Source organism: Pseudoalteromonas sp. SR45-6 (assembly GCF_014163545.1).
GTDB classification, from domain to species: domain Bacteria; phylum Pseudomonadota; class Gammaproteobacteria; order Enterobacterales; family Alteromonadaceae; genus Pseudoalteromonas; species Pseudoalteromonas rhizosphaerae.
Map to the genome: position 1 here is coordinate 1 of NZ_JACJDM010000027.1, position 57,671 is coordinate 57,671.

Annotated in this window: 50 protein-coding genes and 1 pseudogene (1 of these 51 running past the window's edge); 20 read left to right on the forward strand and 31 right to left on the reverse strand. The window is 39.5% G+C overall.

Features of this window, described 5'->3' with window-relative positions:
- Positions 1-37 precede the first annotated feature (37 nt).
- The 5 genes from lysS to xerD all read right to left on the reverse strand — a co-directional run bounded on the left by lysS (position 38) and on the right by xerD (position 6,396).
- Entirely contained in the window at positions 38-1,573 is a 1,536-nt protein-coding gene (lysS, locus tag H5158_RS12520) for a lysine--tRNA ligase (RefSeq protein ID WP_145240841.1), read from the reverse strand.
- Positions 1,574-1,599: 26 nt separating this feature from the next.
- Positions 1,600-2,698, reverse strand: a protein-coding gene (gene prfB, locus H5158_RS12525) for a peptide chain release factor 2 (protein WP_145240838.1) whose coding sequence is annotated in 2 segments (ribosomal slippage) — positions 1,600-2,622 and positions 2,624-2,698 — 1,098 coding nt in all. Because the reading frame shifts where the segments join, the coding sequence is not laid out codon by codon here.
- Positions 2,699-2,852: 154 nt separating this feature from the next.
- On the reverse strand, positions 2,853-4,574 hold the full coding sequence (gene recJ / locus H5158_RS12530) for a single-stranded-DNA-specific exonuclease RecJ (RefSeq protein ID WP_182740130.1): 1,722 nt from the start codon (positions 4,572-4,574) through the stop codon (positions 2,853-2,855).
- A gap of 75 nt (positions 4,575-4,649) precedes the next feature.
- Positions 4,650-5,378 (reverse strand): bifunctional protein-disulfide isomerase/oxidoreductase DsbC, encoded by a 729-nt coding sequence (gene dsbC / locus H5158_RS12535; RefSeq protein WP_145240834.1) that lies wholly within the window; start codon positions 5,376-5,378, stop codon positions 4,650-4,652.
- Positions 5,379-5,442: 64 nt separating this feature from the next.
- Entirely contained in the window at positions 5,443-6,396 is a 954-nt protein-coding gene (gene xerD / locus H5158_RS12540) for a site-specific tyrosine recombinase XerD (RefSeq protein ID WP_220491296.1), read from the reverse strand.
- 80 nt (positions 6,397-6,476) lie between these two features.
- Between xerD and fldB the strand changes: the two genes are divergently transcribed.
- Positions 6,477-6,998 (forward strand): flavodoxin FldB, encoded by a 522-nt coding sequence (fldB, locus tag H5158_RS12545; protein WP_149981789.1) that lies wholly within the window; start codon positions 6,477-6,479, stop codon positions 6,996-6,998.
- A gap of 196 nt (positions 6,999-7,194) precedes the next feature.
- Here the strand turns inward: fldB and H5158_RS12550 are convergent, their stop codons facing one another.
- The 5 genes from H5158_RS12550 to betI form a co-directional block, all read right to left on the reverse strand.
- Positions 7,195-7,902 carry a TorF family putative porin gene (locus H5158_RS12550; protein WP_145240814.1) on the reverse strand — a complete coding sequence of 236 codons (708 nt, stop codon included), beginning with the start codon at positions 7,900-7,902 and terminating at the stop codon, positions 7,195-7,197.
- A gap of 32 nt (positions 7,903-7,934) precedes the next feature.
- Positions 7,935-9,152: a BCCT family transporter gene (locus tag H5158_RS12555; protein ID WP_149981751.1), complete on the reverse strand. Its 1,218-nt coding sequence runs from the start codon at positions 9,150-9,152 to the stop codon at positions 7,935-7,937.
- Positions 9,153-9,287: 135 nt separating this feature from the next.
- Positions 9,288-10,958 carry a choline dehydrogenase gene (gene betA, locus H5158_RS12560; RefSeq protein WP_182740131.1) on the reverse strand — a complete coding sequence of 557 codons (1,671 nt, stop codon included), beginning with the start codon at positions 10,956-10,958 and terminating at the stop codon, positions 9,288-9,290.
- Positions 10,958-12,421: a betaine-aldehyde dehydrogenase gene (betB, locus tag H5158_RS12565; protein WP_145240808.1), complete on the reverse strand. Its 1,464-nt coding sequence runs from the start codon at positions 12,419-12,421 to the stop codon at positions 10,958-10,960. Before betB ends, betA begins: the two co-directional genes overlap by 1 nt.
- A gap of 1 nt (position 12,422) precedes the next feature.
- Positions 12,423-13,013, reverse strand: coding sequence for a transcriptional regulator BetI (gene betI, locus H5158_RS12570; protein WP_145240806.1), 591 nt, complete (start codon positions 13,011-13,013; stop codon positions 12,423-12,425).
- A 299-nt stretch (positions 13,014-13,312) separates the two neighbouring features.
- Between betI and H5158_RS12575 the strand changes: the two genes are divergently transcribed.
- From H5158_RS12575 to H5158_RS12595, 5 genes are all read left to right on the forward strand, one after another.
- Entirely contained in the window at positions 13,313-13,537 is a 225-nt protein-coding gene (locus H5158_RS12575; RefSeq protein WP_145240804.1) for a DUF4177 domain-containing protein, read from the forward strand.
- Between the two features lie 4 nt (positions 13,538-13,541).
- Complete coding sequence (yidD, locus tag H5158_RS12580; protein WP_220491300.1) at positions 13,542-13,754, forward strand: membrane protein insertion efficiency factor YidD; 213 nt, start codon at positions 13,542-13,544, stop codon at positions 13,752-13,754.
- A gap of 14 nt (positions 13,755-13,768) precedes the next feature.
- Positions 13,769-14,137: a TM2 domain-containing protein gene (locus H5158_RS12585; RefSeq protein ID WP_182718001.1), complete on the forward strand. Its 369-nt coding sequence runs from the start codon at positions 13,769-13,771 to the stop codon at positions 14,135-14,137.
- A gap of 53 nt (positions 14,138-14,190) precedes the next feature.
- Positions 14,191-16,344 (forward strand): exonuclease domain-containing protein, encoded by a 2,154-nt coding sequence (locus tag H5158_RS12590; protein ID WP_182740132.1) that lies wholly within the window; start codon positions 14,191-14,193, stop codon positions 16,342-16,344.
- Positions 16,345-16,461: 117 nt separating this feature from the next.
- Positions 16,462-17,241 (forward strand): DUF2189 domain-containing protein, encoded by a 780-nt coding sequence (locus tag H5158_RS12595; protein WP_182717999.1) that lies wholly within the window; start codon positions 16,462-16,464, stop codon positions 17,239-17,241.
- Between the two features lie 71 nt (positions 17,242-17,312).
- On the opposite strand, the gene H5158_RS12600 is transcribed toward H5158_RS12595, so the two are convergent.
- From H5158_RS12600 to H5158_RS12615, 4 genes are all read right to left on the reverse strand, one after another.
- On the reverse strand, positions 17,313-17,849 hold the full coding sequence (locus H5158_RS12600) for a cytochrome b (protein ID WP_182740133.1): 537 nt from the start codon (positions 17,847-17,849) through the stop codon (positions 17,313-17,315).
- Complete coding sequence (locus H5158_RS12605) at positions 17,849-18,895, reverse strand: catalase family peroxidase (protein ID WP_182717997.1); 1,047 nt, start codon at positions 18,893-18,895, stop codon at positions 17,849-17,851. Before H5158_RS12605 ends, H5158_RS12600 begins: the two co-directional genes overlap by 1 nt.
- Before the next feature lie 375 nt (positions 18,896-19,270).
- On the reverse strand, positions 19,271-21,289 hold the full coding sequence (locus tag H5158_RS12610) for a TonB-dependent siderophore receptor (RefSeq protein ID WP_182740134.1): 2,019 nt from the start codon (positions 21,287-21,289) through the stop codon (positions 19,271-19,273).
- 121 nt (positions 21,290-21,410) lie between these two features.
- Positions 21,411-22,385 (reverse strand): hypothetical protein, encoded by a 975-nt coding sequence (locus tag H5158_RS12615; protein WP_182717995.1) that lies wholly within the window; start codon positions 22,383-22,385, stop codon positions 21,411-21,413.
- 232 nt (positions 22,386-22,617) lie between these two features.
- On the opposite strand from H5158_RS12615, the gene gss reads away from it, so the two are divergent.
- Both gss and H5158_RS12625 read left to right on the forward strand, forming a co-directional pair.
- On the forward strand, positions 22,618-24,507 hold the full coding sequence (gene gss, locus H5158_RS12620; RefSeq protein ID WP_182718040.1) for a bifunctional glutathionylspermidine amidase/synthase: 1,890 nt from the start codon (positions 22,618-22,620) through the stop codon (positions 24,505-24,507).
- A gap of 330 nt (positions 24,508-24,837) precedes the next feature.
- Positions 24,838-25,050 carry a hypothetical protein gene (locus H5158_RS12625; RefSeq protein ID WP_149981763.1) on the forward strand — a complete coding sequence of 71 codons (213 nt, stop codon included), beginning with the start codon at positions 24,838-24,840 and terminating at the stop codon, positions 25,048-25,050.
- Between the two features lie 86 nt (positions 25,051-25,136).
- Here H5158_RS12625 and H5158_RS12630 read toward each other — a convergent pair whose 3' ends face one another.
- Positions 25,137-25,586: an Lrp/AsnC family transcriptional regulator gene (locus H5158_RS12630; RefSeq protein ID WP_149981764.1), complete on the reverse strand. Its 450-nt coding sequence runs from the start codon at positions 25,584-25,586 to the stop codon at positions 25,137-25,139.
- A gap of 100 nt (positions 25,587-25,686) precedes the next feature.
- Here H5158_RS12630 and H5158_RS12635 point away from each other — a divergent pair, with 100 nt between their 5' ends.
- The 3 genes from H5158_RS12635 to H5158_RS12645 all read left to right on the forward strand — a co-directional run bounded on the left by H5158_RS12635 (position 25,687) and on the right by H5158_RS12645 (position 29,133).
- Positions 25,687-26,280 (forward strand): LysE family translocator, encoded by a 594-nt coding sequence (locus H5158_RS12635; protein WP_182717994.1) that lies wholly within the window; start codon positions 25,687-25,689, stop codon positions 26,278-26,280.
- A 221-nt stretch (positions 26,281-26,501) separates the two neighbouring features.
- Positions 26,502-28,490 carry an oleate hydratase gene (locus H5158_RS12640; RefSeq protein WP_182717993.1) on the forward strand — a complete coding sequence of 663 codons (1,989 nt, stop codon included), beginning with the start codon at positions 26,502-26,504 and terminating at the stop codon, positions 28,488-28,490.
- Positions 28,491-28,713: 223 nt separating this feature from the next.
- Positions 28,714-29,133, forward strand: a complete 420-nt coding sequence (locus H5158_RS12645) for an HPP family protein (protein ID WP_149981766.1) — start codon at positions 28,714-28,716, stop codon at positions 29,131-29,133.
- Positions 29,134-29,217: 84 nt separating this feature from the next.
- Here H5158_RS12645 and corA read toward each other — a convergent pair whose 3' ends face one another.
- Entirely contained in the window at positions 29,218-30,174 is a 957-nt protein-coding gene (corA, locus tag H5158_RS12650; RefSeq protein WP_182717992.1) for a magnesium/cobalt transporter CorA, read from the reverse strand.
- 338 nt (positions 30,175-30,512) lie between these two features.
- On the opposite strand from corA, the gene dps reads away from it, so the two are divergent.
- Positions 30,513-31,037, forward strand: coding sequence for a DNA starvation/stationary phase protection protein Dps (gene dps, locus H5158_RS12655; RefSeq protein ID WP_149981768.1), 525 nt, complete (start codon positions 30,513-30,515; stop codon positions 31,035-31,037).
- A 122-nt stretch (positions 31,038-31,159) separates the two neighbouring features.
- On the opposite strand, the gene H5158_RS12660 is transcribed toward dps, so the two are convergent.
- Positions 31,160-32,827, reverse strand: coding sequence for a methyl-accepting chemotaxis protein (locus tag H5158_RS12660; RefSeq protein WP_149981769.1), 1,668 nt, complete (start codon positions 32,825-32,827; stop codon positions 31,160-31,162).
- Positions 32,828-33,284: 457 nt separating this feature from the next.
- Here H5158_RS12660 and H5158_RS12665 point away from each other — a divergent pair, with 457 nt between their 5' ends.
- Positions 33,285-33,650, forward strand: a complete 366-nt coding sequence (locus H5158_RS12665; RefSeq protein WP_149981770.1) for a DUF2237 family protein — start codon at positions 33,285-33,287, stop codon at positions 33,648-33,650.
- Positions 33,651-33,926: 276 nt separating this feature from the next.
- Complete coding sequence (locus H5158_RS12670; RefSeq protein ID WP_182740135.1) at positions 33,927-35,669, forward strand: SulP family inorganic anion transporter; 1,743 nt, start codon at positions 33,927-33,929, stop codon at positions 35,667-35,669.
- 7 nt (positions 35,670-35,676) lie between these two features.
- Here the strand turns inward: H5158_RS12670 and H5158_RS12675 are convergent, their stop codons facing one another.
- The 5 genes from H5158_RS12675 to H5158_RS12695 form a co-directional block, all read right to left on the reverse strand.
- A complete protein-coding gene (locus tag H5158_RS12675; protein ID WP_220491299.1) occupies positions 35,677-38,358 on the reverse strand; it encodes a DEAD/DEAH box helicase in 2,682 nt (893 codons plus the stop codon).
- Between the two features lie 173 nt (positions 38,359-38,531).
- Positions 38,532-38,828 (reverse strand): hypothetical protein, encoded by a 297-nt coding sequence (locus H5158_RS12680; RefSeq protein WP_182717990.1) that lies wholly within the window; start codon positions 38,826-38,828, stop codon positions 38,532-38,534.
- Between the two features lie 28 nt (positions 38,829-38,856).
- On the reverse strand, positions 38,857-39,318 hold the full coding sequence (locus tag H5158_RS12685) for a GNAT family N-acetyltransferase (protein WP_182717989.1): 462 nt from the start codon (positions 39,316-39,318) through the stop codon (positions 38,857-38,859).
- A gap of 378 nt (positions 39,319-39,696) precedes the next feature.
- Positions 39,697-42,111 (reverse strand): hypothetical protein, encoded by a 2,415-nt coding sequence (locus H5158_RS12690; RefSeq protein ID WP_182740136.1) that lies wholly within the window; start codon positions 42,109-42,111, stop codon positions 39,697-39,699.
- A 286-nt stretch (positions 42,112-42,397) separates the two neighbouring features.
- Positions 42,398-43,096 (reverse strand): NrtR DNA-binding winged helix domain-containing protein, encoded by a 699-nt coding sequence (locus tag H5158_RS12695; protein ID WP_149981773.1) that lies wholly within the window; start codon positions 43,094-43,096, stop codon positions 42,398-42,400.
- A gap of 187 nt (positions 43,097-43,283) precedes the next feature.
- On the opposite strand from H5158_RS12695, the gene prs reads away from it, so the two are divergent.
- Both prs and H5158_RS12705 read left to right on the forward strand, forming a co-directional pair.
- Positions 43,284-44,138: a ribose-phosphate diphosphokinase gene (prs, locus tag H5158_RS12700; RefSeq protein WP_182740137.1), complete on the forward strand. Its 855-nt coding sequence runs from the start codon at positions 43,284-43,286 to the stop codon at positions 44,136-44,138.
- Positions 44,139-44,148: 10 nt separating this feature from the next.
- A complete protein-coding gene (locus H5158_RS12705; protein ID WP_182740138.1) occupies positions 44,149-45,744 on the forward strand; it encodes a nicotinate phosphoribosyltransferase in 1,596 nt (531 codons plus the stop codon).
- Between the two features lie 186 nt (positions 45,745-45,930).
- Here the strand turns inward: H5158_RS12705 and H5158_RS12710 are convergent, their stop codons facing one another.
- The 7 genes from H5158_RS12710 to H5158_RS12740 all read right to left on the reverse strand — a co-directional run bounded on the left by H5158_RS12710 (position 45,931) and on the right by H5158_RS12740 (position 52,781).
- Positions 45,931-46,404 (reverse strand): hypothetical protein, encoded by a 474-nt coding sequence (locus H5158_RS12710; RefSeq protein ID WP_182717986.1) that lies wholly within the window; start codon positions 46,402-46,404, stop codon positions 45,931-45,933.
- A gap of 59 nt (positions 46,405-46,463) precedes the next feature.
- Positions 46,464-46,778 (reverse strand): hypothetical protein, encoded by a 315-nt coding sequence (locus H5158_RS12715; RefSeq protein ID WP_182717985.1) that lies wholly within the window; start codon positions 46,776-46,778, stop codon positions 46,464-46,466.
- A gap of 639 nt (positions 46,779-47,417) precedes the next feature.
- Positions 47,418-47,987 (reverse strand): DUF6985 domain-containing protein, encoded by a 570-nt coding sequence (locus H5158_RS12720; protein WP_182717984.1) that lies wholly within the window; start codon positions 47,985-47,987, stop codon positions 47,418-47,420.
- A 544-nt stretch (positions 47,988-48,531) separates the two neighbouring features.
- Positions 48,532-48,873: a DUF6559 family protein gene (locus H5158_RS12725; protein ID WP_182719565.1), complete on the reverse strand. Its 342-nt coding sequence runs from the start codon at positions 48,871-48,873 to the stop codon at positions 48,532-48,534.
- Positions 48,874-49,277: 404 nt separating this feature from the next.
- Positions 49,278-51,161 (reverse strand): CocE/NonD family hydrolase, encoded by a 1,884-nt coding sequence (locus H5158_RS12730; protein ID WP_259398791.1) that lies wholly within the window; start codon positions 51,159-51,161, stop codon positions 49,278-49,280.
- A 178-nt stretch (positions 51,162-51,339) separates the two neighbouring features.
- Entirely contained in the window at positions 51,340-52,401 is a 1,062-nt protein-coding gene (locus H5158_RS12735; RefSeq protein ID WP_182740139.1) for a YCF48-related protein, read from the reverse strand.
- A 59-nt stretch (positions 52,402-52,460) separates the two neighbouring features.
- Positions 52,461-52,781 carry a membrane lipoprotein lipid attachment site-containing protein gene (locus tag H5158_RS12740; RefSeq protein WP_182719567.1) on the reverse strand — a complete coding sequence of 107 codons (321 nt, stop codon included), beginning with the start codon at positions 52,779-52,781 and terminating at the stop codon, positions 52,461-52,463.
- A 333-nt stretch (positions 52,782-53,114) separates the two neighbouring features.
- Between H5158_RS12740 and H5158_RS12745 the strand changes: the two genes are divergently transcribed.
- On the forward strand, positions 53,115-54,476 hold the full coding sequence (locus H5158_RS12745) for an MFS transporter (protein ID WP_182740140.1): 1,362 nt from the start codon (positions 53,115-53,117) through the stop codon (positions 54,474-54,476).
- A 37-nt stretch (positions 54,477-54,513) separates the two neighbouring features.
- Here H5158_RS12745 and H5158_RS12750 read toward each other — a convergent pair.
- Both H5158_RS12750 and H5158_RS12755 read right to left on the reverse strand, forming a co-directional pair.
- Positions 54,514-54,654: pseudogene (locus H5158_RS12750) on the reverse strand (delta-class carbonic anhydrase); the annotation flags it as partial.
- Between the two features lie 70 nt (positions 54,655-54,724).
- Positions 54,725-54,973 carry a hypothetical protein gene (locus H5158_RS12755; protein WP_182740141.1) on the reverse strand — a complete coding sequence of 83 codons (249 nt, stop codon included), beginning with the start codon at positions 54,971-54,973 and terminating at the stop codon, positions 54,725-54,727.
- Between the two features lie 188 nt (positions 54,974-55,161).
- On the opposite strand from H5158_RS12755, the gene H5158_RS12760 reads away from it, so the two are divergent.
- From H5158_RS12760 to H5158_RS12770, 3 genes are all read left to right on the forward strand, one after another.
- A complete protein-coding gene (locus tag H5158_RS12760) occupies positions 55,162-56,310 on the forward strand; it encodes a hypothetical protein (protein ID WP_182740142.1) in 1,149 nt (382 codons plus the stop codon).
- Positions 56,311-56,667: 357 nt separating this feature from the next.
- Complete coding sequence (locus H5158_RS12765) at positions 56,668-57,348, forward strand: CsgG/HfaB family protein (protein WP_182740143.1); 681 nt, start codon at positions 56,668-56,670, stop codon at positions 57,346-57,348.
- Positions 57,348-57,671: the 5' portion of a DUF4810 domain-containing protein gene (locus H5158_RS12770; RefSeq protein WP_182719560.1), read on the forward strand. The gene runs 24 nt beyond the window's last position; the window shows 324 of its 348 coding nt (coding positions 1-324); the start codon lies at positions 57,348-57,350; its stop codon lies beyond the right edge, outside the window. Before H5158_RS12765 ends, H5158_RS12770 begins: the two co-directional genes overlap by 1 nt.

The following is a 57,671-nucleotide window of genomic DNA, read 5'->3' on the forward strand; positions in this document are numbered from 1 at the left end:
AGCGGCGTTTATAATATCAACTTAATCTAACATAGCATTAGTCAGCTTGTGGGCGCATATGCGGGAACAAGATAACATCTTTAATTGTTGATGAGTCAGTAAATAGCATCACTAAACGGTCGATACCAATCCCCTCACCTGCCGTAGGCGGAAGGCCATACTCTAGCGCGCGAATGTAATCTTCGTCGTAGTGCATTGCTTCATCATCGCCGGCGTCTTTTTCTTCCACTTGGCGAGTAAAGCGCTCAGCTTGATCTTGTGCATCATTAAGCTCAGAGAAACCATTTGCAAGCTCACGGCCACCAACAAAGAATTCAAAACGGTCAGTAACAAATGGGTTTTCATCGTTACGACGAGCAAGTGGTGATACTTCCCACGGGTAACCGGTGATGAAAGTAGGTTGAATAAGCATGTGCTCTGCTGTTTCTTCAAATATTTCACATAAGAACTTACCTGGGCCCCACACACAATTTTCAGGAATTTTAACGTGCACTTGCTTTGCGTACGCTTTTAATTCGTCAAAGTGATTTTCTGGATCATTGAATACTGCAGCATTAAACTCAGGATTATATTTTAAAATCGCATCCGCCATACTTAAACGGGTAAACGGTTGGCCAAAGTCATACTCTACTGAGTCAACCACTTCGCCGTTCTCGTTTTTAGTCGTATTAACCACAATTGGGCTACCCAATACGTTAGTCGCAACAGTACGCAACATGTCTTCGGTGATGTTCATCAGGTCAATGTAATCAGCGTAGGCTTGGTAGAATTCGATCATAGTGAATTCTGGGTTGTGACGCGTTGATAACCCTTCGTTACGGAAGTTACGGTTAATTTCAAATACACGGTCAAAACCACCTACTACTAAACGTTTTAAGTAAAGCTCTGGTGCAATACGTAAGTACATATCGATATCAAGTGCATTGTGATGAGTCACGAATGGACGCGCAGATGCACCACCAGGGATAACCTGTAGCATTGGCGTTTCAACTTCCATAAAGTCACGATCTGCTAAGAAGCGACGAATACCTTCAACTACTTGTGAACGAATACGGAACGTTTCACGGGTTGCTTCATTAGTGATCAAATCAACATAACGTTGGCGGTATTTAGTTTCTTGATCAGATAAGCCATGGAATTTTTCAGGAAGTGGACGTAGTGACTTAGTCAGTAATTGATACTCTGTCATTTCTACGTATAAATCGCCTTTACCTGATTTATTAAGCGCGCCTTTAACACCAATGATATCGCCAGTGTCTAATTGACCGTATTTTTCTTTCAGATCTTTTTGGACATCTTTTGATGCATACGCTTGCACACGACCTTTCATGTCTTGAATTACAAAGAATGGTCCGCGTTTAGCTAGGATACGACCCGCGATAGACACAACGTGGTTAAGCTCTACTAATTCTTCTTTACTCTTATCACCAAACTCGGCCTGTAAGTCTGCCGTGTAATGCTCACGACGGAATTGATTTGGATGACCGTTAGCAGGGCAATTGGCGCGAATAGCGTCTAATTTGCCACGACGCTCAGCGATTAACTTATTTTCGTCTTGGATTTGATCAGTCATTTTTTAGCTCTTTTTTAGCTTGGTGGTTATAGGCCAGATTTTAAGCTGGCTTCAATAAATTTATCTAAATTGCCGTCAAGTACCGATTGGGTATTACGGTTTTCAACGCCGGTACGTAAATCTTTAATGCGCGCATCATCAAGTACGTATGAACGTATTTGACTGCCCCAGCCGATGTCAGATTTGGCATCTTCTTGGGTTTGCTTTTCAGCATTTTGCTGCTGTAGCTCAAGCTCAAATAACTTCGCTTTTAACTGCTTCATCGCTTGTGCTTTATTTTTATGTTGAGAGCGTTCGTTCTGACACTGCACTACCGTATTTGTCGGTACGTGGGTAATACGTACCGCAGATTCTGTGGTATTTACGTGCTGACCACCCGCGCCTGATGCACGGTATACGTCGATACGTAAATCAGCCGGATTAATATCAATCTCAATATTATCGTCAACTTCTGGATAAACAAATGCAGAAGCAAACGAGGTATGACGACGGCCACTTGAATCAAATGGGCTTTTACGTACTAAACGATGAACCCCAGTTTCTGTACGTAACCAGCCATACGCGTATTCACCAACAAAGCGCACGGTTGCGCCTTTAATACCGGCAACATCACCGTCAGTGGCCTCTACCAGTTCAACTTTAAAGCCTTTGGCTTCACCCCAGCGTAAATACATGCGTAATAACATGTTACACCAGTCTTGAGCTTCTGTACCGCCTGAGCCTGATTGTAAATCAAGGTAAGCATCATTTGCGTCATGTGCGCCAGAGAACATGCGACGAAATTCTAAACCTTCAAGCTGTTCGTTTAAGTCTGTCAGTTCGCTTTGTGCTTCATTGAAGGTCTCTTCATCTTCTGCTTCAACTGCAAGTTCAAGCAACCCTTCAACATCGTCAGTACCAGTTACTAGATTATCGATAGTTTCAACAACCGCTTCTAATGCTGACTTTTCACGACCTAGTGCTTGTGCTCGCTCGGGCTCATTCCATACGGCTGAATCTTCAAGTTCGGCGTTAACTTCTTCTAAACGTTCTTGTTTAAGAGCGTAGTCAAAGGTACCCCCGAAGCAGTTCAGTACGTTCGCGAATTTCCTTGATTTGATTAATCACAGGATTCACTTCAAACATGTACATTACTCCAAAATGGCTGGTTTACGCGGCTAATCGCCAGGTAAAATTATGCTAATAATTATTTAAATTTTGCTTTAAATAATAAAACGCCCGATTTTAACAAAAAACCGTGCGTTTTATTAGTACTTTATGCATCGATAATAGATATTTTTTAAGCTACTTTTTGCAGCTCACGGACAATTAACTGTAATGAAAATTTACCTCTAAACTCATTGATATCGAGCTGATAGGCCAATTTCACCAAGCGCGCTTCAGTATCAGGCCACTCGCGCACATCAATACCGAAGGCAATAGCATCAACCAAACGCCCTGAACGGTGTTTTAATACCAGCTTTAAGTGCTTTTCACCAACAATGCGCTGCTGTACGAGTTCAAAAGTGTGTTCAAACACGGGTTCTGGAAATTGCTGCCCCCATGGCCCTGCTTGTTTGAGTACATTTGCAAACTCCATGCTAAAGCAGTCATCAGCAAGCTCGCCATCGGTTAAGATAATACAGCGTTTATGCTCTTCACTTAACTGCCCACTTACCGCCTGCTCAAACTCACGTTTAAACTCACTAAAGTGCTGCTCATTAATGCTCAGACCGGCCGCCATAGCATGACCACCAAATTTACTGATCAAATGTGGATGCAAGGTATTTAAGCGCTCAAGCAAGTCACGCATGTGCAAGCCTTCAATCGAGCGGCAAGAGCCCTTTATTTCACCGTTGTCGCCACCAGCAAAAATTACTGTTGGGCGGTGGTATTTCTCTTTTAAACGTCCCGCTAAAATACCGATCACACCTTGATGCCAGTCTTCTTGATATAAACAGATAGCATCCGGTGTTTGCTCATCGCTAAAAGCGAGCTTATCTAGCACGGCTTGTGCTTCAAGTTGCATGCCCTGCTCTATCTCTCGACGCTCATGGTTTAAACTATCCAGCTCAGCGGCTATGCGTCGCGCTTGATTGATATCAGTAGCTAGTAAGCAAGCTATGCCTAAACTCATATCATCTAAACGTCCTGCGGCATTTAAGCGTGGTGCAAGCGAAAAACCAAAATCACTGGCGCTTAAACGCGCTGCGTTACGATTAGCGACCTCAATCAGCGCTGTAATACCTGGGCGTGTTTTGCCGCTACGAATTCGCGCTAGACCTTGGTGAACTAAGGTGCGATTATTGGCATCCAGTGCCACCACATCAGCAACCGTACCTAGCGCTACAATATCAAGCAGATCGGCTAAGTTAGGCGGTGGTTGCTGCGCAAAATGACCAACATCACGCAATGCACTTCTAAGCGCAATCAATAAATAAAATGCAACCCCGACTCCTGCGATTGATTTTGATGGAAACTCACAATCATGGCGATTAGGGTTAACGATAGCGTCAGCATTGGGTAGTTGTTCGCCTTGCAAGTGGTGATCGGTAACCAGCACTTTAATGCCCGCGGCTTTTACAATTGCGATGCCAGCAATACAGGAAATACCATTATCAACAGTGATCACTAGATCTGGTGCCATAGTGACTATTTGCTCGGCCAACGCGGGACTTAAACCATAGCCTAAGCTGAATCTGTCTGGCACTAAATAGTCTAAATGAACAAAACCAAACATCGCTAAGCCTTGCATTAAGGTAGCGGTGCTGGTTGCGCCATCGGCATCAAAATCACCCACGATCAGCACTTTACTTTGCGCTCGCAGAGCATGTTGAAGTAAAGCGGTGGCTTTATCTATGTCTTTAAATAATTTGAAGTCATGCAAAGTGGCTGCGCTATTATTTAGCTCATCGGCATGATTAACTTGGCGGCTAGCATAAATTTGTTTAATAACAGGGTGCAAATGACTTGGCAGGTGTGAATCATCATGATGATCACGAGCAACAATTAATTTTTTCATGCAGGCGCGGTACTTTTAGATTAAGGAATAAAGACAAAAAAAGGCCTTAACGGCCTTTTTATAAAAAGCATAATACTATGACGATTTATTAGCGTCTAACGCAGCAGCTAATGCGGCCGCAGGCTGATAACCTGGGATCATCGTACCATCTTCTAAAATAATTGCTGGTGTACCGCTAATGCCAAAACTTTGGCCAAGCTGATAATGTTCTGCAACTGGGGCATGACAACCGGCCATTACTTTTGTATCAGCGCCCGATTTTGCTGCTGTCATTGCTTCTTGTTGATCTTTAGCACACCAAACATTCATTAGATCTGCATAGCCTGAGCCTTGTAAACCACCACGTGGAAACGCTAAATACTTAACGGTAATACCCGCTTCAAGTAAATCATCAAGCTCGCGGTGTAACTTACGGCAATAACCACAGCTAATATCAGTAAACACAGTTATGCTATGTTTCTCATTTTTAGCTTTGTAAACAATCATTGAGTCTTCGTATTGCGCTAGGCCTTCTTTACGAACGCCATTAAGCGCTTGCTCGGTTAGATTGTTACGGTTATTTAAATCAATCAAGGTGCCTTGCATTAAGTATTGACCATCTGCGCTTGCATACAGCACGCCTTTATCAGTGATCAACTCTTTTAAACCGGCCACTGGGCTTGGGCTAATTTGCTTAACAGTAACACCTAGCTCTGCAAACTTAGTCACGATTGGATCGTTGGCATCAGGAATGGCTGCAACGCCATTGGCAAACGCACTTATACTGGTGCCTAATATCGCACCGGCTAATACTAACTTTTTCATAATGTTCTCTTATATCCTGATAATTCTTAACTACTCAGACCGCCGAAGTACGAAAAAATTCTCACTAAGCGCGCGGATGATGTTGTTGATGTACCAATTTTAACCGTTCATTAGCTACATGGGTATAAATTTGTGTGGTTGATAAATCACTATGCCCTAACATCATCTGTACAACCCTTAGGTCAGCACCATGATTTAGTAAGTGTGTTGCGAACGCATGGCGCAACGTATGGGGCGATAAAGGCGATTCAACTGCTGCCAAAATAGCATAGTGTTTAATACGATGCCAAAAAGTTTGTCGAGTCATACCGACTCCACGCTTTGACGGAAACACAAAATCGGTGGCATGTTTGATCATTTGCGCGCGCCCCACTTTTAAAAATTGCTCGAGCCAATACATAGCCTCTTCGCCAAGCGGCACCAAACGCTCTTTATTACCTTTACCTTTAACAAACACCACCGCTTGGCGCAAATTAATTTGTTCAATACGCAACCCAACTAACTCGCTAACCCGTAAACCCGTTGCATATAATAGCTCTAACATAGCTTTGTCGCGCAAGCCCATCGGCTCTTCAACATTAGGCGCCGCCAAAAGTGCTTCTACTTCATTTTCTGACAACGTTTTCGGCAATGATAGGCCCGCTTTAGGCTGAGCAATATTTACCATTGGCGAATCAGTAATGTGTTTTTCACGCACAAAGTATTGGTAAAAGCGCTTTAACGCGCTAATACTGCGCGCCGTACTGCGAGGCTTTAAACCTAAATCAACACGATGCGCTAAATAGCTTTCAATATCTTGGCCACTCACGGTGAGCAAATCTTGACCTTTTAAAAAGTGGCAAAATTTATCCAAGTCGCTGCGATACGCAGATAAAGTGTTATCGCTTACGTGTTGTTCTAAATAGAGGTTATCTAAAAAAGATTCAAGATAATCGCTATTACCGAGTAGTTCGTCGTGATCTGTAATGGCTGAGTCTAATGACTCATGATCAGGTAACGTGGTCACAGTTATTCTCATAGTTATCAAGGTATCAATTAATAATACCTTACGGTAAACTTCAGCCTATCATATCAGGCAAATACACAGTGATAAATACGATGCAAATTGGTTTATTTTATGGTTCTACCACATGCTATACAGAAATAGCAGCAGAAAAAATTCGCGATATTATCGGTCAAGACATTGTCAGCCTGCATAACATCAAAGATGAACCATTAAAAAATGCAGAAAATTACGACTTTATCATCTTTGGTATCTCCACATGGGATTTTGGCGAGTTACAAGAAGATTGGGAGTCGATTTGGGACGACATTAAAGATGTTGATCTCAATGGCAAAACCATCGCTTTATTTGGCATGGGCGATCAACAAGGTTATGGTCAATGGTTTCAAGATGCACTTGGTATGTTACATGATGAAATAAGTAGCCAACAATATACTTTATTAGGATTGTGGCCGAACGACAGCACGTATGAGTTTGAAGCCTCTAAGGCACTCACCGAAGATGGCAAACACTTCGTTGGTTTAGCCCTTGATGAAGACAGCCAATACGAACACAGTGATGAGCGTATCGCTAACTGGGTTGAACAGATCATGACTGAGTACAGCGAGACATTATAAATCTCGCTGCGTAACACTGATAAGCGCAACAACGAATAGCTAAATTTACGGTTTAACAATGGCCTTATATGTTTCACCGATTAATCAATACATAGTTTATTTTCTATGTAACAAATGATAACGAATCATCTATGACTTATAGATATAATGCGCGGCTTTATGCCGCGCATGTAAAAAGTATTGCCTAGCACTGTAATTATAGTGAGAATGTACGGCCTATAGACAATACAATACGCTCATCTGCAGTATCAATATCTAGGCTGGTGTTCTCGCCCGCTACCTCAATGTCAAAACCCGCTAAACTTGTTTGATAAGCAAGACGATAGTGGTTATACGATTTACCATCGGTATCCCATGCAAACTTATCGCCATCGAGTGAATTTGAAATATCAAAGCTGGCACGCAGTGCGTGATTAGGTGCAAGTTCAATGGTGTGTGCAACCATAGAAATCACATGACCTGCGCCGGTACCAAAATAATCCCAGCTATACCAAAAGTTAAGCTCTGTTTGCCCTAACTCACTTGCGTAACCAAATTTAGTGTAAGCTTCAAAGTAGTTACCATCGCTTGAGTTGCTTTGCCCATGGTAACTGTAATACGCAAGGCCGTAATCAATACTGAGCGCTTCATTTAACTGCGCATAGCGACCGAAGTAAGCATCCCATTCAATATTTGTGTCGTCACCAAAGTCAACGTTTGACGCCCACGTGCCAGCATACATGCCTGACTCGCCAAATGAATAATCAAGGCTACCTTGTAACGCTGGGTCGTTTTGCGTTTGGCTCACACCATTAAAGGTATAATCTGATGCACCGGTTACGGTTGCTGACCAATCAGCCAATACTGAGGTTGAAAAAAGTGCAAACGGTAATGCGACTGCTAATAATGTTTTTTGTGTTGTCATGTTAATTCCTTCGCTACTGTATAAGCTAATATCTAGCTAGCTGATTCAATTTTTGTGTAGTCAATTTTGTTGTCTTTCGGCGAACTATCAATGTTACTCACAGTTTTAACTTTGCTATAGGCAATATAGGCTGCACACGCAAAGAACAAACCAATCACTAACACCCCGACCCACTGGATTTGTAGAAAGTTCTGCTTAAATAATAGGGTTAATAATGAAAGAGCGACAACATTTAGCGCAATATATTTAAATTTACCTAAACGTTTAACCGTCATACCCATATTGTCGGTGTATAAACGGATCAGTGAATCAAGCGAGTTGATCACAAACACTACGCCAACAAATACCATTGCAATATTTTTGATCCCTTGTGTAGCAATACCTGCTTCGTGATACTGATAAAGCACGCCAAACCAAATTGCGATTGGGATTGAAGGGAAAATTAACATTGCCCCCAATACTTGATAGGTTTTTAATCCACCGACAAAACGCGATGTGAATTGACCAATCATAATACTCCACGCAAACCACCAAAATAAATAAAACTCATGGTAATCATTGAGTGGCAGTACAAACTGATTAATATTGCCAAAGTAACTACCAATTAACGTTAAATTATTTGTAAAATCTGACACTTGGCCATTTTCGCCCATAAATGCGCCAAACCACATAAAACCAATTAGCGCTATAAATAACCAGGTAGTTGAAATACTTAGAAAACGTACATATTTAATATCGGTGCTTGAATACACCGCAAAGCAAATAGCTGCGAATACAATTAAATAAAATGACGGAATAATCGACTCACCATCACCTAGACTAGGTAAATACCAAGGTAGGTTAGAGAGCAATAAGAAAGCGGTGAAGGCACAAGTACCAATAATAACTACATTATTGATTAATTTAACCCAAGGAATTTCGAAAAATTTCACTTTAGGTTCTATTACACAGAAATAAAAGCACGTAAGGAAATAGAATCCCCAGATCAGAAAGCCCCAATAACCAAACTCGATAGCTAGTGGATTGGCAAACGCGTACTCTGGGCTTGCTTTTATGTCTGCATAACCTGCAAACTCAGTGAGTGGAAACATGATCAAGCCAACATCTAAGCCTGATGTGAATAAGATGGCGATAAAGGTAAATGTTCTTACCGGTGTGACGCCAACACACTTTACATTGCCCCATTTTACTAAAATTGCAACAATTGCTAGTAGGGTGAAAATAATGCCTGCGCTAAGCCATAAGGTCATAATTCCCTCCCCAAAATAAATGAAAATACATCATTATGTCTCCGTGTTTTTAGTCTCGCATTAACGCACCACAAACAACTTATGATGCGCGCCACTGCAAGCCCCACAGCACAAAGTATGCTGCAGGTGACTTTATTAGATCTCCGAACTACGCTGCACAGTTTGCCATTGAGATTCAACAGCAACCTTTGCTTGCGATTTACTAAGTGGTGGCTTACCTAAAATTAGATCAGCCGCTTTTTCTGCCACCATAATGGTTGGCGCATTTAAATTTCCGTTAGGAACTGTTGGGAAGATTGATGAATCCACCACATGCAGTCCCTCAATGCCATGTACTTGAGTGTTTGAGTTTACTACTGCCAGTTCATCTTCACCCATTTTACATGAACATGAAGGATGGTAAGCACTCTCAACTGCCTGACGTACAAAAGCATCTATTTGTTCATCTGTTTGAATCTCTTTACCTGGTTGGATTTCGCCATCGCGGTAATCATCAAATGCACTTTGCTCAATGATTTCACGTGTTAAACGCACACAGGCTCTAAACCCTTCAATATCATCTTGATGCTGTAAATAGTTAAATTGGATCTTAGGTGCAACCGTTGGATCAGCCGATTTAATCGTTACTGCACCGCGGCTTTTAGGCTTGTTATGCCCTACATGGACTTGAAAACCATGGCCATCAAAAGCACTTTTACCGTCATAACGAATTGCCGCAGGTAAAAAGTGATATTGAATATCAGGCCACTCAACCCCCGGTTTTGAGCGAATAAATGCACAAGATTCAAAATGATTAGTCGCCCCAAGGCCACTGCGGTTTAATAACCAACGCGCGCCAATAAGGCCCTTTGAAATAAGGCCAAGCTTGCCGTTTAAGGTAATTGGCTGCTTACACTTATACTGGAAATAAAACTCCAAGTGATCTTGCAGGTTTTGCCCAACTCCGGGTAAATGGTGCTTAACCTCGATACCAACTGCTTTAAGTATTTCGCTGTCGCCAATACCCGAAAGTTGCAATAAATGCGGTGAACCAATCGGACCGGCACTTAAAATAACGTCTTTACTGGCCTTTGCTTTAACAATATCGCCATTAACTTTGTACTGCACACCAACGGCTTTTTTGCCTTCAAGCAACACCTTTTCAGCCAACGCACCAGTAACAATAACTAAGTTTTTACGTAACTTCACTGGGTCTAAATATTCACGACTTGCAGAGCTGCGCACACCGTCTTTAACGGTCATGTGCATTGGACCAAAACCCTCTTGCTGCGCTGCGTTATAATCGTCAGTGGCTGCATATCCGGCTTGCTGGCCCGCTTTGATAAAGGCTTTATAAAGCGGGTTCGCCATTTCATTACCGTTGTTCACACCCAAAGGGCCACGATCACCACGATAGTCGTTTTTACCTAAATAGAATGATTCTGCTTTTTGAAAATACGGTAAACAGGATTGATAATCCCACCCTTGTGCACCATGTTGTTGCCATTCATCAAAGTCTTTAGCATGGCCACGTACATACACCATGCCATTAATAGATGATGAGCCACCTAACACTTTGCCACGCGGGCAGTGCATTTGACGATCATCTAGATACGGTTCAGCTTCACTATGAAACTGCCACGCGTATTTATCTGAATTCATCGGAATTGATAGCGCGGTAGGCATTTTAATAAAAATGCTTTTATCGCTGCCGCCAGTCTCTAATAATAAAACGCGGTTGCTGCTATCTTCGGATAAACGATTAGCCAGTACACAGCCTGCCGACCCTGCACCCACTATGATGTAATCATACGTTAGTGCAGTCATTAAAATGGGCTCTCTATATTAGTCATACCGACATAAATCGATTTAGTTTGGGTGTAATGATCAAGTGTTTCAATACCATTTTCACGACCGATACCTGACTGCTTATAACCGCCCACAGGCATTTCTGCTGGCGAATTGCCGTAGCTGTTGATCCAACAAATGCCTGCTTGCAGCTGATGAATAACACGGTGTGCGCGCTTAATATCTTTGGTAAACACGCCTGCAGCAAGGCCTAAGTGAGTATCGTTAGCACGGTGAATTACATCATCTTCGTCATCAAACGTTAATACGCTCATTACGGGACCAAAGATTTCTTCTTTGACGATCGTCATATCATCAGTGCAATCAATAAATACCGTTGGTGCAACAAAGTAACCGTTTGGTGCAGAGGCTGGGCTAAGCGTTTTACCACCCGTTAATAACGTTGCACCTTCGCTGATGCCTTTATCGATATAGCTCATCACTAATTGTTGATGCTTTTTGGAAATTAATGCGCCAAAGTTAACGTTAGGATCGAGTGGATCGCCCGCTATAATATTTTCTTCAGTGCGTGTTTTAAGCTCATCAATAAATTGCTGATAAACATTTTTGTGAACATAAATACGGGTGCAGTTAGTGCAAATTTCACCTTGCGTATAAAAATTACCTAACATTGCAGCACTTACTGCCTGTGAAATATCGGCATCATCAAATACTAGCAGTGGTGATTTACCACCAAGTTCCATGGTGACATCTTTTAATGAACCCGCAGCACTAGCAACTACTTTTTTACCTGTGCCTACTTCGCCGGTAAACGATACTTTCTCAATATCAGCTGATTGTGTTAACCACTGGCCAACTTCTGCTGCACCTTGCACCACGTTGAACACGCCTGCAGGTACACCCGCTTCGATGAATATTTCGGCAAGCTTAATTGCGCCAAGTGGCGTTTCTTCAGAAGGTTTAAAAATAAATGCATTTCCGGCAGCCAAAGCTGGGCCTGATTTCCAACAAGCGATTTGCAGCGGGTAGTTCCACGCACCGATTCCGGCACAAATCCCTAATGGCTCTTTACGGGTATAATAAAAATCTTCGCCAACCATTTGCTGCTGGCCAACTTGGGCAGGTGCTAGCCCTGCAAAATACTCGATTACATCAGCGCCAGTTTGCACATCAACACACTCGGCTTCTTGCCATGGTTTACCGGTATCTAGCACTTCTATTTTTGCAAGTAAATCATTACGCTCGCGCAATAATGCAACCGCTTTTAGTAAGATACGACTACGTTCAATCGGACTCATAGTTGACCATGCAGCAAATCCTTGTTTAGCACTTTGAATAGCCGCATTTTGAATAAACGCATCTGCCACTTCTACATAATAAATTACGTCATCTGTTGCTGGGTTTTTAACTGCAAATGTTTCGCCACTTTGATTTTTTAAAAAGTGACCATTGATAAAGTTTTGATAAACAGGTGTTGTCACATTAAGCTCCATACTGTTTGATAAGTGAACATACAAAGTTTTTTGCTAGCTGTTCACAATGTGCAAATTGATCTTGATCAGACTTACTTAGTACCGCTCTTAACCATAAGCCATCGATCATTGCCGCACATAATTGCGCTGCAAGTTTGGCTTCATCATCACCCATCAATTGTTTAAATGAGCTGACTAAATTACTAAGAAGTCGTCGGCTATTTACGTTCTGTAAGCGATGCAACTGAACATCGTGCATCGATTGCGCCCAAAAGCTTAACCAAGTTTTAGTGGTATCGCTGCGCTGTTGTAATCTGGCAAAGTTAGCTTCTATTATCAGCATTAACCTTTGCTCAGGGGTCGTTGTTGGCGTTACTTGTTTGATCAGCTCGTGTTTTAGATTGGTTAATAAATAACGCACAGTGGCTTCTATCAAGCCCTGCTTACCACCAAAATAATGACTAATAATGCCCGACGATAATCCTGCTTTTTTACTGATACTATTAATGGTTGTTGCTTGTAAGCCAAATTCAGCAACCGAACTAATAGTAGCGTCAATTAGCTGCTGACGACGGACAGGTTCCATTCCAACTTTAGGCATATTTTTATTAATTGAACGTTCAATAAAAATAAAGATTAAAGTAATGGAACTGATAATTCAAGGTTGACAAACTGTGAATAGGCTAAAATGAAGAGAGCTAAGTGACCCTAAGTAACTGTACTAGCGTTGATAAATCGGCTTAGAAAAAAGTTGCGAAAAAAATTGAAAAACAGCTGTTTTTTAAGTAAATGATACAAAAATCAGCTATATTAGGTTGAAAATCATATCTGGTTAGTCTCAGGTGTCACTTTTAAAATCACAGAATTATCTATCAAAAAAAACAAACTATAGGAAACTCGATGTCTAATTTTAATGAATATAAAGTATTGCATGTTGTTGAAGGTGGCTGTGGCACATTGCTGCTAGGTTCGAGCGGGTTACCACTTAAAAGGCTAGAAGCAACACTTAATGATGAAGCACAAAATGGCTGGCAACTGGTATTTCAGGTTATCGAAAGCAAACGTTTTTTGCTATTTTGGTCACGCGAAGCTGTGATCTTAACGTTAGGCAGAAACCGTGCTTAAAGCAATGACGCTTAGTGCAATTCGCCGCTATCAAAAAAATGGCGGCGCTAAGGCACATTTTAATATTAGTTGTAATTTCAGTCCTTCCTGCTCAGAGTTTACTCATCAAGCAATTACTAAATATGGGCTAGTGAAAGGTCTGTTTATTGGCGTAAAAAGAATACGGCGTTGCAATAACCCCGACTGTGTAACCGTAAAATCCGATCCACTTCCTTAAGGCTTATTAATGCCATGACATCAGAACAACTAAATGCTCAAGAAGAGCAGCTTCGTTCAGAAGTAAATGCATTGTCCCCTGAACAGCGTAAACTATTTTACCAGCAAGAAAAGCGTCTCGTTAAAGACCCTGATACTTATGCGGTACTGAATTGGTTTTTTGCCGCAGGTTTACACCACTTTTACTTAGGTAGATTTCAACGTGGTGCGGTGAATTTAACGCTGATGCTAATTGGCATACTCACTATTTATAGCTTTGGCGTATTTTTAATCATCGTCGTTTTGTTAATTGAATTACCACAGCTTTTTAAGAGTCAACGCATCGTCCATCAATATAACAATCAAGTTATGGCTGATATTCTAAAACAACTAACCGACTCTTGATTACTTAAAGCAAATGCTAGATACTGTTTTTTTATACAGTTACGGTGTGTGTTATGAAAAAAGAATTACCCGAAAAATATTATTTAGCCCACTTTAAAGAGCTAATAACATTTATCGACACTCAATGCAGACACTTATTAGAGCAAAAACACGTCGATTTCATTAATAAAGCAAACCGACTTACTGAGCAAGGCCAGTGCATGCTGGCACGCATTTATTCTCGTAAACCTTTACTCGTAGCAATCACCACACTTAATTATAATGAAATAGACAGCCCTGCACTGGCACTCGAAGAGCTAAAAACAGCACAGCTCATTAGTCATCCAAATTACACTGACTATCAACACGTACTCGCACATCTAACTAAACCCGCATTGCTAGCACTACTTGCGCCTTTCGATATCCAACCTAGTATTAAAAAAAGCGTTACTAAAGCGCAATTAGTAGCACAGACTTGCGATTTTTTTGCTACTAAGCCGGAACATTTAACCTGCCTTTATAACCAGTTTGTTATTAATAACCGCTTTGCTGTGTATGAATACTTTGAATTTCTATACATAGGCCGCTTAAGCACTGGTGATATTAACCATCAAAATAGCTTTGTACTGCGTGATTTGGGCCTAAGAACCACACGAGAAAACCATACAGTAAGTTTAGCTCGCTTTGATACACGTGAAGAGGCGCAATCTAACTACGCGCTAAATCGTTATCGCATGGCATTTAAAAGCGCGCAAAGTGATGACGAATATCAAGCTTTAGCTATTGAGCTTATTAATCAACCGGCCGAAGGTACATTAGCAGTCAACCTTAAAAACAAGCTCCTTTTACGACTTCACCAACAACTAAAAAAATATAATATTGAGCTGTGTTTTACACTTTTAAATGCCTGTGAAAATAGCGCTGAAGCAACTGAATTACAAATACGCGAGCAATACCGCCAAGGTAATAAAGAGTGGGTAAAAATCCAGCTTGAAACCATCATCGAAGATCCGCTCACTGATGATTTACTGTATTTTGCTGATGACTTTTTAATGCGTAAATTTAACAAGCAAACTCGCTCTCGCTTAAGTGCAATGCTCGCCGATACGCAATGTGTTATTGAAATTGATGAAGTTTATCGAAACGATGTAGAGCAAGGTGTTACAGAACACTACACTCAACAAGGGTTAACTGTTTTTTATACCGAAAATACGCTTTGGCAGAGCCTTTTTGGTTTAGTTTTTTGGCGCGAGCTTTATATAGATACTCCCACCCCACCTTGCAATGAGTTTGATATGTTTCCACAATCATTGAGAACCGACTGCTTTTATCATACCCAACACCAACAAATTGAAGCACTACTAGCAAACTGGCAAACACCGGATGATTTACTAAAACACGTTTGTAAAAGTGCCGCCCGTTATTTTGAGCAAGCTAATGGGCTGTTTCGCTGGCATAGCGAGCTATTACGACCATTAGAAGTGCTGATTTTAAATAGCTCATTAGCAGCGCTAAAAAGTCACTTAAAGAATATGACCATGCGCTTTATGCAGCTTAAAGATGGTTACCCTGATTTGATGGTGCTAAATGCTCATAAACTCCATTTTGAAGAAGTAAAAGCCCCAGGTGATAAATTAAGACGTAATCAGTTAACAACGATTGATTGCCTAAAAAGTACTGGATTCAATGTACACATTGCGGCCGTAAAATGGGTTAATGATCCCAATCGTATTTACAGCGTGGTCGATATTGAAACCACCGGTAGTTTAAAGGGCGGCAATCGGATCACCGAAATTGGCATAGTCAAAATGCAACACGGCAAAGTAATTGATACTTGGTCAACACTTATCAACCCGCAAATGCGCATTCCTAAGTTTATAGTGTCTTTAACAGGTATTAATGACGCAATGGTAGCAACTGCACCACGCTTTACTGAAATAGCTGAGACTTTACTTAATAAACTAAAAGGCACTATTTTTGTGGCTCACAATGTAAACTTTGATTACGGCTTTATTCGTAAAGAATGTGAAATGGCGGGTATCCACTTTAAAATGCCAAAATTATGTACTGTGGTTGAATCTCGCAAAGCGTTTGCTGGTTTAAAATCATACTCTTTAGGTAACCTCAGTGCGCATTTTGACTTAAACCTAATAAGCCATCACCGAGCACTCGCTGATGCCAGCGCAACCGCAGAATTACTTTTACTCATTCAACAAAGTCAAAATTGATATCCCATTAAATAGGATACTCCCCCCACTTATGAGGCATAAAAAGCTTAATTGAAAATTTGTAAATAGCGGCCAAATGTTCTAAACCTTAAGAATATCCTTTAGAGGAAGCTCCTTATGCCGTCAACAAACACAATAGATAAACACTCCGAATTTGCGCGCTGTTTAGAGTGCAATAAGGTCAGCACTTTTGCAGCATTTCATTGGCTGGCACTGGCCTTTAAAGATATGGCCAGCGCCCCTATTTTAAGCTTGATTTATGGGATTGTTTTCACTCTGATCCCGCTGGCAATTGTCTATTTCGCGGTGTTCACTGACAGCTACTTAGTTGTTTTACCAGCCAGTGTCGCATTTGCTCTGATCGGCCCAGTATTTGCGGTCGGTCTCTATGATGTTGCTTGGGAGCTAGAAAAAGGCCACACACCAACACTTAGCCATTCTCTAAAATCAATGTTCAGAAATCCGGTCGGTGAATGGGGATTTGCAATTTTACTGATGGTAATAATGATTATATGGATGCGACTGGCAGCGATAGTTCATGCACTTTACCCCAGTCATGCTAATCCTACATTTGAAGAACTCTCCGCTTTTTTAACTTTAGGTACCATTATCGGCGGAATTTTGCTGGTTACTGTATTTGCTATTTCAGCATTTACTCCACAAATTATGATGGAAAGACGGGTCGATATAATGACCGCGGTTATGTCTTCAATGAATGCCGTTAAAACCAACTTTTCAGCGATGATTGTTTGGTCTGCATGTATTTTTATACTCGTAGCCCTTGGTTTTGTCACTGGTGCTACTGGTTTTATAGTGATTATGCCACTACTTAGCTATGCCAGCTGGCACGGCTATATTGCCGTAATTAAAACCAAAAAAGCCCGCAGCTATGAATAAACTAAAATGCATAAAGGCCAGTAAAACTGGCCTTTTTCTTGGAATGAATACCTAAGTGAGCTTTATTACAGCTACTTTTTGCCTGTCAGCATTGCGCTCATAACGCCATCACGTTTGATTAAACCATGATAAAGCGCGGCACTGATGTGCATAAAAATCATTGCTAAAAACAACCAAGCTACAATGCCATGCATTTCTCGGAAAAATGCAAAGTATTTAATATCAGCGTCAAGCAAATTAGGTAACTGAAATAACCCAAAAAACTGCACCACACGCCCGTCCGCATTTTGCATTAACCAGCCAGATAGCGGCATCAGTATCATCGCGCAATAAAGCCCAAAGTGAGTGATATGAGCTGCAAACCGCTGCAACCTAGGTAACTCAGTGGGTAAAGTAGGCGTGCAACTGCGCACTTTATTTATTAATCTCAGCACAACTAAAATGAGCGCTAAAATACCAGTATATTTATGTAAGGTAACAGCCTCAACCTGCCAAACGGCCAAGCTTTGTACCATTGATAACCCTAAAAATAGCATCGATATTAACATCAGCGCCATCACCCAGTGTAATAACCGACTGCCTGCTGAGTAACCCTTATTTGCTGACATTATTCACCTCCGTTTGTTGCGCTAACTTTAGCACCTAACAATGTTTCTTTTGCACGACGACGATAGGACTGCGCATACGCGGCACCACGCGCACGTAAAATCGGATCGGCTGTCGCACTCATACCCTGCGGTAACACCAACGGATCAAAGTTTGCGTCGCCACAGGCTGCGTTTTCTTGGTTGTGCCAAGAAACGATTGATAATGTGCCAGCATTTATCGTCTGTCTATCTGAGGGCCACGGTATGGTTGGATTATTTTCATCATCATTAGACGCCGCTAAGGTAAAAATTAAATCAAATTTAACAGCGTTTTGATCTAAACGTGATGCCAACTCTTGTTGAAGTGCGTTGGCCGATGACGTATCGAGCAGCGCAGCATTATTTGTCGCTTTGTGCGGACGCGCAACCCAACGCACAGCTTGTTTATCACCTAGCTCATTATGTAAATAAAACGCATTGATACTATGATAACGTTCAGCGGCAAAACTATTGGCAGGCACATAGTCAGCTTTCCAATCATTAAATGCTTTACTTTCTGGATGTGCTTTAAAGAACGCTGTTATTTTTTCTGGGTCTCGTTGTTTTGTTATAGGATCCGGTGATAATGCCTGCAATTGCTGAAAAAATGCCTCAGGTGTAGCAACTGCCATTACAGGAGGCGTATTCATAGCAACACGCCATTCATCGACTGTGCCACTGTTTACTGCAAATGCTAGACTGCGCACCGGTGCTTTTAAATCTGGCGCGGTTGGATTATTACCTGCAATTGAGAAACGCCCATAAAATGGCGTACTGCCCTTTTTAAACACCTCTGCGACCGAGTAAGAAGATAGTGCCCCTGTTGATTCAAAATTACCCGTTATACACATACCCTTAGCATGCGCACGACGAAAACCGGCATGTGGTGTGTCACCTTGCTGCAAATCAACAAATTTTTGTGCTGTTACTGCATCACGATTAAATGCGCCTGCAAAATAAAGTGTCGCCGTTGCAAAAACAGCCATCGACCCTAGTAATAAGCTACCTCGATAAAGTATCGCTGGCATACCCAACCTACTGCGTTTAACTTTAGTCATCCTACTCACGACCTCTTGAAATGATTATTATTATTAGTGCCCACATGCAAAGACCGACGAAAGAGGAAAACTATTTCAACAAATTAAAAAACTTCGCTCTAAAGTTAACTATTACCTCTGTTAGGATTTATTTTTAGACCTAAAGTTGTGCATATTTAGGAGAGATATTGCAATATTCTATATTGGATGAAGTCAATATTTATATCTATTCGCAGGACAAGTGTTGCCCAGGACCATACAAGCAAGTTAGCCTTCAACATGGCTATCAGCAAACATTGAATTTAAAAAGCACCTTGATAACCCGCTTTGCATTAACTGTTTTAAATAACCTAGCAGGTCATCCTATTAAAATGACAATGCCACACTCATTTCATAACTTTGTGGCTCTTTCCTTACGTCATAGTAGCTATCTGGCGCATAGGTAGGGTTATAATGCTGTTTATCAAACATATTTTTTACACCAATAGTCCATTGCCACGCACTTTGCTTACTAGGGCGATAACTCAAGTGAGCATCCAAAGTCCAGTAGCTACCTTTATTATCTCGTTGTGCAATTTCTGGCACTTTTACACTGGTATGATAGCTTAGGCTTTGGTTACGCCGACTAAGGTAATTAATTCCCGCATAAAATGAAAATTGCTCATCCTCCATAAACAGCAGCCAATTTAATGTATCTTTTGCCAATGACGCTTGCTCTGAATTAACTCGGGTATAATTAAATGAAGTACTAATGCGGTTAAAGTGAGACCAATCTGCATAATATTGATTATTCCACTCAACTTCATATCCAGGAACGTGTAATTGCTCACTGCTATTTTCGTAAGGCTTACCATTTACAGACTGAATAAACTCACTCAAGTAACTGCTAAACCCGCGCAGAGTAATATTATTATTAGCTGAAAAATGATAAACCCACTCACCTTCAAATGTCTCTATTTGTTCAGGATTTAGATTTGGATTTCCTGATATATTATTGTCACTGCGCACTTCATATTGCTGTAAAAAAGTAGGCGCTCGAAAAGCCGTTCCCCATATCAATTTACCAGACCACTGTTCATTACCTTGATAAGTCACAGCAATCCGCGGAGAAGTTTCTGAGCTGAACTCAGGGTAGTCATCAACCCGCACACCAACCGTCAATCCTAAGCGTTGCTCAAAAAATAGTGATTCTTGTTGAAAGTAAATAGCTCGGTTATGGCTTGATGGTGTTAAGTCACCATCTCGAATCACCCTTGATTCATACTCATTAACTTCTACCGCGTTTTGTTTTTTTATCGTCTCATGATATTCACCAACTTGACGTTGTTGAAAGGTCAGCCCCAAAATAGCATGGTGATTTGGATTAAACGCGTAACTCCACTGACTGCGCACACCATTTGATGTGGAATCCAAGTCTGAGTCAGAATAAAAATCAATATTGCCCTGCAGATCGGTAATCGTGCGCTCAAAGTAGCGCTTCACCTTGTAGGTATACAATTGATTTTCTATCGATAATTTATCAAAGCTAAGTTTATTTTGAATGTGCGCACTGAGTGTTTGATAGCGTTGAGATTTATATTGATTTGACGAATAATGAGGATACTCTGTCGTGTAATCATCATAATTTATAGCAAATTGCCACTGTTCATTGCGTAAAGACACTCCCAGACTTTTAGCATCAACATTATTATCATGCGTTGATGCAAAACCGTTGCGGTCATATTGTTGAGGATAGCCTTTGCTATCTAAGAGTCGCCCTGACAAAACAAATGTTCCGCCCGCAAACTCTTTCCCCGTATTGATAGTAGCTGATTGACGGTCGTAACTGCCACCCCCTGCTGAGATGCGAGTTCGTTCAGGCGCTTTTGCTTTCGTAAAAATAGAAATCAAACCTGAATATGCATCACCACCATATAATGCAGATCCTGGTCCGCGGATAACTTCTATTCGCTCAATATTATTTATTTGTATCTGTTCATCAGGAGACCAGCCTCCAATTAAACCTTCCCGCTGAGGTACGCCATCAATAGTTAACATTACTTTGCTGTTTCGACCTGATGGAATGCCTCGGATCCACACCATGTCTCGGCCATTTCGCCGCGATAGTATTTGTACGCCAGGCAACATTTTCAATATATCTGATAGCGTTCGCGCGCCCATACTTGCAATTTGAGTGGCGTTAACTGAGCTAATAATATTCGGCGCTTGGCTTATCTTTTTTACGGTTTGTGAAGGGCTCACAACTTCAATGTTAAGTAAGCTCTCAAGCGGGATCTCAAATAGGTTAGTATCTTGCTCATTACTATATGAAAAACTTGGCAAAGCTGCCAAGCACATAACTAATGAATTAAGCGGCAAATAACGAGTCAAACGTTTAGGCTTCATATCATACTTAATAAAACTAATAACCATAAAAAGGCTAGCTTAATTACCACTATATTGCCACAAGACAACACCAAGTTTTTACTCTAGCTGATTAATTTTTTTGAAATTAATAGCAAAACAACTATAAGAATAAATGCGCAGGAAGGTACACTTCTTGGCGCAGCAACTCTCGTCCTTGTTTAAGTGCATTGTTATACGAAGGTTTATTATCAGCATGAATGTAGCCAAAGAAAAATTCAAAATCTTGCATATGCTGTTGATAATATAAACGCTGCATTGGGGATGCAAAGCCCTGTCCTCTAAATTGCCCAGTAATAAAAATATCACTGATTAGTAAACCGTTAAACCCTAGCTCATCGCTCGACTCAGCCATTATCATACCCAGTGGCTTACCTCTATAAAACGCCGCGCTGCACAATCCGGCTGCAATAGCTTCGCTGATATCGTCTTTTTCGCTAATTGGTACTATTGTTGCCATTTCAGGATGCTGCATTAAAAACTGAGTATAGTCACGCTCATACCAAGGCCAATCTTTATCAAGTTCAAACGGCTGCAATGCAATATCTGCACAGAGTAATTCATCAACAGTCAGTTTAGGATCTTGTGCTGCTAACAATGAATCAACAGCGCGGCTACCGGCCAAACTTAGCAGTTGTTTGGCTGGTATTGATCCTGGTGCTGGCCATATACAAATATATCTAGGCGTACACCAGCAAAATACCTTACTAATATAGCGGACCAGCTGTGCAAGTAATGGTTCTGATAACGGATGCTCACTAAACACTTCAAACATAGTCTCGTCATCATCATTACGACAAACACTGACTATAAATAAGCTACCATCATCAGCTTCTACAACTTGCGCGTATAGATCATCATCTGGCACGCTGTCACTAATTGCCCGCCTTTGACGAAGCTCGGCAAAATGCTCTGCATTACAATCTTCATTCAGCGCAAGTAAGTCTTCACACTCTTTAGCGATTGCTTTTTCAGTATCTAAACCTATAATTTTATTTAAATTATAAGTTTTTAAAACTCCCTGACCTAAGCGACGTAAACATTTTTCATCAATTTTATATAATGGATAATGACGCATAACTTCCCTTTAATGACTGTTTTTAGTTAATATGGGGACAATAAAGACGTAAATCAACTAAATGATAATTAAGTGATTAATGAGCTCTTTGTAATACGCAATAACGGTTGGTTAACGCATCTAGCAGCAACATATAAAATGCCTGAAAGATTATATTTATTATCTTGCTATCGGCCTTATTCACTCCTATAGTCTGCAAATTATCACTCCTTAATTTTGAATTACTTTGTCTATCAAATCCCGCGTTCCTGTCAGTCAGTTTGGTGAATTATTAGGTTATGCGCCTGGTAATGTTGCTGTTTATTCGTCTGATTACGATACAGCTGACGAAACAATTTATCCTAACCGTAGCGCCTATCGTAGTTACCTCGATGGTATTTACATGGGCTATAAATGGCAATGTGTTGAATTTGCGCGACGCTGGATGTATCTCAATCATGGCTATATTTTTGATGATGTTGCAATGGCTTACGATATTTTTGAGCTACGCTCAGTGCGTGACATAAACAATCAAACCAGGTTGCCTTTACAAGCATTTCGTAATGGTGCAAAACACCACCCAGTGGTAGGAAGTTTACTCATTTGGGAAGAAGGCGGTGAATTTGAAGAAACTGGCCATGTTGCGGTGGTGGTTGAAGTACATCAGGATAAAATTCGTCTTGCTGAACAAAACGTGGCCCATCAGCTATGGCCGCAAGATCAACAGTGGTGTCGCGAACTCAAAGCGAAAGTCACAAAAGAAGGTGACTACTGGATTGAGTGCTCTTACAGTGACGCCACTATTTTAGGCTGGATGACACAAACTGAGCACAGCGAATTTAGTGAACCGACGCCTGAAATAAGCACTGATCTGTTTGCCATAAAAGCCCAATATGCCACTGATTATGGGCAAGCCACTAAGTCATGGCTTAACATTGCCAATGACGATGAAGCAGCCTACGTAGAGATGATGCATGGGCATAAATTGACTTCAGTTAATGCTGATCAACATCATTATTTTACAATTTCAAAAACCGCTCAACAAACTATTGAACATGCTACCAATGAATTACATGGCTTGTTTATGCATGCAACAGACTATGTACTGCAGCATCCTGAGCTATTAAAAAAGTTTAATTTACCCGATGCGGTGCTCAATAAGATCCGCCAATCCTGGGATAATCGCTTAAATCAACTGATCACCAGTCGATTTGATTTTGCATTAACTCCCGCAGGCTTGAAAGTCTATGAATACAACTGCGATTCAGCATCGTGCTATATGGAAAGTGGCAAAGTACAAGGTAAATGGGCCAAACACTTTGGTGTTAAAACGGGCATTGATGCCGGCCATGATTTATTTAAAGATTTAGTAAGGGCATGGCGAAAAAGTGAAGTAAACGGCCTTGTCCATATATTGCAAGATGATGAGCCAGAAGAACATTACCATGCATTGTTTATGAAAGAAGCCATTGAAGCCGCTGGTTTTGAGTGCAAAGTAATCATTGGTTTGACTGATTTACACTGGGACGCAGCGGGCAATATTGTTGATGCTGATGGCGAAAAACTCAGTTACGTTTGGAAAACATGGTCATGGGAAACCGCTCTTGATCAAATAAGACTAGAGTGTGAGGCAGATCAATCCCAAAGCGATGATTTTGAGCCGCACTGGCAATCTGGTAAAACCCCACGCTTGGTCGATGTATTACTTCGTAAAAATGTGATGGTTTTTGAGCCGCTATGGACATTAATACCCAGTAATAAAGCAATTTTGCCAGTACTGTGGAGTTTATTTCCAAATCATCCGTTTTTACTCAATACTGCTTTTGATTTAAATGATGAGCTATTGCAAACAGGCTATGTCGTTAAACCGATTGTTGGTCGATGCGGTGCAAATATTCAACTCGTTGATGAACAACAACACGTAATAGAAAAAACAACGGGTCATTTTGCCTCTCAAGAGCAAATATACCAGCAGTTATTTGCCCTTCCTAAAGTAGCTGACTACTTTGTGCAAATATGTAGTTTTACCGCAGCAGGTAAATACGCCGGTGCTGGCGTACGCGTTGATAAAAGCATGATTATAAACGGCCACAGCGATTGTATGGCACTGCGTATCAGCGATGATAGTTACTATAGTTCTTAACTAAAGAAGAGCCATTCTAACAATAAAATGGCTCTTCTTCACATAAAAAGCTGACTATTGCCTGTGACTTCTATGTGGCTACAAGTTTATCAAAAACTTACCTTAATATGTCCTAATGTTAAATCGAAGCAACATAAATAACGCCAGCATACTTATTAAAATGAAAATCCCTTTATGTGCAAATTCCCTACACCTAAATTTTTTCATAACACATGCTTTTAAAGAACCCTTTACGCAAACAATACACAGTGCTAATATCGGTACACTATTGATTTTAAATTTAATACTCATTTAAAATCAATATATTAAATTATAAATAAGGATGATGATATGAAATTAATTAACACCACTTTGTTGCTTGCAACTTTTATATTTACAGCAATAGCATCTAATGCATCTGCCGCTACTGATCCATGGTATGTATATGCAAGTAAAGTAAATGGTTATAGGATGTGTGCTCAAGCCAGCCCTGGATCTGGATGGTATAAAGCAAGCCCAAATGGTTATTCAACTAAAGGCGCATGTAACTACTATGAAAGATAATATTTAATTAATTCGCCTTAATTTTGAGCTTTGCGAGCAAGGCTCTATTAACCTCAACTATTAATAAGATAGATTATCCAACTACTTTACGCCCGCTCATCTTTTGGTGAGTCCATCACTACATGCGAAGTGATCGTTCGTACCTGTGGGATTGATCCTAAAACATCAGCATGGAATGCTTTATAAGACTTAATATCAGCGGTTTCTACTCTAAGTAAATATTCAAATGCTCCTGTGACATTATGGCACTCTTTAACTTCATCAATAAACTCAAGTGCTTGTTCAAAAGCTCGTTGTGATTTCGTAGAGTGCTCATTTAAACCCACCCCCACATACGCGACAAAACCAAGTCCAAACGCTTGATTATTAATAACTGCTCGGTAGCCTTTGATCACACCTGCTTTTTCTAACTCTTGTACACGGCGCAAGCATGCTGATGGGGATAAACCAACCAAATCAGCAAGTTCAGCGTTGGCAATTCGACCACTGCGCTTTAATTCTTGCAATATCCTGTCGTTAATTCGATCTTTTTTCATATTAAGTTGCTAAAGTAAATTTTTAATAGATTAATAAGCGCAAAAATTGCGAGCCATACAAAATATAATTGCACAATCATTATCAACTGAGCAACTATAAATGAATATTGAATTGGTATCAGCATTAGCATTATTTGCACTTGTATCTTCCATCACCCCAGGTCCTAACAACCTGATGTTAATGAACTCAGGCGCTAACTTTGGTTTTAAACGTTCATTGCCACATTTACTCGGCGTAACAATTGGCTTTGTGATCATGCTCGTATTGGTTGGTTTAGGTGTCATGCAATTATTTGACTTTGTGCCATGGAGTTACCAGCTATTAAAAGTGCTTTGCATTGCTTATTTGCTTTATCTTGCTTATAAAATTGCCAGTAATAAAACTCCTATCGGTGCTAAAAATAGCGATACTAGACCTCTTTCTTTTGTACAAGCATCTTTATTTCAATGGGTTAACCCGAAAGCCTGGACTATGGCATTAAGTGCAGTGAGTGTTTATGCCCCATCCAAAGGAATTGGTGCAGTGGTACTTGTAGGTCTTATTTTCGGTATAGTTAATTTACCCTGTGTCTGCTCATGGACGTTAGTCGGACAAAAGCTACAAGTATGGCTAAAAGATCGCAAGCGCCTACGAGCATTCAATATTTTTATGGCTGTATTGTTAGTCGCCTCGGTACTTTTTAGTATGCTGTGAGTAATAAAACAAATAAACGCCTTAACAATGGCAACTTGGTTAAGTTGCCATTGTTAACCTCAATTTCAGATAACAAATCAATTTCCAGCAGCTAACTTATAAACCCCCTCGCGAACTAAAACTTTGATCTACTGCAACATGACTATGCTTGCCTCGTGCAATTATGGAGAGACTTGCAAACAGTACTGACACTTATCTATATTCATGAAGAGGGATGGCTAATGACGAATAAAGCAATAGCGAAGTTTAATATTTCTGCAACCGCAGCAAGTAATTTCCAACATGAAGCTGACGCAACGGCTGATTTTTGGGGCAATAAACCACTTAATACCTTGCCCCCTCATGATTTTATTGCTCCTTATGCACGTCATAAAACGCTGCCTACACCCGGTATAGAAAAACGTAATGCTTGGATCATTGGTGGAGGTATTGGTGGCCTAGCAGCGGCATTTTATCTTATCCGTGATGGCCATATGAGCGCTGAAAATATTACCATTTTGGAAGAAATGGATATTGAAGGCGGTTCAATGGATGGCGCGGGTAACCCTGATGACGGCTATATTATTCGTGGTGGCCGTGAAATGAACTGGAATTACGACACCTTGTGGGATCTGTTTCAAGACGTTCCCGCTGTTGAACTGCCCGAAGGCTATTCTGTGCTTGATGAGTACCGTTTAATTAATGATAACGACGCTAATTACTCACAAGCCCGTTTAATAAATAAATGCGGTGAGATACTCGATGCAAGTGACTTTGGCCTGAATAAAGCCCAGCAATGGGAGCTGATCCGTTTAATGCTCAAGCGCAAAGAAGAGCTTGACGATCTCAGCATTGAAGACTATTTCAGCAAAGGTTTTTTACAAAGCAATTTTTGGTTTTTATTTCGTACTATGTTTGCCTTTAAAAATTGTCATAGCTTGTTAGAAACTAAACTGTATTTGCATCGCTTTCTTGATTCTATTGATGGCTTTGCCGACATGTCTGTTTTACTTTTTCCGAAATATAATCAATACGATACCTTTATTAAACCGCTTGCTAATTTATTACGAGACAAAGGCGTGAATTTTCAATTTGCAAGCCGTGTAAACGATCTGGATATAACATTTACCGGTAATAAAAAAACCGTAACGGGGATCCATGCCACTATAAAAGGTCAAGCACAGCATATTAACGTTGCTCCAGACGATTTAGTTTATGCACTAACGGGTTCAATGACAGAGCATACCGCTTATGGCGACATGCAAAATGTGCCCGAGCTAAACTGTGAAAAACACGATCCCGGCGAAAATAGCGGGTGGAATTTATGGAAAAACCTCGCGAAGAAATCAGCTGTTTTTGGTAAACCCGAAAAATTTTATGGCGATATTGATAAATCTATGTGGGAGTCAGCCACACTAACTTGCAAGCCATCCCCACTTATAGATAAGCTAAAGACATTATCAGTAAACGATCCTTACTCTGGTCGCACGGTAACTGGCGGCATTATTACTTTTACAGACTCTAACTGGCTATTGAGTGTAACGTGTAACCGCCAACCTCATTTTCCAGATCAACCCGATGATACGTTAGTACTTTGGGTCTATGGTTTATTAATGGACAAACAAGGTAATCGTATCGTTAAAACAATGCCACAATGTAGCGGTGAAGAAATAATTACGGAGCTTTGCTACCATTTGGGCATTGAACAGCAGCTTGATGAAATCATTGCCAATACCAAGATACGTACAGCGCTAATGCCTTATATCACAGCTCAATTTATGACTCGTGCAGCTGGTGACAGACCCACCTCAGTTCCTGAAGGTTGTACAAACTTAGGTTTGATTGGTCAATTTGTTGAAACCCACAACGATATTATATTCACGATGGAAGCCTCTATTCGTACAGCACGTATTGGGGTATATAAGTTACTTAATATCCCTAAACAAGTGCCCGACATTAGCCCAACCCAATATGATATTCGTAACCTAATTAAAGGAGCTAGAGCGCTCAACAGCGGCAAGCCCTTTATTGGCGAGCGGTTATTACACCGCCTGCTTGATAAAACCTACTTTGCTCATATTTTACCGCCATTACCAGAGCCAAGTAGTAAAGAACAAATCCATTTTGAAGCAGAAATGCATGAGCTACTGGGCAAAGGCAGCTCGGCGATGCATAAATTTTCAAGCTGGGTTGGTACACTCAGGGATAATTTTTCGCATAAAGATAAATAATCTGAGCTTCGGATAATAAATCTATCCTCAATGGCTATGGATGGCCAAGCTAAAAACTATTTCTATACAAAATACAAAGCCTTGATCTTGATAAAGTGCAATAAGAAAAAACCAGGCTAGAATAAATAATAATATGAGCTCTGGATAATAAATCTGTCTCCAGTAGCTATTTTAGTAAACCTTTTTAACCAAAGTTCTGGTTAGTAATTTAACAGGAGCCAAAATGAGCCAAACAGTTGCAGATTTAATGACATCAGATCCATATGCCGTAAGTGCAGAAAACACCCTACACGACGCACATAATCTAATGAAGGAAAAAAATATCCGCCATATTCCGGTAATTGATCACAATGGCGAACTAGTGGGTATGTTGACACAAAAAATCATGATTGCCCAAGTGATGAATATTATGGCTAATTACAGCCCTAGCGCACTTGAACGAAAGGAAAAACAAACGAAAATACACACTATTATGGCAACCGATTTTGCCACTGTACTAGCAACCCAACCACTGCAAGATGTTGCTCGGTTTTTTGTTGATAACCGCCATGGTTGCATGCCTGTGATCACTGAAAAAAATAAACTCGTGGGTATACTTACCTCGTCAGACTTTGTACGCCTAGCGGCCGCTTTATTATCTTAATGCAAGGTGATAATAAGACCGCTATCCGTATAAAATGAATATAAACTCGTGTAATCGTGTATGCCAAGTAGTCCTTGGCACACACTACAGCCAGCCTTTGTGTTTAAAAAATAAATAAGGGGCAAAGCCCGATAGCAACATAATGCCAATTGCAAATGGGTAACCCCATTCCCATTGCAGCTCAGGCATTATATTAAAGTTCATCCCATATACACTGGCGACTACGGTAGGTGGTAAAAAAACCACCGAAGCAATAGAGAAGGTTTTGATAATTTGATTTTGTTCAATGTTAATAAAACCTTGTGTTGAATCCATCAAAAAGTTCACCTTATCAAACAAAAAGGTACAGTGAGACATTAGCGTATCTATATCAAGTACAATTTCTCGTAGTGATTCGCGATCCTCATTTTGTACACCTAAACGACGTATTAAAAACGAAATATTGCGCCGCGTATCCATTAAACACAAGCGCACTTTCCCATTGGCATCCTCTAAACGCGCGATACGACTGACCGCTTCTTCTAGATCAGAGTCATCTTCTTCTAGTACATACGCACTGAGTTTCTCTAACTGATGATGCATATCCTCGAGCATATCAGCATGGTTTTCGACTTTTTGATCAAATAATGTAACCAATAACTGCTTTGGCGTATCACACATTACTTGACCTTTACGTGCTCTTAAACGTAACAATCGAAAGTCAGCCAGCTCGTCATCGCGGATGGTCAGCAAACAGTTGTCCTGTAGTAAACAGGCCACTGTTACCGTATTAAAACGTCCTTCATTGGGCGACATAAACAATGCGTGCACATGCAAGCCTTCATTGTCGATAAAGCATCGCGATGAAGCTTCAATCTCTTGCACATCCCCTGACTCAGGAAAAGTTATATTGAGCGTTTTTGCGAGCGTGTTTCGCTCATCTTCTGTTGGATTGATTGTGTCAATCCAGTGTGCATTTCTGATTGATGCTTCAAGAGAGGTATCGGATGAAGGCTCTAACTCTCTGATCACCCCCTGCTCGATAGAAAAAAATCTCAACATGCACTTCTCCTTTAATAACAAGATGGGTTGAGTATATGTAAGTGATGATTAATCAACAATGATAATACACTTCTGTATCACAGTTATTATTGAGAGTAAGTAATTCGCTAACACGTAACAGCATCTTTTATTTTGCAGATTTTACAAAAAAGTGCATATTTTTCATGGCATTTCAAAGAAATGCTTTCATCACCCAACTTCAAAAAACATATAAATTATTAAATATCAGAAACTTAAAAAATAATTTTTATCGGCACAGCCATTGCTTTATATAAACTAACGCATGTTCATAGACTTTATTAGACGCTGTGAACATTCCTTATAAATCAGGAGGAATAATGAGTAACAATAACGAAACAAACAAAATCGCTGAATTTACTGCCCCAGGTATGAATGAAGAATCTGCAAAAAATACCATTGCTACACTTGATAACCGCATGGTCGCACTGATCGATTTACAATTGACTCTAAAACATATTCATTGGAATGTAGTTGGCCCAAATTTTATTGGCGTGCATGAAATGCTCGACCCTCAGGTTGAAGTGATCAGAGCAATGACCGACACCATCGCCGAGCGAATCGCTACGCTGGGCGGAGTTCCGGTTGGTACTCCAAAATCGATAGTTGATCGTCGTTCATGGCAAGATTACGCAATTGGTAAGGGCTTGGTAAAAGATCATTTAGTTGCGCTTGATAAAGTATACAATGGGATTAATGGCGATCACCGAAGTGCGATTGGCAAGCTATCAGAGCTCGATCCTGTATCTGAGGATATGCTAATTAGCCAACTTGCCGATTTAGAACAGTTTCAATGGTTTGTGCGTGCACACTTAGAATCGTCAACGGGCAAACTCAATAGCTAATCTAGCGGTTTTGTGTTCAGTTTAAACTGATTCATTTATATTTAAAGTCAAAGATCAGGCTATTTAAAGCCTGATCTTTATTTATTACTGCTCAACAATAATACCGCTATTTTTTGTTTATATTAGATCTTAAACTGACCTACCAAATCGCCTAAACTCTCCCCTCGACCAGCTAAGTGATGACTGACTGATGAGGTTGTTTTAATTGAACGAGTAAGCTCATTAACGATTTCTTGAATCGCAAAAACGTTACGGTTAATTTCCTCAGTTACACTACTTTGCTCTGTGGCAGCGGTAGCTATTTGTGTGCTCATATCGTTAATTGTAGTAACCGAGCTGGTTACCGCTCCTAAACTTTCAGAAATTGCGCGAGATGACTCAACTGAGCGATTACAGCTTTGCTGACTTGCCAACATTGCCTTTACCGCAGCCGTGACTAGCGTATGTAACTCATTAAGCATTTCATTAATCTCTAACGTACTCTCTTGTGTACGACTGGCTAAACTTCTCACTTCATCAGCTACAACCGCAAAACCACGGCCTTGCTCGCCAGCCCTTGCAGCTTCAATAGCCGCATTAAGGGCCAGTAAGTTAGTTTGCTCAGCAATGCCACCGATAACACTTAATACACTGTTAATTTTTTTAGATTGTTCACTTAATGAATTAACCTGTTCAGCAGCTTGATTAATCTCACTCATTAAATTTGAAACTTCTTCTAAAGAAACATCTACACATTTTTGAGCATTGGCAACATCTTGCGTGGCTGACTGGGTTGATACCGCCACTTGTGTGGTATTTTGCGCGACTTCCTGAGATGTTGCTGACATTTCGGTGATCGCCGTTGCTACCAGCTCAGTTTCATGATTATGGTTTACTAACTGATTTTCAATTAACTGTGTTTGTGTATTGATATCATTTGATGAATCTTTTACATCACGGGTTACATCTGCCACATTGGTGATAATGCTATGTAGTTTACTAACAAACACATTAAATGAATTACCCAATTGACCAATTTCATCGTTACTATGCACTTCTAAGCGCTTAGTCAGATCACCTTCGCCTTTTGCAATATCATCTAAGTTTTGCACCATATTGTGAATTGGTTTTACCATATTGTTTGCCGCAATTAAGGCAAAAAACACCGTCAACACCACCCAAAATAATGCAATTAATAACAGGGTCGTTACTTTTTCATTCATATGAGCTTGTATTGTTGCTTGGTACTTTGTTAGCTCAGCTTCAATATCATCCATATAAGCGCCCGTTCCTAGCATCCAATCTGTACCAGGAACCATCGCTGCATAGCCCATTTTTTCAACTAAACCCGTTGTATTAGGCTTTTGAAAATCATAATAAAAAGCACCGCCACCTTGTCTTGCTTGCTCAAGCAACCCAACAATTATTTTTTTACCATTAGGATCGGTCATGGCTATTTTATTTTGCCCTTCAATTGCATCACCCAATAACGCATGGAAAATACTAACGCCTTTTGTATCATAGATAAAAAAGTAACCATCTTTACCAAAAGTGAGATCTCGCAATGCATTTTTTGCATCTTCTTTAGTCCCCTTGGCTAGTTCGTAATTAATTATTTGGCGGCCTATCTCAACCTCAGTTGCTAATAAACTTTCTTTGTCAGCAATTAATTTTGTTTTAAACGATACAAAATTTTGCTGCTGATTTTGATACTCTAAATAATATGAGCTGGCCATTAAACTAATTAACAGCAGCGTGAGCGGCAAAATAGCTAATAGCAACAGCTTATTTTTCAGACTTAGATTACTCATTTTTCCTCACGTGTAACAATGTAAAGCTCCATAGTATTGATACATCGAGAGCTTATAAAAACTGTAATTATACTGCCAATTACAATTAAGTGTTTATTTGAAATCAAAAGCTATTCAAATACCATATTCACATATATATAGATTCTGGATATAAGACAAACGTATAGTAGCCGCAAAGCTACCATAATAAATTTTTACTAGTACAGTAAACGTAAAAATTGCTAGCCAACAAAAACACAATTGCACAATAATCACACAACACGCAACTATAAATGAATATTGAACTGATTTTGGCCTCGCCATTAGTTTAATAAACTGACGTTTAATATTTTTAATGGCTATGTTATTTGTGATCTCCATGCTATCTATCAATATTCAGCTTTTCATCCACCACGTTTTCACATAGTCTGAAAGCAGACTCAATGTAAAACAATACAAATTATAACAAGGTAGTTTTATGAGCAATCAATTAAATGTATTAGGTACGCGCTTGCATTTGTGCTGCGGGAATACAGGCTACACTCGAGAAGGATTTTGCTATGTCCCTGCATCTGATGTTGGTAACCACAGTGTATGTGCCATCATGACTGATGAATTTTTACAGTTTTCAAAAGCACAAGGCAATGACTTGATAACGCCTAATCCAATGTACGATTTTGCAGGCCTAAAGGCTGGTGATAAATGGTGTTTATGTGCCGTGCGCTGGCACCATGCGGTTGCTGAAAACGTAGCTCCGCCGGTTATACTTGAGGCCACCCATGAAAAATCGTTACAAGTAGTCTCTCTTGAAGTATTAAAGGCTCACCAATACTCTGCACGCTAAAAGTTTCTAATAAGCATTTACACACTCTAAGATAAAGCCATTGCTCTGCGCTGGTTTTATCTTAACCACCATCTAGTATGATATTAGCGATGTGGTAACACCAACCAGCTAATATCGCATATCCTTAAACTTTTTCATCAGACTTAACACTGAACCAAAAGTAGTCCTAAGTCTAAGTATCTGCTATTTATTAAAAAATCCTCAACCCTGAGCTATACTTGTTGGTATATTAAATTTACTATCCAAGTGTGCTTACGATTAAATAAGGAAACTTTAGTGCTGTCGCGTTTGTATGATTTTATGCCGGGTTTAAACACTTTACTTCATTATGAACGAAAGTGGTTTGCTGATGATGTGAGGGCTGCGTTATCCGTTGCCGCCGTTGCTCTACCTGTTGCTATCGCGTATGCACAACTTACTGGGGTTAACGCCGCTGTCGGGCTATATTCATGCATATTACCTATGATTTTATATGCCTTGTTTGGTACTTCCAAACAATTGATTGTCGGACCAGATGCAGCAACATGTGCGGTTATTGCTGCGGTGGTGACACCACTTGCAGCTGGGGACAGTGTTAAACACTGGCAACTCGTTGTAACTATGACCGCGATGACTGGCTTTTGGTGCTTTATTGCTAGCCGATTTAAATTAGGGGTATTAGCAGACTTCTTATCCAAGCCTATTTTAATGGGCTTATTAAACGGTGTTGCAATTACGATTATTGTCAGCCAATTTTCTAAAGTATTCGGTTTTACCTTCGATGACAGATATTTACTTGAACGATTAGGAGGTGTGCCTACTTATTTATCACAAACCCACATTCCTACTCTATTAATGGCCCTGTTTACCCTCGGTGTTTTTTTTGCCATGAAGCGACTAAAACCGACTTGGCCAGCATCTATGTTTGCTATCGCATTTGGTGCCCTATTAGTGTGGGTTTTTAATTTAAAGCAGTTTGATATCAACACAATTGGCACTGTAACCGGTGGCCTTCCAGTGTTTAACACCCCTATTTATGATATTGGTATTATTCGTGAACTTGTCGTGCCTGCACTTAACTTAGCAATAGTTAGCTTTGTCAGTATGATGCTAACCGCTCGCAGTTTTGCAGCTAAAAATGGTTACGACATAGATGCTGACAAAGAGTTTAGAGCGTTAGGTATTGCGAACATTGGCTCTGCTTTATCACAAGGTTTTGCTGTCAGTGGTGCAGACTCTCGTACAGCTGTTAACGATGATTCCGGTGGTAAAACGCAATTAGTGTCGATTATCGCAGCGGGAATTATTGCTGTTATCGCCCTATTTTTAACCGCTCCCCTAGAATTTATTCCCAGTGCAGCATTAGGTGTTGTGCTTATTATTGCTTCAATCCATTTATTAGACTTAAAAGCCATTTGGCTATTAAAGCGTAAAGACAAACAAGCATTTTACCTTGCGCTAGCCACCTTATTCGCAGTGTTATTTATTGGCGTAATACCAGGCATCACTCTCGCTGTACTATTGGGGTTATTCCAGTTTATTCGCACCGTAATGCGCCCTACCGACAATATATTAGGTGTTGATATTAAGGGCGTTGTTAGGAGCCTTGATGCCACAGATAAAGCAAAGTCAGTACAAGGAGTCTTTATTTATCGTTTTAATTCTCCTTTAACTTACTTTAATGCCGGTTACTTTAAACGGCGTTTGCTAGAACAATATGCGCGGCAAAAAGACGACACGCAATGCGTTATTATCGACGCAGTCCCCTGCTTCACCCATTTAGATTTAAGTGTCATGGCCATGCTCGCCGATTTAGACGTGATATTTAAAAAACGTGGTATTCGATTAGAACTTGCTGGCAGAAAGCGGCAATTACTATCATGGTTTGAAATTGCTGGTATGACATCCGGTAAAGACGGCATCTACGTGCATTCAGATCTCTATATTGCCTTACAAAAAAACAGCGTCAGCCAATCAAGTGCCGAAGTAAACTTGTTCGAAACTAAAGAAGTTAAAGATGCCAGTACACAACAAGCCTAAATAAATATTAAGTCTTGTTGTTACTCATCTTCAACCGACTAACAATTGCTTGCATACAGGTATCTCTATCGACAACCCATAAGCCATAGCTTATGGGTAGCATTTCAATATTGGCACGACTAAATAGCTTATAGGTATCCAGTTCAAAGAAATCAGCCCAAGGTCCAGGGTAACCAATCAGATCGACAGCTAAGTAGCGGCCATGATAGCGGCATAAAATATCAACCTCGGTCCCCGCAACAGCATACCCAGGCCATGTTTCTATCTGCAATTTCATCAGCTCTTGTATTACATCGCGTTGAAAATCATCGACATCAGACAAACACGTATGAGCGGCTGCAAACTCACTTACCGAGCCTAAGTAACGTCTTAATAAATAATGTTCTGGTAACTGTGTTTCATCAATGGATAAAAATAAATGCTGTGCTTGTCTTGCCCGCGTTATAGTCACGTTAAAAACATCTGCTTTATTTAAATATACTGCCGCACGTTTTGCATCATTATCGACGGCAAAAGAGATCAACATAACATCGCGTTCCTCCCCCTGAAAACCAAAAGGAGTGGCGGCTCTGAGCTTATGTTTAATTATTTCAGCGTCACTAAAATTAGCGTCTATTTGCTTTGCTATAAAATCTGCTTGGCTTCGAAATGGCGAAACAATTCCGATACTGTGATAAACACCCGCTTCTCGATCATCACTCATTTGCTGTTTTATGCTCGCGATTACAGCGTTGGCTTCGAGCTGATTAACGCCATTTTTATCTCTTTCACCATTAACGCGATGGATAAATAAATGCCCACTGCTTGTACAAGGGCGATGCTGCATTACTTTTAATTTTGATTGATAAAAATAGCGGTTACTAAAATGAATTAACTCAGGTTTACTTCTAAAATGCTCATCTAAAAAGGCTAATTGCTGATCGCTATTGAGTGTATTTAATGTCAAATCTAAAATTGAATTATCACGATAACTAACAACCCCCTCACTCGAGAGTGATAGTTGATTCTTAGTGCGAAGCTGAGCCTCTTTTGATTTTGCTAAAAAAGAGTAATGCCTTAATTGCTTTGTATCGCCAACTACAAGCGCTCGTTTTGCACGATAAAGTGCTGGTAAACAACTGCTAATATTGCACTGTGTTGCTTCATCGATAATAACTAAATCAAACATTTGCGGCTTTAAGGGTAATACCCTATACAGCGAATTCAAACTCACTAACCACACAGGAAACGCCGCTAGCAATGATGAGTATTCTATATTATCAAACAGCTCAAACTGCCTTTTAGAAGTACGACTGCGAATAGCCTGATTAAACGCCTGCAGCGATTTACGCTGAGTGTTAACTAACGTTCGCAAATTAGTATTCTTTAACACGGTTAAATAACGACTAGCCAGCAGCTCTCTTTTTGTTTGTTGATCGTTAATTTCATCTAAAGCAGACCACTGTTTTGCAAGCTTTTTAATACTGCGCTGAGCCCACTTGAGATATAAATTGCTTAACCATTGAATGTCTTTATCTTCAAGCCTTTTAAGGCGTTGACCTCGGATTATCGCTTTGCGACAAAACTTATCAAACCGTTGCTCTAAATCATTAAGTAACACATTTTGTGCTTTTAGCTCTGATTCAAAAATAGCAGGGGCTTTTTCCTGCTCATCCGCTAAATAACCAGACAATAAGTCTGCAATATACGCTTTTAGATTTTTTAAAAACTCTTTTTGCCCAGCCCTGATTGATACTTCACTTAACGCAAAATTCTCATTCAATTTATCGGCAATCACATCAAGTGCCGGGTCATTATTCGCGACAATAAGTACTGACTCACCTCGCGCCATGTGCTCTGCAGCAACTGCGGCAATGGTATAACTTTTCCCTGTACCTGGCGGCCCTGACACACAGCCTAAATGCGCATTAGCAGCAATCGAAATAACTTTCTTTTGTGGTGCTGACAATAAGCCTGGTAAGTAGTCATACTTTAACGACTTAGCCGTGTTCGGCGGCAAATCATTTGAAATTAAAGCATCTATAGGGGGCGAAAGCATCTTTGAGGCTATTATTTCTTCGAGCTCATGGATCACCCCTCGACTGCTGCTTGAACGTTCAACAAACACCAGCATAGAGGCAGGTAAAAGTGTCAAATTTTTACTTTTTAAGGCTTTTTTTATTTTGGCATAATTAACAAGCTCAGGATAATTTAAAAGTTCAAATACGTTTAGCGCTAATGGGCTTTGTTTTAATAATGAAGTCCAAAAATAAGCTGATTGAATATCGGCAGTTTCATCAAGAGGTTCTGCTTCTGGCATTAACAGTTGGGTGAGCGATTCATTAATTTCAGGTTGAGAGTCGATAACCGAAAAGTAATAATCATCATCTTTTTCTATCACGGCTTCATTAAATAAGATAGGTGAAACAACTTGTTTTATCTCACCTTTTATCTCAAGCTTGCCGACTAATATAAAACGCACATACAACAAAACACGTTCACGTTGATATACCTCAACACGCTTTATTATTGGCTCAGCAAACTCTTGAGGAATAGGCATTCGCGGTAAAAAACCTGAGCCTACATCATCCCTTCCTTCAAGCACAAAGCAGTCTTGTTTTTTTAATTTACTCAAATCCCATAGGTTTAAATCCGCGCTATCTTCTTTATAGCAATCGCGGTAATACGAAAGTACATTTTTACTACTCAAAATTTTATTCCATTTAGAAGATATTACTTTTTAATACCGTAAGCATCGAGATAATTAAGATAAATTTGGTCTTAACGTGTTGGAAACTACATTTCGTGACAATACGAAGTCAATTGCAACGTTTTGTTAAGCCTTTTCGATTGCACAGCCATAATCTAAGCTGTTATGTGCTTTTAACTGCACGATTCTAGAGCCTGCTCGAAATGATCTGCTAGCTCAACGTATTGGCTACCCCAGCCATTATCCATTGCAATTTCTTGCAAGGAGGCAGTAGGTAAGAACATGTTGACCATTTGCTCTGGGCTAGAAAGATACCCAGTAGACTTAACAGAGGCAAGGTTTGCTGAAACGACAACAAGTAGCTCTTCAGGTGTTTTACTACTGAACATTGATTCTTCTGAGTCACACAGAAAACTTTCAAGGTGTGTTAAAACCTTTTCCATGTTATCTTTCATTGCTTCAGTTTCCATAGAGCCCTATCGTCACATAACGTCGCAATCACGCGTGCATTGGCTTGTTAAGTTTGAGCTCCATAGGCTGATAAACCAAGCCTGCCGATTCGCCGATTTCGCCACTACGCTCAAACCCATAATTTTCATAAGCGGTCACTGAAGATAGCGACGCGCTAACGGTAACAGTTTCAACCTTCGCATGATTCAAGGCGGATATAAGCAGCTTTCTTCCAATACCACTTTTCTGTGATTCCGGCCGAATAAAAAGCATCGCAACATGGCGACCTTCCTTAAGCTCAATGACGCCCTCGACATTTTCGTTGTTCTCAGCAACCAGCATCAAGTTATCGCCTCTCATCCTATCGAGGAATGCATCGCGCGCAGCGATATTCGAAAAGGTTGTAATCCCCTCATCAGACAATGTGCTTGCAACAGACTGCAAAAAAGAGTCCATGCAAATTGCACTTACAGCTTCAAGGTCCTTCTCTTCCACCTTCCTGATGATCATCAATGTCCCCCAAGAACATAACAACTTATTAAAAGGATCTAAACCCGCGAGTTGCAGACAGAAAACCCTTTGATTTTTTTGATACTTTCAGTCTAACTCTGTATCTAAATGTAAATCAAGAGATTTATATTTGTTGTTTTTTGTTGTTGTAAAATACAAGAAATACCCCCGCGCATTGTTGAAAAAAACGATTTATAAATGCAAGAAAATAAAGCAGCTAAAGATGCGCAAAGCGTTAAGATGGGTGTCACTTTTGTGCTCTGGTGTTCTCCTTAGAAAAAGAACACCACGCAGTAGCAACGTCAGTTTTTAAATTTGGCTATTACCGGACGGTTACGCTGTGCATATTAAGTAAGTTAATTCTTTTTGCATCTTATCTTAGTAGTCGTCGGCACTAAAAAGGAATGAAAGCTTTTCATGACTGAATTTTTTTTTGAGTTTCGTGTAATTGGGTGTTATCAAATTTTGATAGGTTTTAGAGGGTATGTTATTACCACTAAATTTAGAAATGAAGTATTTCACCTCTTTCAATTTTAGTTTCTGAAAATATTCAGGAATAGCATTTTCAAACGTACAATTATTAATCCCTAAATACTGTAGATGTTGTAAATCAGCAACCCATTTAGGGAAATCGATAAAATGTATACCGTCGAAATAGAGCGTTTCCAAATTTGAAAACTCTTTAACGTAATCCGGAAGTTTCTCAATTTTATGATGCGGGTTAAAATCAATAAGATCCAAGCTGGTTAAACTTTCTGGTATGGTTTTAATATCGTCGCCTACGCCCATTAAGTGAAGGCGCTGTAAAGCTGTAAATTGATTAAGCCCAGCATAAGCCTTTTTATCAAAAGCGTAGCATAACGTTATCTCTAGATCGTTTAGTTTGGGAGCCTCTAAAGCTGCTAAAGACGATAGCTCTGTACGCGATAGGGAAAGCTTTTCTAAATGAGGAAGCTGTACAGCAGGGAAATCTTTTATAATTTGGTTATTTTCTATTGAGAGCGCTTGTAAATTAGGCATCTGCTGAAGCAATTCTTTTACATTTTGCGCTTTATAATAGTCTAATTTTAATCCTTTTAATTGAGTAGCAGGGTGCACATTAAGTGCAGCTTCGCTTTCGTTTTGATTTTCTATAAACAGTTTTTCTAATTGCGGACAGTGTTTTAAAACATCTTTTATAGCCGCTGTTGACCAAATAACCTGTAGTTTTTTTAAGTATTCTGGCTTTGGAAAATAAGCAGAATAGTCAATCTCAGGATCTGCCGTTGCTTTAGGAAAATATAGACTTAAGCTTTTGGCTACGATTTTACTAAAAAAATTCTTCATATTGGAGATGCTTAGCGATTGAAAAGACGCTTTTTCAGTTTGTATTAACCTTTCTCCTGGAATAAACTCTTTAATGTTTAAAAGGTCGAGATTGTTAATTTTTTGAGGAAGCACATCACTTTCAATGACTAAATTAGGACATCGTTGAATTTCTAAAGAGTCAAGCAGGTCTATATTTTTTAGCGTTTCAGATAGCTTTTCTATTTCAGAGTTCCATAGTTTGAGGGTAGATAATTTACGGCATGCTCCTAGATTGGCGAATAAAAAATCACAATCATTCATCCCAAAACAAGCAATAGTTTCTAATGCTGGTAAACTTTCTAAACCGGAAGCAAGTTGTGGTAATTCCTTAATACTGTAGATTTCTAATTCCTTTAAATTCGGAAAGCTTTCAGGGTTTTTTATCATATAAGCTAGGAAATCTTCCCGATAAAGCGTCAATTTAGAAACCTGTAGAGTAGTATTAGTATTTATAATGTCTATCGAGTCATCTAATTGTATAACACCTATATCTGGCATAAAGACTAAAGTATCATCAATCTCTTTAACTTTTGGCAGACGCTTAAACCGTACTTTTTTTAGTGTTTTTAATTGATGGATGTTATCTGGAATTTTGGTAAGACTAGGGCAATCAAAAACTTTTATTTCTTCTAATATTTTCAAGGAAGAAAGGTCCGGTAAGGTTTTTAAATTTTCTAAATTTTCTAATTCCAATATTCTTATAGAAGTCGGAAGTTTTAATTGATCAATATTTTTAGTGGTTAAGCCTTTTAATTTTAAAGTTTCAAGATTACTAAGTTGCTGCAAATCTGTAGGCATTTCTAAGGTTACCGTTTCGCCCCCTTTAGCCTGATCAATAGTGAGCTCCTTAAGTTGCTTTAATTGGCTAAAATATTCTGGCACCTTTTGTAAACAAGGGGTTTTTAGCGATATGACTTCTAAATTCTTAAAGTTACTAAAAGAATCTGGGAGTACTGTATACGGCCCTTTAATGTAAAGCGTATTTACCCCACTTAGTGTTCCAAATTCTTCTGGAATACCACTTGCAAATACATTCGTTATGTTCAAACCCGTTATGCCTTGGAGTCGTAAAATAATAGAAGGATCTTTACTTATTTTTTTAGCAACGCTTTCTTCACTTAAAAAGAAACGTGTATACCCCAGCATATTATATAGCTTGCCAATAGGAAAACCTGGATCTATAGCTGCAAAATGCACAAGCGTACTGATGAGTTTTCCGGTATCATCTAATTTTTCAGGAAGCTTATTACGGGTTTTAAAAGCTTTTAACTGAGCTTTACCCGCGTATTTTTCTAAGATTTCTGAAATTTCTTTTACAACGTCTTTATCTCTGTAGAGTTTACCAATTAGAAAAAGCTCATAAAGACTATCCTTCGGATAGTTACTGCTTTCTTGAAGGTACTTGTAGTAAGAAGCTATATGCTCTATATTAAATTTCATTGTCATTTTATTTCTCCGAATTGAATAACCTTTCAATGTTGTCTGAAAGACTTTGATTTACTACACTATTAAATCAGGTAAATGATCTTCCCTTGAAACTCAAGACACCTAGCTTGCCGATTTATACCTAGTTTTAAACTCTTCGGGGGGGACTGATAGCCAAGATGGTTGTGCAGTCTAACTCGATTTTAAAATACTTCAATATAATCTAGTCTGAGCTAGTACATACTCATATAAGCAGGAATAAACTAGCGCTCTTATAAATGAGTCTAGGAGCGCTTCACCTTATACATTAAACACTCAAGTTACGTTCAAAGTTCACAATATCTACATCAGGTTTTACTTTATATAGCTGCGCTAAGCGACCACCAGACTTCACTTTTTCATCGACTTTTTCAAACATATCAGCTGCTTCAATACGCCTAATAATACTCTTTCGCTGTACTGGTTTACCAAGAATAGTTTCAATGACTAACTTAAACTGTCCAACAGTAAAGTGCTCTGGTAAACAATATACGGGGATCATTGAATAAAGCGCTTTCTGTTTTAACCGCTCTTTTGCTTGTTCAATTATAAACTTATGATCAAAAGCGACAGGTAATTCAGTTAGTTTATTTAGATCTATCCATTTTGCATCATCAACAGTTGCTATATGAGTTGATACTTGCGCCTCTGCAATTAATGCAAAATAAACCAAAGTAACACTAAAACCTCTAGGATCTCGGTTAACTCCTGAATACGTTTGTAATTGCTCTAAATACTGAGGGGCAACACTGGTTTTTTCTTTAAGTTTACGCAGCGCAGTCATGCCAACATTGTCATCAATATCAACATTTACAAATCCGCCAGGGAGACCCCATCTACCAGCAAAAGGCTCGCTTGCACGCTTTACCATTAAAACCTTTAAAGCGCCCTCTTTAACTGTGAACAGTACACTGTCGACTGTAAATAAAGGGTTTTTATATTCAGTAATATCGTAATGATTAGCCACAATATGCTCACGCTAAGTTAATGTCTTAATGACACAATAAATCAAACACTTCTCAATTTCAACCTATAGTACAATCATACACCTATCATAAGTTCAGTAATTTAGTTTAAAAAATAGCTTGAATGTAATGAGTACATTTGATAACTTATTTGTGTCGTTAGGACACAAACATTCAAAGGACAAAAAAATGAAAGTATTTAGCTATGACTCAGCAGGAAGTAAATCGTTAATCGATTATGATAATTTCACTTTTTCTGGTGGTGAAGAACATGTCAGATTTAATACCGCTAATTTTTCAGACTCTAAAAAAATAGAGATTTTTGAACGGCTAACCAACTCTTCAAACATGGTTAGATTAATGATTGCTGTCGATGCGTTAAAAAGATTAACAAATGAAAGCACACCTATTGAACTTGTTATTCCTTACTTTCCTTATGCACGCCAAGATAGAGTATGCGTTGAAGGAGAAGCTTTAGGTGCTGCTGTTATGGCAAAGTTTATTAATAACTTAAACTTTTCAAAAGTTACTATTTGGGATGCCCATAGCGATGTATCTCCAGCTTTAATAAATAAAGTGACCAATATTGAACAAATTTCGCTACTCGCCCGCTGCGAAGAGCTAAGCCAACGTTTGTCACAAGGAGAGCTGACCCTTATTTCTCCTGATGCGGGCGCAAGCAAAAAGACCATTAAAATTTCAGAAAAGTTCAATGGTGTACCTGAGGTTATTCAAGCACAAAAAGTCAGAAACTTAAAAACAGGCGAAATAATCAAAACAGAAATTATTGGCGATGTTAAAGGTAAAAGCGTGCTGATTGCCGATGATATTTGCGATGGTGGCAGAACATTTATTGAGCTTGCGAAGGTTCTAAAAAATAATGGTGCAGTTGAAGTTTCTCTTTTTATTACCCACGGTATTTTTTCAAAAGGGCTTGATGTTTTTGAAGGACTAATAGACAAAATTTACACGACTGACTCGTTTAAACCAGCTAATGAATTTAAACATAGTAACAACATTAATTTAGAAATTATTGAGATGTAAGGAAAACACCATGACTATTATAGCTGCAAGTATGCAAAAAGATGTTTATAAAGAATTCCATAGCCGCGCCTATCACCCTGACGTAAGTGAAGTATATGCAAACTTCACATCAAGAAGCGGAAAGCTTAGTAACATAGAAAATAACGATAAAGTGGCGTTTGTTGGTCTACAGTACTTTATTAAAAGCTACCTTTTAGAAGAATGGAATGAGTTTTTCAAAGTGGATAAGGCAACAGCAGTTGCTAATCACAAACGTATTATGAGCTCAATGCTTGGTTATACTGTTGATGTAAAGTATTTAGAAGACTTACATGACTTAGGTTATTTACCATTGAAAATAAAAGCATTACCAGAGGGAACGCTAGTCCCTTATTTAGTTCCGCCTATGACAATCGTCAATACTAAAGCCGGTTTTCAATGGTTAACCAATATGATTGAAACGGTACTAAGCTGCGAAAACTGGCCAATCCAAACAAGTACCACAACCTCTGTTGCCTATTTAAAAGTATTTAAAGAATTTGCAAAAAAAACAGCAATGCCTATGGAGTTTGTACCTTTCCAAGGGCATGACTTTAGCTTTAGAGGGATGTTCGGCAAACATGCTGCCGCTATGAGTGGTTTTGGTCATTTAGCATCAGGACTGGTAGGCACAGACACCATTCCTGCTGTTTTATTTGCCGAAAAATATTACGGCGCTAATGTAGATAACGAGCTTGTAGGTTGCTCTGTTGATGCAACAGAACATTCGGTTACGTGCTCATGGATCATGGAAGGTGAAATTGAGTTTTTCAAATACTTAATGAAAGAGCAGTCACCAAAAGGAATTTTAAGCGTTGTATCAGATACTTGGGACTTTTGGACGTTAGTAACTGATTACTTACCACAATTAAAAAACGAAATAATGGCTCGCGACGGCACATTAGTTATACGCCCGGACTCAGGTGATCCGGTTAAAGTACTCACAGGCTATACTGTTTCACCGGTATCTGATTACAGTGAACTATTCACCACTCAAGATGAAGCTGAAAAAGAAGTCTTACAAAAAGGTTTTGAAGCATACCGTTTTAATGGCCAATATTTTGGCTTTGAAGATAACAACACCATTGAACTGATGGAATGTGAAGTAAAAGGGCTCATCGAATGTTTATGGGATATATTTGGTGGCACCACAACACCAAAAGGCTACAAGCTACTTGATGAACACATTGGCGCTATTTATGGTGATGCTATAACGCTAACCCGTCAACGCCAAATTTTACAAAGGCTGATGGATAAAGGCTTTGCATCAAAAGTCGTATTAGGTATTGGCTCTTACAGCTACCAATATGTGACTCGCGATACACATGGCTCAGCAGTAAAAGCAACGAGCGTAGTCAAAGCTGGTGAACGCTTAGCTATTTTTAAAGATCCTAAAACTGATGCAAAGAAAAAATCAGCAAAAGGGCTCTTAAAAATAGAGCGAGTCAATGGCGAGCTCACCTTGTTTGATGACGTAACCGAGCAAGAAGAAGCACAAGGACTGCTAGAGGTTGTTTTTCAAGACGGTAAATTAGTAAAAGAAACCACCTTGAATGAAATTAGAGAGTGTATAAACCAGCAAATTTAAACCACAGCTGGGGTTTAAGAGGTAATGTTCAAAATCGTTATATGAATAAACCTTACCTTGAACTGTCAGATTTGGTTAGTGGGATTCAATCAAATCTGACAGTCGCATATGCGTCATTTCGGTCATTCAAACAAAAAGTAGCAAAAAGCAAGATGCTACCTCATACCCCTTGTTAGCAGCTCTTTGTTATGGCTTGCCGCGTAGAATGCTTTGTAACAGTTCATAATTACGCCCCACCAAATTACCTACTTGGGGAATGGATGCCAAAAACTCTGAGTTCAATCTAAGCTTGGCTCTAAACTCTTCATGTACAATACAGTCATCTATAAAAGGCCCTGCAGAATTTGCGTTTATACCGCAGTAAAATGAGATCGCATACATCGCTGCAAACGCAATGTCGGGATTTTTGCTACCTGTCATTTTAACGAGAATATATTGAGCAACTGCTCCGTACTGAGGACATAAAATACTGACCAAGCAGCCCTGCCATTGAAGACTTCTGTTTTGCGATACTTCGCTAAGTGTTTTCCAATCTTGCTCGTCAAATTTTTCGATAAGCTTTTCAGCCATTTCGGACTCCCCGCCATCACACCAATCCATTGATTCGTGATCGCTCTTGTTAAGGAAATCATCTAATTTTTTGAATGCAGTGGATGTCATATCGTTCTCAAAAAGCCTCAACGCCTTGCTCAGCTGCATTTTTGGAGTGGAGCAATTTGTTAAATATTAATATTTTTCAATTTGCACCGATTTAATACTTTTAAGTATTTTTCGTTTTCTGTTGTGTTTTCGTTTATTAGAATTTCGTGCATCCATTCGCAATCAGTATCTCTTAAAAACGTTTCATAACCATTCATTTTCAAAAGTGAGCTTATATCGAATTTAGCTTCTCCTCCTCCACTTGCGACACCTCTGCCAATGACTTCACCTGCTCGAAAATAATATTTATTATCACTTTCTTCCAACATTAGGTAGTGAATTTCTGGTGGGTTTCTATCAAGATGTTGCACTTCTGAAACCAAATGTGTAGCCATAGTTTATTCCACTGTAATATTTAACAAGCCTTTAGATTAACTCGTTTTTAATTTATGTTTATTGATGGTTAAACCATAGCTGAGCTCCTATTTTGATTCAATCGTTTACTTCTATTTCATGTGAAATATAAAAAGAGGATTTGCTGTTGCTTTAATTGCCGTTTTGGAAGGTATTACAGGTGTTTTAAGAAGGATTTTATGTAGATACCCACTTTAATTTATCTCTCAAAATTGAACCACAAAACTTGCCGTGTAGCTAAAAACCTAAATATTTCCACGCTTAAAATACTTATAAAAACTGATTATCGGAATCAAAATTTTAATTACAGACAGCCAAATAATTGCATTGTTGCAGTGTGAATGTTTAATTAATGATATTCAGCGCTAGGCTAATAACTTTCACTGTTACTAAGGTTCGCTCGTCGTTTCCAGCCTAAGCTTTCACAATAGCTCGTCTGTGAAGATAGTCGACCGACTGCACCATGGAATACACGAGTAAACTGCGTTATCAGTTTTAACCAGTTCTCAGGGCTAATATTGACTCGATCTAGTACAGGATCAGTGTGTTTAACTTAAAAGTAGGAGTCATACCAACTCCCGGCTCAACTGCCGAGGTCAGATTACAACCGCTTGTTAGTGCTATTCCGCTGCATATGTTTTGACGATATTGCCATAATAAATATACTTATCCATGGATTTATCCGCGTAAGCATCAGAGTTATTTATGTGTCCACAACCCCCAACTTTAGCTAGATTCTTCCCGTCCTTAAAAGATATAGAAATCCCATGTTCAATCTCCCAATCGCATCCACCTGTAAATTGACAGAAAAATTCCTCAGTTATAGAGCTTCTGCTAATTGATAAAGATGATATATGTACGAACTCAAATATATCATCTTCATTCTCCTGAGCTGGCATATCTTCAAGGCACTCTTCTCCGACGTCTAAGACAAAGTCTCTATAGTATGCGAATAGGTGCTCCTTGAGATATTCTCTGTCATCTTTGTCCAGAGCCAATGTATTATTTAGTGTTTTCTCTAATTCAGATTTGAATTCATCTAATTCTTGATCATTGAAATCAAGTCTTATCTGAAGCTTTGAGTTGTTCAGAAAAGGGATCGATAATTCCGAAGAAAGCCAATCATACCAGTCTTCATCGTATTCACTTTTCACTTTAGTAAAAACTATGTTTCCGATCGCTAATTTCATACGATTTCTCACGAAGAACTAACGAGCCTGTAGAATTACTCGTTTTTAATTTATTTTTATTGATGCATTAACCATAGCCGAGTTCCTATTTTGATTCAATCGTTTACTTCTATTTCATGTGAAATATAAAAAGAGGATTTGCTGTTGCTTTAATGGCGTTTTGGAAGGTATTGCAGGTGTTTGAGTGGCTTATTTGAGGTGGTAATGGCTCACACTAATTAGTGCGTCGTGTTTTGCAGTTTTTCTAGATTATGAACAAGGCAATACAGTTGCCGCAGAATGACGTGAAGGCATTCACTTCTATTTATCCACGTAAGGGCAACTGTTTATGCTTTTACCAATAATGAAGCCAGCAGCCTTGAATAATGCCATGATCAGGTTAACTGATGAATGTCTCGGCTCTGGCATCCTGCTTCGCTCTACCTTCTAAATCCATTTAGTCGAAGTGCCTCAGCGATCCCAAAAGGATACGGGAAAAAACTGGCTGCGATGAAATCACAATAAGAGATTACTGCGTAACGCGCCTATATGTGTTGTGCATAAATCAGTCACCGCCACCAGAGTCGCTGCTAGAAAAACCTCCATCACCCCCTCCGCCATAATGTGAAGAACCAAATAGAGCACCAAAAAGCCCAACTCCAGTTACGGAAGTAATTGTATTGTTCATTGACTCGCTAGATTCATTAACAGGTGTATTAGCTTTGAAAGTTGCAACATCACAATACATTAAATATGCATAATGAATATGCCTTTTATCAAAGCCCATTTCATCAATGGTTTTATCAACTTGACCTTTGGCATACGTTGCTGAACCGCCATACCTTTTAGCTAATGCGGGACGAAGTTTGTATTTATACTTTCGAATCGTTGAATTTTTACCAAACATTGTTGAAACTCCCTTTACGCCTAACGTCTTATTGAACACCATTTTGGTGGCTTATAACACCTCAAAACGGCCTATATTACATACTCTGATAATTCTATTAATAATTACCTTTGTAAACAAGTAATTAAAATAGCTAAAATCAAGGCTTGTTATTTTGCATCAAAACAGCAGTGAATAATGTTATCGGGCAAAATTAAAATATTTATGGCGGTGGGGCTAAATTTAACTTATACCAATATCTGCATACAGCTCACAACTGTCTATCAGATGAAATATAAACCGGTGTGTCAAAACTTTAAGATCAGGTAGGTGCTACTACAGTTAATAACCACCAGCTGATAAACATATTTATCAGCTGGCAATTATTATTTGTTTCTCATTCAAGAGCAGTAGCTACAATTTAACTAGTGCCCTATAACTTTAAATGAAATCGAACTTGGGTATTGCTCACTATGGTAAAGTTTATGTTGCGCTTTTACGAAATCTTCAGCCTTGGCTTTAAAGATATTATCAACATACTTTTGTGGGTTCATATCCATAAATGGAAACATGCTACTTTGAACTTGAATCTGTAACTTGTGCCCGCGTTTAATGGTATGTAAAACATCCAGTAATTCAAAATTAACTAAAGTGGGTTTATTTGCCTCAAATGGTTTGGGCTCACTCATGCTGTCTCTAAAACGACCACGAATAATGCCCCATCTAACTAATTCGTGGCGGTTACCTGTGGCTTCATCAACTTTGTTAGTGGATTCATCCATACCAGGAAATACATCAACTAGTTTTACTACAAAGTCCGCTGCACTTTGGCTGGTAGAAACATACAAGTTTAGATCTATAGCACCTGCAATAGTTTGATCTTCTTTAGCTACATCACTATTAAATACTAATACATCGGTACGTCGAGCTGTAAAACGCTGATCTTCAGCCATATAAGGTCGATCCCAACCTCGACTTGTATGTGCAGAGTGTGGCACGGGTTTATTAGGGTCGCTAATATAATCGCTCGAACCACCTTGCTTATCTGTTGAAGTTAATAATTGCTCGTTGTTACCAAGATAAAGCGTCACATCGCTCGTTTCTTTTGGCGGCCAAGTATCAAACTCACGCCATCTGTTGGCACCCGTTTCAAAAATCGTCGCTTTCGCTAAAGACGCTTCTTTAGTGCCTTTTAAATTATGCTTAAAAAATGGCAGTAATATATGCTCTTGGAACCACTCACTGGTATCAAAGCCAAAATTAGCTTCGCCCATTTTGTCGCCTTCTCCGCGATTCCACTGACCGTGATACCAAGGGCCCATAATGATATGTACATTATCTTTTTTATTGTGCTTAGACATTTTTTGATAGGTCGCTAATGGCCCATACAAGTCTTCAGTGTCATACCACCCACCGACAATTAGTGTCGCTGGCTTTACATTATCAAGATGTTGCAAAACATCACGCTTTTGCCAAAACTCATCATAATTAGGATGCTCAGTTAATTCATTCCAAAAAGGACGCTCGCCATTAAAATATTTTTTATTTACGTTTGAAAGCGGGCCTAATTTACGGAAAAATTCATAGCCATCGGGTGTTGTAGAATCCATTCCTTCAGGCCAATAAGCAAACTGACCTTCCCGTTGTTTATCAAAGGTATCGAAAAAGATAAATGCCATTGGTGTTGAAAAAGCTCCGTTGCGATGAAAGTCATCATAAAACCAGTTAGCAATAGGAGCCTGTGGTGAAATCGCTTTTAATGCTTTGTGACTATTAATTGCAGCCACCGACGTGTAGTAACCAGGATAAGAGGTACCCCACATGCCTACTTTGCCATTGTTGTTTGGGATATTTTTAACTAGCCAGTCAATGGTATCGTAAGTATCGGTTGCATCATCAACCGCTTTACCACCTTTGTCTCCGGCATCTTGAGGACGCATATTTACATAGCTACCCTCAGACATAAACTTACCGCGAACATCTTGAAAAACAAAAATAAACCCTTCTTCTTCAAAAATCTCACTGGGCCCTAACTTGGCTTTATACTTATCTACACCATAGGGAGCAACACGATACGGCGTGCGTTGCATCATGATTGGATATTTACTTGATTTATCATAAGGTACATAAACCGCTGTAAATAATTTAGTACCATCGCGCATTGGTATTTGGTACTCGTATTTAGCATAATGAGAGCGAATATATTCAGCTCTTTTATCTTCCTGCTTATTTTCTTCTGCTTGTATGAAGCTTGCAAAAATTAAACAGCAAAATAACCCTATAAATTTTGTCATTTTATTATTTTTCATAAAGTACCTTCATAGTTAGTTTAACTATGTTTTTATTGATGAATTTTCAATCTAAACTTACTATAGCCAAAAGTGTGATGCCATAACAACGCGCTAAAGTAGGCTAAATCAGCGATAAAAGCCGATAACCTCTGAAAAATAAAGCCTTTAAGCACTAGTGACTCTTTAATCAAACTAATTATTCAGTCGGTATTATTAAAACAGCTACTTTGCCCTCAGAACCTGCAAATAAAAAACGAGCATTACTGGCGCTTAATGTAAAATAACCGGTATTATCATATTTTGGATTAGCAAGTGGTTGCCACGTATTTCCTTGATCGTATGAAATGTCACTGCCTGTTTTACCCGTTGCAATGCAAGCGAATGCGTTACATGCCATCGCACTTCTTAGTCCACGGTCACCCGATTTAACATGTTTCCAACGATTTTTTATAACGTCATACCGTGCCATATTTGGATAGTTTTTGTCACGTTGCAGGTAATCACCACCAACAACAAATAAATCATCATCACTATTCAAAGCCAGACCATAACCACCAGCAGTATCCGCGCTACGATACAAAGGAACACTTTTCCTTAGCCAAAATAGTCCACCATCATTTGAGTGATAAACAGAAGCCGACTTTCCACCCGTTGTTAACCACGCTTGATTATCTTTTCCTACAATGAGTGTATTACCACTGGCGGCAAATGCGGACTCTGAAGGTATTAAGCTAGGTAAATTTACTTTATCGGTTCGTGTCCATGTTTTGCCGCCATCTTGTGTACGTTTAACTACATAATAACCATCGACAGGATCACCCATTAATAAACCATTGTCTTGATCCCAAAATGCAATTGAATCAAAAAAACCTGCCTGATCCTGATTCTGTAACAATAATTGCCAACTTTTACCTGCATCTGTTGTTTTATATAATGAAGACTGTTTACCTGAGCCAACACTCATTACAATCGCGGTTTGCGTATCAAACACCGCAATATCACGAAAGTCATTATTTATGCTGCTTTTAACACTGCGATCATGCCAATGTTTACCGCCATCTTGGCTCACCCATACACTATTATTGGTACCTGTGACCCACAACGATTGATCAAATATCGCCGAACCACGAAGTGAAGGCTTACCATCAATCAATGTATGCTGAAAGCCATCAACTTGCTGAGCAATAGCTAAGTGGCTAAACACAAAAAAAGTCAGTACACAGAACGCTGTTAAGCTATGAAACGCTGTTATTATCATTATGAATCACCGATACCAATTAGTTTATTTTATAGTAGTTAACATAAACGCAGAGTAAGTTAGTCATCCGTCCTTGTTAATCTTACTCCATCAACAACCATTGACCACTGCCCATCGCTAAAAAATGGTGGTTGCGAAACCTCAAAAGTTGTATTCATTATAAGCATATCAACTAAGAAATTATCGCCATCAAACTCATCAACGGATGATGAAATAGAAGTTCCACCTCGTTGATAGTCAAAAGTTCCATCTGGGAGTATTTCTAGATACATGCCAGGACCTTGCCAATAACCTATATAAGCAAACTTATCTGCGGGTATTGGCTTGCTGCAAGCACTCAGTGCCAACATAATAAATAAAGTGATAACTATTTTTTTCATTCGTTTCATTGAGACTTCGCTAAATTAGGTAATTCAGTGTAGCAATAAACACCTCACACTTACTACTTGTGTATCGATAAATTAATACAAATCATAGTAATAGCGTATCCATTAGATTGATGAGTGACTTTATTGCACACTCAACCATAACGTGTCTATTTTACTACAAGCGTCACCGTAACATTCGCTAAAAAACCAAGTAATAAATGCTTAGTACTCAATACTTATCCGAATATAGTTAATAGTAGAAAGGCTTAACTACCCATTTACTACTTGGAAAATACATTTAGTTACTCTAGTATCAACTTGTCTAGGCTAACTATTTGCATTTAAATGAAATCATTTCCTTCGCTGTATTTTGCTAATCTATTTTTAATTATTGGCACCGGTTTACTCACCACCTATTTAGCCCTCTATTTAGGGAAAAATGGCATCTCGACCTTTTGGATCGGGTTAATGACCTCATGTTATTACATGGGTTTGTTGCTTGGCTCAAAGCTTGGTTATCACCTTATTAAATCGGTCGGCCATATTAGGACCTTTGCAGCCAGTACCGCCGCTGTTTTAGCGTGCGTTGCAGCACACGGCGTTAGCGATAATATTTATTTATGGTTAGCCCTGCGACTATTTGTAGGCCTTGGTATGATGTGTAACTACATGGTGCTCGAAAGCTGGCTCAACGAACAAGCTGCACCAGAGTCTCGCGGGCGAGTGTTTTCGTTTTATATGATCACCTCTTATCTGGGTATGATTTTAGGTCAATTTGCATTAGCCGAATTCCCAGAGCTTGGCTATGCACCACTATTTTTAGTGTGCATGGCGCTGGCAATTGGCATTATTCCTATTTCAATCACTCGTAGGATTCACCCCAAGCCATTAAAACCAATTCAAGTCAGTCTGTTTGACTACTTTAAAAAAGTACCGCAATCACTTACAGCTGTTCACTTTGCGGGTATTATAAATGGCAGCTTTTACGGCCTTGCACCAACATTTGCCAAGTCATCTGGGTTTAATTCGTCAGAAATTGCCATTTTTATGTCTGCAACTATTTTTGCAGGTCTGATCGCGCAATGGCCAATGGGGATATTGTCGGATAAAATACGTCGTAGCGTATTGATCCGCACCAATGCGGTTGCGATTGGTGTAGTTAGCTTGGCTTTATTTTTGCTACCTATTACGCAAACACTCGCCTTTGCACTCACTTTTATGTTTGGCTTGTTCGCCTTTACTTTATATCCATTATCCTCAGCCTTAGCTAATTCACGCGTTGAAGATGAAGAGCGCGTTGGCGTGTCATCTGCGTTATTAGTTGTTTTTGGAGCCGGTGCAGCACTTGGTTCAACTGCCAATGCACAAGTTATGACCTATTTTGGTCACCAAGCCCTTTATGCCTCCATCGCATTATTAACGGTGATAATGTACTTATTACTCACTTACATTAATTCGAAACAAAAAGTAGAACAACCAGAGTCGAGTGATTACGTTGTAGGCACATCAGACGTTACCAACTCGCCACTGGCTGCGACCATGGATCCTCGAATAGAAGAAACGACTGCCCACGAGCAAATGTTGGTGGTCGATGAAATTGATGATGAATATGAAGAAAACAATGCAGTCTTTGATACCGATGATCCACAGGGTGACCTGTTTAAAGACTTTCAAACGCAAAACGAAACAGCTGAACTAAAAGACTAGCGATTCATTTTCGATATTACAAAAGCAGGTAACAGCTTCAATTTACCTGCTTTAATTGAGCAGCTGATAATTTACACTCAGAAAGGTAGCCTATAAGATGACCTTTGTCATTGCCCGCATACGTTTTAAACTCCCCGCCTTTATGCTCCGCATTTTTATAAAAATGAATGTAGTATAAATTAAGCTCACTTCGGCTGGGCCCCCCAAGCTAAGTAAGTTAATAGCTGCCTTCAATCGCTTTTCCAAAATTAATGTAGCTTTTTAGGCCCACTACGAACAAGCTCTTTACCGTTTTCAAACACATCATCTGTAACCCAGCGGCCTAACAACAAGTTATAGTTATCATCAAGTACAGCTACAAACGGGCGACCATTGGTATTATTGGTCGCCAGTGCCACACCGGCTATATTTTTTAAGCCCAATCCACCATTATCAATCAGTAATAAAAAAGCTTCTAGCTCTGCGAGGGTGTCAATTACATCGTTATCATTAATCATACTGTTTACTCAGTTATAACTTAATGAGTGAAGGATAACAGTTTATGAAAATAGGCTCTAGGGGCTGATTAAACGTTAAAGGTGGGAGTTACGACCCAATACTCAACGTATTTATTTGCGCTTACTCGCTCTACATCAGATAGTAGCCTTTGCATTGAAACTATTAAAACTGCTTATATAGGAAAACCATGATCAAACGACTTTTAGCCGCAAGCTTAATCTTCTCTTCGGGTTCTGTTTTTAGCGCTAACCCAACGGTTGAAGAGCTGCGTATTAAGCAAGCCACAACCGCTATGCCACAAGTTTTAGATATATTTTCTGAGGATATCGCGCAATTTGAACAAAGCTGGAAAAGCCTAAAAAACTTTAAACAGGCAACTGACTTACTACATGATTACTCAAGCCAACTCTGGCTCAACGCCAAACAACACATTACCGTCACTAAAAGCTACGATGACAGAGCACTTTACTGGGCTCGCCTACTTTCAAGTAAAATAATCCGTACAACAAAACCTGAATTTGCATTAACAACTGCCGAGCAAAGCACATTGTTAACAATGTTAGAAAATGGCAGTCGCGGTCGCACCGACCTAGCCTACTCTAAAAACACCACCAAAAAGATTTTACTAACAGGCTTTGATCCATTCTTACTGGATAGAAACATCAATCAAAGTAATCCATCCGGTGTGGCCGCATTATTACTCGACGGCCAAGTAATTACTTATCAAGGTATCAGTGCCGAAATAAATACTGTGATGGTGCCTGTTCGCTATGAAGACTTTGATCAAGGTATTATTGAAGAACTACTCGCCCCTTATTACGCTCTGAATAACGTGGATATGATAGTTACCGTTAGCATGGGTAGTAAAGACTTTGACCTTGAACGCTTTCCAGGTAAGCGGCGCAGCGTAACCGCCCCCGACAATGCAAATATTGTCTATGGCGGCACAGCAAAAGCGCCACTGATTCCAAGTTTAAACGACCGTCCACTCCCAGGGAGTGAGTTTGTGCAATTCAGTTTGCCCGCCACGCAAATGCAGCAAGCCAAAGGGCCATTTCCGATAAATGACAATCATAAAGTTGTTACACTCGAAAAAGCCTTTGAACCTAAAACTTTAGCTGAACTAAAAGATGCGATTGCAGTAAAAGGCGGCGGCGGTGGTTACCTGTCTAACGAAATTTCGTACCGCAGTATTCGCCTGCGCGATCAACTCAATTCAGATATTCCGACTGGGCATATCCATACGCCACGTATAGCGCAGTTTGAACCAGAAACAGAAGCTAAAATAGTCAAACAAATTCAAGCAATGTTAGAGCAAAGCCTATTAGCCCTTTAAAACACAATAAAACATACTGCTATTAGCTCTACAACTGATAGCAGTTGAAACAACCACCTACTTTTAATTGAAATAATACCAATCACTGCTTCAATAAATTAAAACAGAAATTATTTCAAAGATGAAAAAGTGCTACCCCATCTCCTTAAACTTTCCTTGCTGCTGGATCATACAAAAATCAGACTACCACTGACTGGTACCTATAAGGTAAAGAATAACATTGCCTTTACATAATTTTTTGTTTATAAAAGTGGATGGTATTGGTAGTTATAATAGGTAATTAACTAACAAATATAAATATTAAACATTGGCATCCAAATCACTTTCTGCAATTATTTTAAACGGATATAATTCCTTATGCATATAAGCAAAAATCACATAAAAACAATAATAATTTCTGCGGTTGCAGCATCAACTTTAGCAGGTTGCGCTACAACATCATCTAAAGTTGTTGAAACCCAAACAGTTGCTAGCTATAACACTAACTACAGTGGCACTAAAAGTAAGTTGGTAGTTGGGCTATTTGTTAACCGTTCAAGTTTTCAAAATGGCATATTCTCATCTGGGCAAGACCGTTTAGGTAGCCAAGCTAAAACAGCATTAATGAGCCACTTACAACAAACAAACCGTTTTAGTGTACTTGATCGCGATAATATGACCGCACTTGCTGAAGAAGCAAAACTAACTGGTACAAAACAAGTTATTAGCGGCGCTAAATTTGTGGTAACAGGTGATGTGACAGAGTTTGGTCGCAAAGCTATTGGCGATCGACAGTTGTTTGGTTTATTAGGCAAAGGTAAATCACAAATAGCTTACGCTAAAGTAACACTAAACATTGTCGATGTTACTACATCAGAAGTTATCTACTCAGTTCAGGGAGCTGGTGAATACAGCCTATCTGAGCGTGAAGTTATTGGTTTTGGTAGTACCGCTTCATACGATGCAACCTTAAATGGCAAAGTGCTTGATTTAGCCATTCGTGAAGTCGTAAACAAGCTTGTTACAGGACTTGAATCAGGCCTATGGGGCAGTAAATAATGAAAAGGCTAATTACTTTAGCCTTAGTATGTGCTGCGCTTACAGGCTGTAGCTCAACTAAAGAGCCTATCTATTATTATGGCGAATACAGCTCAGCCGTATACGCATACCTAAAAGCAGATGAAGTAACAGTTGAACAGCAAATTAAAATGCTTGAGCAAGTTATTGCAGATGCAGCAAACAAAAGTAAAATTGTTGCACCTGGCTTGCATGCTCATTTAGGCATGCTGTACTTTGAAACAGGTGACCCTACTTTAGGTGCTAGCCACTTTGAAACTGAAAAGTCACTTTTCCCAGAGTCGGTTCAGTATATAGACTTCCTT

What these genes read in the sequence shown, in the direction of transcription:
- H5158_RS12725 (WP_182719565.1), bottom strand. Translation starts at nt 48,873, where the DNA reads ATGTTTGGTAAAAATTCAACGATTCGAAAGTATAAATACAAACTTCGT.
- H5158_RS12600 (WP_182740133.1), bottom strand. Translation starts at nt 17,849, where the DNA reads ATGTCAGCAAATAAGGGTTACTCAGCAGGCAGTCGGTTATTACACTGG.
- H5158_RS12555 (WP_149981751.1), bottom strand. Translation starts at nt 9,152, where the DNA reads ATGACCTTATGGCTTAGCGCAGGCATTATTTTCACCCTACTAGCAATT.
- H5158_RS12745 (WP_182740140.1), top strand. Translation starts at nt 53,115, where the DNA reads ATGAAATCATTTCCTTCGCTGTATTTTGCTAATCTATTTTTAATTATT.
- H5158_RS12755 (WP_182740141.1), bottom strand. Translation starts at nt 54,973, where the DNA reads ATGATTAATGATAACGATGTAATTGACACCCTCGCAGAGCTAGAAGCT.
- H5158_RS12645 (WP_149981766.1), top strand. Translation starts at nt 28,714, where the DNA reads ATGAGCCAAACAGTTGCAGATTTAATGACATCAGATCCATATGCCGTA.
- H5158_RS12665 (WP_149981770.1), top strand. Translation starts at nt 33,285, where the DNA reads ATGAGCAATCAATTAAATGTATTAGGTACGCGCTTGCATTTGTGCTGC.
- corA (WP_182717992.1), bottom strand. Translation starts at nt 30,174, where the DNA reads ATGTTGAGATTTTTTTCTATCGAGCAGGGGGTGATCAGAGAGTTAGAG.
- prs (WP_182740137.1), top strand. Translation starts at nt 43,284, where the DNA reads ATGAAAGTATTTAGCTATGACTCAGCAGGAAGTAAATCGTTAATCGAT.
- H5158_RS12710 (WP_182717986.1), bottom strand. Translation starts at nt 46,404, where the DNA reads ATGACATCCACTGCATTCAAAAAATTAGATGATTTCCTTAACAAGAGC.
- H5158_RS12590 (WP_182740132.1), top strand. Translation starts at nt 14,191, where the DNA reads ATGAAAAAAGAATTACCCGAAAAATATTATTTAGCCCACTTTAAAGAG.
- H5158_RS12735 (WP_182740139.1), bottom strand. Translation starts at nt 52,401, where the DNA reads ATGATAATAACAGCGTTTCATAGCTTAACAGCGTTCTGTGTACTGACT.
- H5158_RS12605 (WP_182717997.1), bottom strand. Translation starts at nt 18,895, where the DNA reads ATGCCAGCGATACTTTATCGAGGTAGCTTATTACTAGGGTCGATGGCT.
- H5158_RS12685 (WP_182717989.1), bottom strand. Translation starts at nt 39,318, where the DNA reads ATGATCATCAGGAAGGTGGAAGAGAAGGACCTTGAAGCTGTAAGTGCA.
- H5158_RS12585 (WP_182718001.1), top strand. Translation starts at nt 13,769, where the DNA reads ATGACATCAGAACAACTAAATGCTCAAGAAGAGCAGCTTCGTTCAGAA.
- H5158_RS12740 (WP_182719567.1), bottom strand. Translation starts at nt 52,781, where the DNA reads ATGAAAAAAATAGTTATCACTTTATTTATTATGTTGGCACTGAGTGCT.
- yidD (WP_220491300.1), top strand. Translation starts at nt 13,542, where the DNA reads ATGACGCTTAGTGCAATTCGCCGCTATCAAAAAAATGGCGGCGCTAAG.
- H5158_RS12575 (WP_145240804.1), top strand. Translation starts at nt 13,313, where the DNA reads ATGTCTAATTTTAATGAATATAAAGTATTGCATGTTGTTGAAGGTGGC.
- H5158_RS12615 (WP_182717995.1), bottom strand. Translation starts at nt 22,385, where the DNA reads ATGCGTCATTATCCATTATATAAAATTGATGAAAAATGTTTACGTCGC.
- H5158_RS12660 (WP_149981769.1), bottom strand. Translation starts at nt 32,827, where the DNA reads ATGAGTAATCTAAGTCTGAAAAATAAGCTGTTGCTATTAGCTATTTTG.
- H5158_RS12635 (WP_182717994.1), top strand. Translation starts at nt 25,687, where the DNA reads ATGAATATTGAATTGGTATCAGCATTAGCATTATTTGCACTTGTATCT.
- xerD (WP_220491296.1), bottom strand. Translation starts at nt 6,396, where the DNA reads ATGAGAATAACTGTGACCACGTTACCTGATCATGAGTCATTAGACTCA.
- H5158_RS12730 (WP_259398791.1), bottom strand. Translation starts at nt 51,161, where the DNA reads ATGAAAAATAATAAAATGACAAAATTTATAGGGTTATTTTGCTGTTTA.
- dps (WP_149981768.1), top strand. Translation starts at nt 30,513, where the DNA reads ATGAGTAACAATAACGAAACAAACAAAATCGCTGAATTTACTGCCCCA.
- H5158_RS12760 (WP_182740142.1), top strand. Translation starts at nt 55,162, where the DNA reads ATGATCAAACGACTTTTAGCCGCAAGCTTAATCTTCTCTTCGGGTTCT.
- H5158_RS12705 (WP_182740138.1), top strand. Translation starts at nt 44,149, where the DNA reads ATGACTATTATAGCTGCAAGTATGCAAAAAGATGTTTATAAAGAATTC.
- dsbC (WP_145240834.1), bottom strand. Translation starts at nt 5,378, where the DNA reads ATGAAAAAGTTAGTATTAGCCGGTGCGATATTAGGCACCAGTATAAGT.
- H5158_RS12550 (WP_145240814.1), bottom strand. Translation starts at nt 7,902, where the DNA reads ATGACAACACAAAAAACATTATTAGCAGTCGCATTACCGTTTGCACTT.
- betA (WP_182740131.1), bottom strand. Translation starts at nt 10,958, where the DNA reads ATGACTGCACTAACGTATGATTACATCATAGTGGGTGCAGGGTCGGCA.
- recJ (WP_182740130.1), bottom strand. Translation starts at nt 4,574, where the DNA reads ATGAAAAAATTAATTGTTGCTCGTGATCATCATGATGATTCACACCTG.
- H5158_RS12630 (WP_149981764.1), bottom strand. Translation starts at nt 25,586, where the DNA reads ATGAAAAAAGATCGAATTAACGACAGGATATTGCAAGAATTAAAGCGC.
- H5158_RS12690 (WP_182740136.1), bottom strand. Translation starts at nt 42,111, where the DNA reads ATGACAATGAAATTTAATATAGAGCATATAGCTTCTTACTACAAGTAC.
- H5158_RS12595 (WP_182717999.1), top strand. Translation starts at nt 16,462, where the DNA reads ATGCCGTCAACAAACACAATAGATAAACACTCCGAATTTGCGCGCTGT.
- H5158_RS12765 (WP_182740143.1), top strand. Translation starts at nt 56,668, where the DNA reads ATGCATATAAGCAAAAATCACATAAAAACAATAATAATTTCTGCGGTT.
- betI (WP_145240806.1), bottom strand. Translation starts at nt 13,013, where the DNA reads ATGCCTAAAGTTGGAATGGAACCTGTCCGTCGTCAGCAGCTAATTGAC.
- H5158_RS12680 (WP_182717990.1), bottom strand. Translation starts at nt 38,828, where the DNA reads ATGGAAACTGAAGCAATGAAAGATAACATGGAAAAGGTTTTAACACAC.
- H5158_RS12640 (WP_182717993.1), top strand. Translation starts at nt 26,502, where the DNA reads ATGACGAATAAAGCAATAGCGAAGTTTAATATTTCTGCAACCGCAGCA.
- H5158_RS12715 (WP_182717985.1), bottom strand. Translation starts at nt 46,778, where the DNA reads ATGGCTACACATTTGGTTTCAGAAGTGCAACATCTTGATAGAAACCCA.
- H5158_RS12610 (WP_182740134.1), bottom strand. Translation starts at nt 21,289, where the DNA reads ATGAAGCCTAAACGTTTGACTCGTTATTTGCCGCTTAATTCATTAGTT.
- lysS (WP_145240841.1), bottom strand. Translation starts at nt 1,573, where the DNA reads ATGACTGATCAAATCCAAGACGAAAATAAGTTAATCGCTGAGCGTCGT.
- H5158_RS12720 (WP_182717984.1), bottom strand. Translation starts at nt 47,987, where the DNA reads ATGAAATTAGCGATCGGAAACATAGTTTTTACTAAAGTGAAAAGTGAA.
- H5158_RS12625 (WP_149981763.1), top strand. Translation starts at nt 24,838, where the DNA reads ATGAAATTAATTAACACCACTTTGTTGCTTGCAACTTTTATATTTACA.
- fldB (WP_149981789.1), top strand. Translation starts at nt 6,477, where the DNA reads ATGCAAATTGGTTTATTTTATGGTTCTACCACATGCTATACAGAAATA.